Source organism: Pseudomonas sp. MF08831 (assembly GCF_059862645.1).
Genome location: NZ_JCBCUX010000003.1, coordinates 1 through 56,187 on the forward strand (window position 1 = coordinate 1; position 56,187 = coordinate 56,187).

Genomic DNA, 56,187 nt, shown 5'->3' on the forward strand with positions numbered 1-56,187 from the left:
ATGCGCGACCTCTCTGTGACCTGCGCTCCCCGAGCAGTAATCTTCAACAACCGACAATTTCGTCTGCTCTGTGTATTTTTTCATGACACCCCCCAATGTTGATGTCCAACATTTCGGGGTCAGATCAAATTAGGTGGACACCATCGCCTTTGGCGTCGGGGTCAGGAAGGTGAGTTGGCCGGACGGTTACAAAACAACAGCAATACGGGGCGGTGCAAAGGCGCAGTAATCGCGCCGACGCCGCTCATCAAGTACGAATGCATATATCAATCCTATGTTGCAGAGATCGAAGGCCGTAGTGCGGCCAAGGTCAAGATGCGAACGAAGGACGGGGTGGACGCTCGATCAAGAATATCGGCGGCAGGGGAACAGAGTGTCGAAGCGCATCGACCCGGATGGATAGCATCGGGGATGTCGCCAGCATCAACGCCGCTGTGAGTTGCGGTGTTTCGTGCTGGTGATCAGGGGTCAATGGCGAATGGTAGTGATCTGAAAGACTCGAATAGCTTGATGAAGCCTCTTCGCCGTGGGAGTGATGGGCGTCTTGCGTGATCTCCCAGGCTGGCTGTTTCGACGCCACTGATAACGAATAGGTATGCCCGGCCCAAGCCACCAATATGGCGAGAGCAAGCGCGATTACCACCGTAGTTGTCAGTGTTCTGCTGAACATGGCGTTAGGGTTTCAACTCGGTTTATAGGGCTTTTACGCGTTTGACCGGATCCCCCTAGGGGGGATAGGATGCCAGCGTAATTCATTGAGGCCTGAGGCTCAAGTCATGAGTGAGCACGAACACGAACACAGCCATCCCCACACCCACCAAAGTCATGAGGCGATCATCAAACGTCTCAAACGGGCGGATGGGCATTTACGCGGCATCATCACCATGATCGAAGAGGGTCGTGAGTGCGTGGACATCGCCCAGCAGCTGCATGCGGTTGAAAAAGCAGTGTGCCAGGCCAAACGTACGCTCATCCAGGATCACATTGATCACTGCCTGGAGGACACCGTTTCGGCGCTAGGCAATGGCGAACGCGCACCACTGGAAGCTTTCAAGCAAATCACCAAGTACCTCTAGGTCTGTCATGCCCAATTTTGCTGAACTGCTGCAACAAGGCGGGGCTCACGCCTGGCTGTATTTCCCGAGCGCGATCCTGCTCGGCGCCTTGCATGGCCTGGAGCCGGGACATTCCAAAACCATGATGGCGGCCTTCATCGTGGCCATCCGTGGCTCGGTCAAACAGGCTGTTTTGTTAGGTTTGGCCGCGACGTTGTCGCATACCGCAGTGGTGTGGTTGGTCGCCATCGGCGGCATGTACCTGGGCAAAGGCCTGGATGCGCAAACCACTGAGCCGTACTTCCAGCTTGCCTCTTCTGCACTGATTATCGTGATTGCGCTATGGATGCTCTGGCGTACTTGGCGCGGCGAGCAGATGTTCAAGTTCGAGCAAGGTGATGATCATCACCACGGCGAGCACGACCATGGTCATCATGACGAGACCCATCGAATCGATACCGGCCATGGCCGCATCGAGCTGTCGATCTTCGAGGAAGGCATGCCACCGCACTGGCGCCTGAAGACACTGACCGGGCACGCTTGGGCTGCCTCAGATGTTCGCCTGATGACTACTCGTCCCGACGGTAGCAGCCAATCGTTCTCTTTCGTTGAGCGCGACGGCTTCCTGGAGTCGACGGTCGATATTCCGGAACCACATGAGTTCAGTGCTCGCTTGAGTCTTGGACATGCAGATCACTCCCATGATTACGATCTCCAGTATCAGGAACACGATCACGGGCATGCTCATTCCGAATTGGAAGGCTTAGAGTTGTCGAATGATGGCTACCAGGATGCGCATGAACGTGCGCATGCCAGCGATATCCGCAAGCGCTTCACCAATCGCGAGGTCACTACGGGCCAGATCGTTATGTTCGGCCTGACTGGCGGTCTGATTCCTTGTCCGGCAGCCATCACCGTTCTGTTGCTATGTCTTCAGGTTAAAGAAGTTGCGCTGGGAGGCATGCTTGTCCTGTGTTTCAGCATCGGATTGGCGCTCACCTTGGTCACTGTAGGTGCTGCGGCGGCAATTGGTGCTAAGCAGGCCTCCAACCGTTGGCCTTGGCTGGGCACCGTGGCTCGTCGTGCTCCGTACCTGTCCAGCGTGCTGATCATTTGTGTTGGTCTGTACGTGGGTTTCCATGGCTGGATCGGCCTGAACGCTTGAGGCAAGTCTTTCGTGCTTGAACTTACGAGCTACATTGGTCTGTTCGTGGCGGCATTCGGTGCCGCGACGTTATTGCCAATGCAGTCTGAAGCCGTGCTGGTCGGGATGTTGCTCTCCGACCGGTACGTCGTTTCTACGCTATTGGCGGTAGCCACTGTTGGCAATGTGCTTGGCTCCGCACTGAACTGGCTTCTGGGCCGTTCCGTTGAGCGATTCCGCCACAAGCGCTGGTTCCCCGTGAGCGAGAGCAAGTTAGAAAAAGCCCAGCAGTCCTATCTGCGCTACGGGCGCTGGTCACTGTTATTGAGCTGGGTGCCCATCATTGGCGACCCGCTGACAGTCGTCGCTGGAGTCATGCGCGAGCCGCTCTGGAGTTTCCTGTTGATTGTCACCCTGGCCAAGGGGATGCGTTATCTCGTGCTGACCGCCGTCACTTTGGGATGGACATGACGACTGCTCATACAAATCCGCCTTCTTCACTCAAGAGCCGAAACGCCAGCCTGGATCTGATCAAATGGCTGGCAATGCTCACCATGGTTATCGATCACTTACGATTGGTCTGGCCGGAAATGAGCAACCTGTTCATTCCAGGAAGGCTTTCATTCCCGCTGTTCTGTGTCGCCATTGCGGCAAACGTGGCACGCTCTAAACAGGGGGAATTGCTGACTACTGCGAACGTTCGATACCTTGCGTTGATGCTCTTGTTCGCCGTCATATCAGAAGTGCCTTACCGCTACATCAGCACCTCAGGATCATTCAATGTGTTGGTGACGCTGGCATTGGGGCTGGTGATTGCCTGGGGATGGCAACATCGCACCCTATTGAGCAGCGCTATGGCATTATTGGCCGCCGCGATTGCCTACGTGCTGGATGATCCACTTATGTACGGATTCTACGGTGCACTTGTTCCAGCGGCTGTCTTAATAGCAATCAAAGGCCCCGGTGTTCTTTGGCTGCTGCCAGCGGCTCTATGCCTGATGAGCAATACTCGAAGTAGCATCGTAACCAGGGCGCTGGACTTGGAAGTCTATTCAATGGTGGCGTTGAGCACCGCGTTCGCGGCGCCGCTGATAGGACTCTGGCTACTGCGTCAGACCTTCACCTTCAAGGTCTGGCCGGTGCGGCAATGGGGATATTGGTTCTATCCGGGCCACCTTGCCGCTTTGCAAGCGCTACGGTTGCTGGTCTGAATACCGGTCACCAGCTTTAGCAAGCCCTAGGAACTCACGATCATCTGTTGGGCCATCGGCGATGCTGATCATCGATCACGTATGGATGTTCGTGATCCACACCGTCCTGGCCGTCGATGTGTGCGTGATCGCCCGGCAGATTCTCATGGGTGTGTTTGATCGACTCCTGATCATGAGCTGGGCGCCAGATCACGATGCTGACCAGTAGTGCACTGCCTGCCACCACGGCGAGGCCAACAAACGACGCCGTGAGGCTGATGTTGGCTCCCAGCCATCCCGCCAGTGGATAAGTAATCAACCAGCAAGCATGGGACAGCGCAAATTGGGCGGCAAACAACGCCGGGCGATCTTCGGCATGTGCCGAGCGACGCAACAGGCGACCGCTCGGAGTCTGGGCCAGCGAATAGCCCACCCCGAGCACCATCCACAGCGGCAGCAGGAAGTTGTAGGTGGTCAGGTTGATGCCGACGGCCAAGCCTACGACCAGTATTCCTCCGCCAAACAACATGGCCGTTCGGTCTTTGATGTTTTTCAGCAGGCGAGGCAAGACCAGGGCCGAGATCATGGAACCACCACCAAACGCAGCCAGCGCCAATGCCGTTGAGCTTTGAGGCAGAGCGAAGCGCGACTGAACCATCACCACGGTATTGACGATGACCATGGCACTGGCAGCCGCTACCGTCAGGTTGAGAGCCAGCAGCCCTCGCAGGCGGGGCGTCGCTAGGAATATGCGCATGCCACGAGTAGTTCGTTCATAGATGCTGCGTCGTGGTACTTGCTTCGCCTTTGGCAACAACACCGTGGCGACTAGGGCGGCAGAAGCGAGGAAGCCGATGACCGTGCCGGCGAAAAGGCTGTGGAAGCTGATCACCGTCAGGAGCGCGGCAGCGAGCATCGGGCTCGCGACACTTTCGAGATCGTAAGCCAGACGCGATAGCGACAAGGCACGGGTGTAGTCGTCTTCATCCGGCAGGATGTCTGGAATGGTCGCTTGGAACGTTGGAGTGAACGCTGCCGATGCGGACTGAAGGACGAAAATCAGCACGTAGATTTGCCAAACCTCGGTCACAAACGGGAGAGCAAGCGCGACCAGCGCCCGCACCAGATCCAGCGAGACCAGCATGGCTCTGCGAGGCAGGCGCTCTGCAAAAGCCGCTGCAATGGGCGCTACGCCAATATAGGCCGTCATTTTTATAGCCAACGCCGTGCCGAGAACGGCACCTGCTTGGGCGCCTGCTAGATCGAACGCCAGTAAACCGAGCGCGACGGTGGCAAGGCCAGTCCCTAAGAGTGCAATCACCTGAGCCAGGAAAAGATGGCGATAGGTTCGGTTGGCTAGGATTTTCAGCATGAGAAATCTCAAAAGGAAGCGCGTACGACTATCTGGTTACTGAGATTTCCCGAAGATAAAAGAACTACGAGTTTCTCGTTTTCAGATGAATTCATATCCCCCCTAGGGGGATATGAATTCATCCTAAACCAGAGCCAGAAGTAGCTCAAGAAATAAGCATTCGACCTTTGATCGAGTCTCCGGAGAAGTAGCTTGCTCAGTGAAGGCACTTAGCCATACGCTGCCGGGCGTGAGACCTCTCACGGATATAAAATATGAGCAAGGAGCAAGCCCTGATGAAACTGTCCGCCATTTTGATCGCCGCTTTACTTTCGATTACGTCCGTTGCTGCCTTCGCACACAGCGGCGGTACTGATTCAAAAGGTTGCCATCGCAACCATAAAACCAACGACTACCACTGCCATTAAATGGCCAAAGCCCAGCGTCAGGCTGGGCTTTGGTGTGAGCTGGTCACTTCAGATCTCTGGGTGTCTGACGGACGCTGTTTAATCCGCTCGTGATCGCTAGCGCAACAGATGTACTGCCAGACCAGCGAGCGCACAGGCCATCAGTACCTGAATGACGCCGCGCTTGAAGCGGAACAATGCTATTGCGGCTGCGATGGCGATCAATGCAGAGGGCCAGTCGAGGTTACCGCTGAAGCCTTTCGGCCAAAGCACGTGATACCCGAAGAAGCACGCCAGATTGAGGATCACCCCAACTACGGCGGCGGTGATGGCGGTAAGCGGTGCAGTGAACTTGAGTTCGTTGTGGGTCGACTCAACCAGAGGGCCACCCGCAAGGATGAACAGGAACGAAGGTAAGAAGGTGAACCAGGTCACCAGGGCAGCTGCGACAGCTCCGGCCAGAAACACCTGATCAGCCCCGAACACTTGCGAGACATAGGCCCCGACGAAGCCGACGAAAGCCACCACCATGATCAGCGGCCCTGGCGTGGTTTCCCCCAGCGCAAGGCCGTCGATCATCTGTGTCGGGGTTAGCCAGCCATAGTGACCGACTGCGCCTTGATAGACATACGGCAGTACGGCATAAGCCCCGCCGAAGGTCAGCAATGCAGCTTTGGTAAAGAACCAGCTCATCTGGGTCAGGGTTCCTTCCCACCCAAAGAGCGCGGTCAAAACACCCATCGGCAAAGCCCATAGCACGGCACTAATCAGTGCGAGTGAGGCCAATTTCAACCAGCTGAACCGAGCATGTTCGGGGGACGGCGTGTCGTCATCGATTAAGGCCGGGCCGAAGGATTTTTTGGCGGCGCTATGGCCACCGGCTCTGAATTTTTCGGGTGCCATTCGCCCCCCGAAATAGCCAATCAACGCTGCCCCTAAGACGATCAGCGGGAACGGAACATTGAATGCAAAGATGGCGGCAAATGAAGCCGCTGCTATCGCCCACAGCCAATTATTCTTCAGTGCCCGAGAGCCGATTCTATGCGCCGCCTGCACCACGATGGCCGTCACGGCGGGCTTGATGCCGTAGAAAAGTCCGGCTACCACGGGTACTTCGCCGAACGCGATGTACATCCACGACAGCGCGATCAGGATGAATAGTGAGGGCAGTACAAACAGCGCGCCGGCGATCACGCCTCCCCACGTTCGATGCATCAGCCAACCAATGTAAGTCGCCAATTGCTGAGCCTCGGGCCCTGGCAACAACATGCAGTAATTGAGGGCATGTAGAAATCTGCGTTCTGAAATCCAGCGTCGCCGCTCCACCAACTCCTGATGCATGATCGAGATCTGGCCCGCAGGCCCGCCGAAGCTAATGAAACCGAGCTTCAACCAGAACCAGAACGCCTCACGCAGACTAATCTGTTCAGGCCTCAACGGATTCGCTTCAACCTCTGGTGCCATAACTTTACTCATTGGGTTGCTCCTCTTTCACAAACCCGGCGAGCAGGCCGTCGAAGATGGCGCTCGCGGCAGCCAGAAGTTGGTCGTCGTCGGAAATGGTCTCTCGCAGCCCAGCAAGCACCCGCTCAATCCCGGCAGCCTCCACCGGCTGAATACCGCCAACATCGAGGTAATGCACAAGGGCAGCAATGCGACCTAGACCTTGTATCTGGATTTGAAAACTGGCCTGTAGGGTTTCAAAGGTGACGCGGTTACCAACATGGCTGAAGGTTGCGTCATCAAAATCAAACCCCAAGGCGTTGACTGGGCAGTCCTGTGGAGTGTTCAGCCAGACGATCTGAGCTTGCGGGTCGATGAAGCGGCGGATCAACCAGGCACAGGCGAGCCGGTCGACCCAGGGACGTTTACGCGTTGCCCAGATACGGCCCTGATAATCGCTGAGATTGAGTACCGATATCGGTTGATTACTGCTGTGCGGCTCATCCGGCGACAGGGCTCTACTGACTGCCGTCTCTAACTCCTGTAGAGCCGCATCAATCTGGTGCTTTGGTTCACCTGGGAAGTAATCGATGCTCGCTATCTGATCGTAGGCTTTGCGCAGCTTGCGGATTTGTTTGGTCGTCGCCAGCGCATTTTCAGCATTCAACTGCTCACGGCAGCCTTCGATCTCTCCACCAAGTTTGGTGTAGTCATCCTTGCGGTCGAAAAACTCGATAAAGCGCTCACCGTTGGGATCAACTACAGGCAGGAGGTAGGCGGTGCCATTGATGGCCAATATGTCTCGTTCGACAGAAGTCAGAGCTTCGCGGCAAGCGCTGGTATCAGGGAGCAGGTAAACACCGTCACGGAGTACAGCGGCACCTGAAGCTTTCAAGGCACGCCAGGCTCGCATGCGCTCGGTGGCGTTGGCGGTGGGTAAGCCAAGGATCAATGCGAGCCAATTTTTCATGTAGGAATATCTACTCGATATGTAGTAATCGCTACGCTACTCCTTGCTGCAAGGCTTGGGAAGCGGTGCTCAACAAAAGCAGTTGTTCAGAGGGCATTCGGAAGAAGGAACAGACACGCAGACTTGCGGTGGTCATTGCGAGCGAAGCCAAGCTTCCATTTTTTGCAACCTTCCTCTACGTAAAAGCACCGGTTTCCCTAAATCCAACATCACCAACAATCCCTGCCTTTCGCATGTTGAAGGGAACCAATCAGCGATTTCGACGTTGCAGCGTTTGGCGTCACCTACCGCCCACTTAATAATCATGTCTGCTGCGGCACGGTAGTGATCCGCCATGAACAGCCTTTTGCCGTCTTCTGACCAGCCTCTCATCGCAAGCTCGTCGGTTACGTCGATGAGTCCAGCGTCTCCAAAGAAATCGGTCGTATCTGGATAATGAATACCTGCCAAGGACACCTTGGCCACGCCGGATTTTCGGTCGAAGTAAGACAGGAAATGCCATCCTCCCGTTGTACTACCTGGATCTGGAAAATTGATCGCAGCTTTGCCAGTGATGTAGTGCGTGCGGGAAACGCGTTTGAGATCAAAATCGAAAAGCGGCTGGTTCATGGGAGTGTTTTGAGCCGGGCCAGCCCCTGTTTGATATGACCAGCGTTCTCACCAATTGTGTAAAGCGCACCACGGACGTTGTCGCCGACTTCCGCATGTCCCTGGGCTTCCACCTGGAGGGTCAGCTCCATGAGCGCAGCCTCAAGGGCCAGCTGGTTTTGGTACATCCTTTCCAGCACATCTGATAGCGAGTATTCACTGGGCATCTACATGGACTCCTTGATGTCGACCCAGCATAGCTCGATGATGAGTCAGCAAGTGTCTTGCGGGTATAGGCATACCCTGAGAGCACCTTATGAGCGTCCCGTCCCTAAGTAGTCTCAAGGTGTTTGATTTGCAAGCTAGAACAGCAAGAAGCCCGAAGGACAGAGATGCCCGCTAGACACTTGGTCGGTTTTTATTGACCCGCCGTACCGGATTTATCAGAGGCCGGGCCTCCATTGAAGCTAAAATCGGTGGTGCCGTTGGTGATCCATTCGACCAGCTTTTCCTTGTGAGTGTAAGCCACCACTCCACGTTTTTGAGTCGGATCGAATCTTAAGACGCGCCATATACCGAAATCGGGGCCGAAGTCGATGAACACGGGTTTGGAAACCCACCAGCGAGCAAAAAGCTTGCTGCGGGAATGCCAGCTAAATGAAGCCAGTCCATTCTCCGACACTTTCGACAAACCCATTCTGAAGTTGTACCTGTCGAACTCAGTCCGCGTGCCATCGATCACCCAGATCATATTTTGATAGTAGTTTTGCCTCGCGATTACCTCTTCAGGATGTATCGTCGATCTCTGAAACTCAATAACCATCCCTGAAGGCGTTCGGACATCTGCTATATGTCTCTCCCCTGAGGACGCTTGCAACACAACTTCCTGCCACTCGGTTGGGAACATATTCTTCCAATCGCGATGCCATGCCGTTTCCGTTTCCCACCACGGATCGCAATTGTCCAAACGTTTATGAGCCCAATGCCAGACGACATGGTTCCCGCATTTAGCGACAGTCTGGGAACCACAAAAACTGCAAACACCACGTGCTTTTGGAGTGGCCTCTACACGAGCGCCTTCAAGCAATGAGTATTTCATTTTCTTCCTTGATGATAAAAATGAGGGGCGGTAGCTCTTAACTTCCTAGTTGTCAGTACCTTGTGACCCACAGGACGAAAGACAAATATCTGAACACGGTAGTCGTCGTGTCGCTCTGGCCTCTTTCAACAATTGCTCAGCGTACATAGCCGGATCATCATCTGGCAGCGGGTAGCCTGCAGCAGATAGAGCTTCGGCGCGCTCTTCAATGAGCAGACGCTCGGGATCGCGAACCGTTTGGTAGGCTCTGCCTGGTACGCGTCGAGTCGTGTCCATTCTCGGCTCCCCAGAAGGCTGATGGCTAAGAGCGACTAAATTACTTTTAGAACGATAACAGAACGCTCTGAATAGCGATGCTCCGCTGCGAGTCACGAGGGAGGGTGCGTTACGATCTATGTTTCACAGAGACGCAAACACCAAGCAAGCGGAGCGCGCAGGCGTGAGGGATGCGAGCCCGCAGGGTCGAGACACGCCTTGGCGGGGCTCGATTTACGGCAGCCTGACGCCGCAGGCGGCACGCCATCAACGCCAACAAGAGGTAACTCAAATGCCCGACGATGAACTGCGCGAACTGGAGGCCAAGAGACGAAAGGCTTTGTGGATACTTGCGCACATATCTCCAGGCGATTCGAAGGCGTTCGATGCCTTATCCATCCTTGATGACCTTGACCTTCAAGAACGGAAATACTCCCCCAATGCTGACAAGGCACTTGATCTCAACCAGCTTCGGGATTGTGTCACGCTGCAGCATCACAACTCCGGAATCGACATCATTTTGGAGCAGACTATCCCCCAGCCCTGGAGGGAGCGCTTCAATCAGGCGAGTATCGGGTCGACCAGATTGTTAGATGGGCCTTACGCTGCGGACTGGTATAAATTCCTGGCTTGTTGGGAATCAGAGATGCAGCACCTCGAGGCACACAGAACTGCCAGAAGTAAGCCCAAGCTGGATTGATGCAGACGGAGAATAGACGTGGAACGAGACAGCGATGACACCGTGTATTGCGACATCCAAATGCCGGTGGCTCAAGGGCGTGAGCTATTGGCGTTAGTGAATGCCCTGCGAGAGTCGAAAGCTCATCCAAGTCTCGACAGAGTTTTTGAACACATGCAGGACGAGCTCAGCACCTCAATCGACATCGTTAAGAATCCGCCATCGTGGGGCCCATGGGGGCCGACGCATAACTGAGCCTTTAGTCGGCTATCCTTTCCATTCAGACGAGCAAACGCTGACTGGGAGCATGGAAGACTCAAAAAACGTCGCTCCGGCGCCCTATAACGGGGCGAAAATAACGGCAAAATACACTTTAAGTGGGTGATTGCCATATGCCATACTCGGTTATCAACGATTTTTCGCCCAGCTTGGCCACCTCCCTGATGGAGGTTTTAGTCGCTATGGTAACGACTAGCAGGAGAAGAGCCTTAATGGCGTTCCTGAGAAGCGGAGCTGTGACGGGGCTGCCGTTTGCCGAGTTCTGAGGCTGCTTGTTTATTGAACCTTGGGGGCTTTCGCCAAGTCTGAACTATAGTCGTAAAGCCGCTTGTCGGCTGACGGCAGGTACTGCTTGTGAAGCTTGGTGAACGAGCTCGATAATCCGCACCGCTTTTGCTAGCGAGGCAGTATTACGTTTTTTTCCATTGAAAGCAGTGGTCGCGCATTGGAATTCGTTGATGCACCGTGGAACAAAATTCTTAGAGGATGGAGCTATGACTCTTGAGCGTATGATCGAAGAGGCCCGTAACCGTAACGGTTCTCATGAAGCCAGCCTAAAGGCGGCTCGTGATCGCATGGCCGCGACTAACCACCGTCTGGCACGTGAATTCGCTAAACAAGAAGTCACTGCGACGCTGCTTGCCAAGACCTGCAGCCTCTAATAAATCCCTTCATCCGAAAGCAGCCTAATGGGCTGCTTTTTTTTGCGCGATCACAATGACTCCATACCTCATCACCAGCTTCGAAGAGGCGACGATGGCAGCGTTGATTCATGAGCCATACGGCTATGATCACGCTGACATCTTCAAAAAACCTCAGATCAAGTACATCTATAACTACTTGAAGTCCTTCATGCCCGAGATTCCGAAGGGTAAGAAGACGGTAGGAAGCATCCTGCTTGAGCACGAATACATCGACCGAGACTTCCTCGAGGACTACTCGCGTTTTTACCTGGGGCGTTTCGGCAACGATGGCTACAAGTGCGCTCGGCTTCACTTCTTCAGTTGCGATCTGACTCACAAGCGGCTCGACGCTCTACTGGCGGGTGACGTGGGAGAAATGTTAGATGATGCTGAGGATGACAATGCTGTAAAAACTCTAGAGCAACTCCAGTCGCACTACCTCGGTTTCATGGTTATCAAACCTCTCACCAGGACATTCGTGGGGAAAACCTGCCTTCGTGTCAGTGGTGACCGAGGTGTGGGCAAGAAGAAAATTGACAAGCCTTATGATGTGAATCTCTTTGGCATCAAGCTGACAATCGACTCAATTGCATTCCAAGAACAGGACAAGGTGGTTGCCGCGTGTGCTACCACCGCCATTTGGACAGCGTTGCACAGTTCGCCTGGTCGTAGTGTTAAGGACATTAAATCCTGCAGTGAGATCACCACCGCCGCCCTGAATTTTGTGGACGGTTCCAGTAATGGATTCCCAAATAAAGAGCTTACCAATAAGCAGATCCAGCGAACGCTTGATATTGAGGGGCTGCGATATCACAACAATAGCCTTGAGGAATCAACTCCTGAATCTTTCCGAGAGTCCCTCGTTGCTCACATTAATAGCAACCTGCCCGTCATTTTGACGGGAAAAGTATACGGCGTGGAACCCAACGAAGCTGGTGAGTACGTCAAAGCTGGGCACGCAATTACCGCCCTTGGTTATGACTTCCGGGGTGATTCGAAATGGGTATACGTTCATGACGACCGACTCGGGCCGTACGCACGAGCAGAAATGGTCATGCTTGACGAATTTTTCGGGGAATCCACTCCTGAGGCCGTAAAAGGTCGTTGGGGGCTGGCGATGTCCATTCGAGAACCGGATGCCACTAACTGGGTGGCTCCCCATGAGATTATTGTTCCAGATATCTCGATCATCCCGGCAGATAGAAAGACGCGCATCGACTTCAAGTTCGCTCATGGCACAGCAGAGCGTATTCGTGATCAGGTATTGGGATACCTGGAAGATGAAATGTGTCCTCTGCTTGAGATCCCGGTTCCTTCGGTCAGGTACGAGATCAAACTGGCATCGATTGCTCAAGCGCGAGACGATGTCCGTAAACATTACACCCACCGCAAGGTCAATGACGTGTTGGGTACTTACACCCTCGATGAAGAGAGAATGATTCGCTGGCGTAAGGAAAAACTCAGTTTCTTGACTGGCAGCCTCGCACGCTTACAGTGGCAAATTGATGTCTACTGGGATTCCGAGTGTGCTTTCCAGGTGTTCTTGGATGCGACTGACATTCCCTTGGGCAACGCTGTATCTGGCATTTACATTCATGACCCAATTTATGCAGATGCGATGCTGGCCGGCTTCAAGGGGCAGGAGAGCCAGATCGCCGGTCTAGATGATCAGCACTTCTTCCCGGCGTTCACCAGGGCTGTGAAGCAGCGCCGAGATGACTACGAAAGTCATCTCAATAGCATGTATGGGACATTGCGTGCGCCCAACCACATTAAAGAGAACGAGGTCTCGCGGAACGGAAAAGGCACCAACAAGACCGCGAAAAAATTCTGGGATCCGCAACAAATCCGTTTGGTTGATGTTCACGAGGCCTACAAGAAAGTGGCCGATTCAGTGGCTAACGACCCATCCTCTGAGAGTAAGCTTATCTGGGCCATAGGTAAGGACGGCGTGTTATTCGTCGCTGAGGACATTCCAAAACCTGATGAGCTCGGTCACCCAAGTATGACTGGGATGCAGGCCGCTCGGATTGCGGGAGAAATACGGCCAAAGGCTGGCTATTGGGAGGTCAACTTCTTCTCTGGAAGGTACAGCGGTGATTACGCCGATATAGAGAAGACTCAGTTTCTTACAAACGCCGTGTACAAAATTCAGTCACTCTTCCCGTATGACAAGTTTGAAGCTTTTTACCCTTATGCCCCTTCCTCCCAAGGTCTGGTTTCGCCTGATCTAGCGGCACAGGGAGGCGGTGACGATACGGCGGAACCCGCTGCTGTGCTCGCTTAATCCGAATAAACCCGGCTTCAGGGCATCGCCCTCGGTCGGGTTCACTCCTATCAAGCTGTTCACCGCACTGGTGAATGCCCTTTTCTCAGCCTGCATCCAATCTGGGCGTTTATCCCTTCAGAAAGCCAGTGCCAGACTCACGTTTGACTTTTCAATGGATCAGAATGTGCGAGCTACAGGCACTGTCCAGGGAGGAACTGATCTCTGCATACCGCAAGCGGAGCGCGCAGGCGTGCGGGATGAAAGCCCGAAGGGCCGAGACGCAGGCTTTGCCAAGGCTCGGTTCACGACAGCCGCTACCCGCAGGGGCACGCCGTGACCGAAAACTCAGGGTCATCAGAGCTCCGCATTCCATGCATCCATAGCCTCGCTCACAGTCGCGTACCAGTGGAGCTTACCGAGCTGTAGGGCATTCGCGATTTGCCTGTTGGTATTGCCGTCGACCCAAGTCGGGAGACTCTCTATCGCTTCTGTGAACAGACTGGCTGTAGCGACAGCGAATCGCCCCGTACTTGTAGACTGGAGGCACACGTAGCGCACAGCAGCGCCACTAGAGAGCCGACGCCAAACTACCACCTCCATACAGTCCAATGCGCTCACCGGAGCCTCTAAGGTAGGACTCTCTTCCTGATCCACCGTGACGTGTACCGCTGCTTTTAATGACCTGCCAGGCGCACCAGGTGTGTGGACGAGATGCTTGAGTTGCTCACGTGAGGCGATTATCTGATCGCGGAGTTCTTCAGGATCGATGGACATTCCGCCCTCTGGTGTCACCTTGAGGGTGTTCAAGGAGTTCGCCACCCGGATGAACTCGCGTTCACGCGCTTTCTCCCACTCTGGGCGGCGGTCGGGGCTGATAAGGTTCCAGAGGCGTGAAAGCAGCAGCAAAACGTTCTCCTGACCTACAGCCTAAGGCTTGAATCCATTGGTAATGAACAATGGTATCTCAACACTCGTCCCAGAATTCATCGAATCATTCGTGGCCAGGCAGAATCGGAGCGATTCCTTTGACCGTTTTCTCTCTCGCAAGCTCACGTGCAAAGTCATCATCCCTTAAAGTCTCAAGCTTCTCCATCTCTACGTTATACTCTTGAATTGTAAGGGTAGAGCCGAGCTGAGCCCGGAGTTTGCGAGAGTATTTATCGAACTGCTCCATGGCTCGCATTAGGAAAACATTGCTAACTGTAGTGCTATATCCCTCAATCTGCTTGAATGCCGCATGCACATAGCCCATGACAGTCGCAACTGATTTCTGACCGGTATACATCTTAACTTCCTCAAGATAGCTCTCATCAGAAAGCAACCTGACTTCAAAATCTCCGGCACGCCTATATCTATCCCGCTGCACGAACTCCATTACTAAATTCGTGATAAACGAGTGGCGAAACATGTGTGCGCAGGCCTGCTCCTCGATACCAGCAAACCTGCGCACTGAACCGATCTCGTTGCCCAGGGAGGTTTCTGAAATCGGAGTTCCGGTTGATGATGATACAAAGACGAAACCATGATCTTTAAAACTGGAAAATTTATTTCTTACAATTTTATCCCTGTGAAACTCAATGTATGATACCAGCTCATTGAGAAACATCTTATTTACGGGTACTTCTCTTTCCTCATTATCGTCACCCTTTAGCGTGATAAACCTTAGCATAGGATGTTTCATTTTATACGCGGCCAGGACATCTACTACTTTAAGACTCGCCACCTCTGACAGCCTAGCTCCAGAGTTTTCCAAAGTTGAGATAAATGCATGCCGTCGAATCTTGATGAAACGCGAGCCACCCATTTCATCAACAGCTTTCCTGAGCTGGTCGATATGAACAGCTGGAATTGCATTCCGCTCGTGCCTCCTACCACCAGGTGGAAATGCGTGATGCCACACGCTATGCACAGCATAATCACGACCACGCTTATCTTTCTTCACCGTAACATTTTCAGTAACTTTTATTCGCCCTCCAGTCGCGACGAAATTGGGCTGCTCATAAAGCCCGCCAATGTACTTCAGGAAGTCTATGCATACAGTCCCAACGTCTACAACCGCGAGTGTGGCTTTCCTCTTCTCACGAAGATTTTTGGGGTCAACTTCCGTCCCTAGATGATGAATAAAACGCGTAAAATCATTATCTGATAGATCTATAAAATCAATATTTGAAGCATAACAGAATCTCACCAGTTGACTGATTTTCTGAGCGTATTCACCAATCGTCCCACCTTTTCTGCCCGCACGGGCTAACCCCTTACGCTTCATCCTATTGGGCCGAACCGTAAGGGACAGCATGTACAGATTCGCGCTAAAACAGGGCGCCCCGTTTGGCCAATTGATGAATGTCAGGTTGCTCGCATCCCTAGTCACAAGCTTCCCCAGTGCGTTGTGGTCAAACAACTCAAGCTCAGGAATCACTGAATAAAGCTTACGCTCAGGGAAATTACTCACCCCGCACCACCTTTAAAGATTGGATATTCTCGTGAGACGGGATCACATCAAAAGGAGACTCATTAAGCGAGACTATTGCCAGCAGTGCATTTATAGCTTCGCTGGCGCTTTTATTTCTAACAGCCTCACTAGAACCATCCCTGGTTTCTTTGATGCCTGAGATAGCAGCGGAAAGCCCTTGGAGCAACCTGAAATTAGAGCGGCGTAGTGCGACCACTGCGCATTCCAACTCGCTATTAATCTGCTCCAACCCGTACTTGGTCTTTTTGGTGGGTTTGCTGTCCTTTCCGGCATACGCAGCAACTGCATCTTTAGCCACCCCCCTAAGACGCTCTAGCCCTGCAAAACCGTGATGACCAAGCAGTTCATCAGATTTCTTTTTGAGAGTGTTCAGACTTGTAGAGTCAATCGCGTATTGCTGTCCAGCCAGATCGAATTTATAAGAAAGGGAAGCCAAAGCGCCCTGATTTTTTAGAGCAGCAATGACAATCTCATTTAAGGCGTATTTTTTTATATCGGAAAGTACATCTTCCAACAGAACCTGCCGCGCCTTGATTGATTCATTATGAACTTGAATTTCTGATCTAGGCTTACCCATGACTATGCGCCCTTTACGTGAACAAGAACCTGCATTTCTTTGCCATTAGTTCCAATAACAAATACGGGTTCAAATCTTACAATACCTTTACTCATCAAGTGTTCCAAGCGCTCTGAAAAGGACTCTTGATCTACAAGGCGAAGATCATCCGTTCCAAACTGCTCCTTCATCAACGCACGTAATGACTTATAATTATGCACATCACCAGAAAAGAATTTCTCAGCAATTATTTGAGCTTCCGCACCACGGAGGGATGCTCCATCTGTAGCAGATGTAATGTACCTCCATGCGTGCTCGATATCGTTATGCCCGAGAATCCAACGCAGTGTATCTATGCGTCCTTTCCCATACGCGTGAAAAAACAACAAAGCTGCTACACGTCGCAACTGGTGTTGTCTGATGTAATACCGAAGACCGACCTCATTAACTTCGCTCTCGAAATAATCACAAAAGAAGTCGAAGCAGGTACTCATGCTTGTTTTCGTGGCCGAATATAGTACCTTTCTTCCATGCAGAGAAGGAACAGAGAAAATAGTAGGAGCTTCAGCCGAGAAACCCGCATTAATCAGCTCCTCTTGGAGCCGCACTAATTGCGCAAGCATCTGTACAGCAAGAGGATCTATAGGCCTAGCATCATACTTACGGAGACCATACGTATTTACTGTGCTCTTTTCTCTCTTAAACATCAGCCATGTATTCGTGGAGTCGAATGCTTGTGCTGATGGGATCTGCAAAAGCTCGTCGATTCGCCGAGCCATAAGTAAACCAACAACGAATTGAATAACTCCAATATAAACATAGACAAGTTCTAGCAAGCCTACATTGGATCTGAGCCGCTCAAAATAGTCCTCTTTCGCTCCCTTGCGATTTTCAAGACCACTGCCATCGACATCACTTGTATTTCTACAACCAAGCCCCAGCTTCGTTACGCCGTGACGCTCCAAATCACTTCCTACAATTGAAACAACCTGTTCATCTGTTAGGCTTGTAAGCGACTTGTCATGCTCATCACAGTATCGAGCCAACCTGCAAAATCCCTCAACCACGAGCGGGCCCAGCTCGTAATGAAACTCGACAGCACCTTTGAATAACTTAAAAATGGTGCCAGACGGGATTGTCACAAAACGACCAGGCTTGGCGAGCTCTGGCGTGTAACCTTTAATTCGATCCAAGACTCGCTCACTAGGCCCTGGCATACCAAGATCTTTAAGCAGCCCCATTCCATATAAGAAATTGTAAAATAGCCTGTACTGGGACTCAGCCATAAGACTCCCCGAACTAGAAACAACCTTGACCCCCTCCATCTCACGCTTATAGGATTCTCCAAGCGGATAAAAACTAAGGATTTCATGCCTCGGTTTGGCCAAGCTGCCACGGATAGTATTTTTGTAAATTTCGTTTGAGATACGTACAGAGTTTACCGTATAGCCAGCACCTCTATGTCCGTCGTAGTGGCCTTTATAGTATAAAGCGGCCCGAATACGTGGAACATTATCAACCGTAATATCAAGCTCGTTAGACTCGAGCTGAGTAGAACTTATCTCTGACATCGACGGATTCGCTTCCAATAGGGAAGCAATCGTCTCGCTCGGGATCTCATTCAACAGTGCTAGAGCATACTCACACAATTTGCCTGACCAATCATACAGCGCTTCGGCCACGGAAGATTCTGAAGACAGCTTATTTAGTATCCATTTTATATCGCCTTCAGACAAACCTGCCAACCCTGCACTTGAAAGTTTAAGCGCACGTGAATGTATTAGCAGACAGTCAATAACACCTACAGCTGCGTGAAACTTCCGCCTTAATGTCTCAACACATTGAGAGTTAGCCATTTCAACCAGGCTATTTCGCGTGGCGCCAATGAGCGAATATTTGAGACCATTCAATAGATCTAGATTCTCGTCATCAGTCAGGTATGAATTGTTGTCTAGAGCGACCTTCCAGTTGAGTGGGATGGGATCACCGCTGAAATTCACATGCCAGACGGAAGCATTAAAATCAGTGGTCAGCCAGGAAGCTTTGCGAAAAGCTTCTGCCGGCGCCAAGCGAGGCTCACTTAGGAAGCCAAGTTTAGAGGGCGCATTCATAAACAAATCTCTCCATAGACTCTGCGTTTGCTATTAATGACGCCCTGTAGAGTTCGCTCCGATAAGTTGCATCTCGATGCTTACTGATCTCCCTCTCAAGAAAGCCTGTGTAGGTCGCCCAGTACACGGCCTTAGCATTAACTTTCTGATTGGTTGGCGCTTGCTCAACAGCCTGTTTTATCGAAAGCAGCACGCTCAAAATATCTGCAGACACTAACGCATATACAGTCCCGTCGTTCTCAAGCTTTTCATGGCGGCCCTCTGGATCTTGAAGATATGCAGGGACATCCCCAAAAGCATGATTCACTAGGAAAGTATCTAATTCAGCCACGCTTGAAAAATTACTCGCCCGAAATAAAAACGGGCTATCTTGAAGGCTATGACAAATTAATATTTTATTGAATACTCGCATGCGCCTCTCATGAAGGAAATCGATGATCACTTTGGGGAGGTAGTGATCCATGAGATTAGGATCGTAGCTCTCATGACCTAAAGCCTGAGAGGTAGTTTCAGCGCTGTGCGTCTTAATAAATATCTCGGCGACTCGGGATGCGCGCACTGAAGATGCACTCACCATCTCCAAAAACTTAACGAGGTCATCTTCGGGCATTTCTGTGTGAGGACGAAACTGAGTTAAAAGATTAGTTCTCAAGTATGTACCAGGTCTGAGTGTTGACCTCGACCACGGTGCTAGGGTGCTCTTGACTGGCGGAGAAAATGCGTTACCGCATGTGATGAACAATTTTCTCCATATGGGATTACCCTGCGACTTCAGATACTCACGTAGGGGCGCAGTAATCTCAATAATTTGGTCGACCAAAGCTTTAGTTTCTGGGGTTAGCGTAATTTTCTGCTCAGACCTTCCTGCCCCCTTACGATCTTTGTACCCCACCAGCTTATATACCGCCCCATCCAATACATATCCTGATCTCTGCCCCAGCTTATTCCAGAGATCGAAATCAACCAGAAACTCTGACGTAATTATCGGATGCCTTAGGATAAGTAGGAGCTGAAATGGCATGAGGCTTCCGGCCAGTGGCATCCCCATGTAACTAGCCAAATCATAAGCAGGCGTCTGAGAATCTTTTGTATCCACTGATAAAGAAGCGTAGTGACTGTAAGGCTCTCCGTAGCCGTACGTCTCAAAAATGCAGCAAATATTGGGAATTATTAATAGGTGTCCCTTCTTACGCTTAGTCGTGTCTACTAATTCGCCCTGCGCAGCGAGCTGTTTACGACGAAGAACCCTACCATATAGATCAGCAATCTGCGCTGTGGCCCAGCTCTCAATAATCTTCAGCCGCTTAGATATGGAAATGAATAAAACTTCAATAGCTTCAGACTCAGTAAGATGTAACGGTATTTCCAGTACGAGCTTTACCTTTACATCAGCACCATCATCATTCGTTCGAATGTTAGTCGACTGACCATCAATTCGCTTCGCAGGTGCCAAAGGCAGTTTTCCGCCCAAGGGCTCGACCCATACACCTGGAAGAATAAATATCTTCTCGACGAACCCAATATATTTATTCCAGGTTTTCATTTGTGCGTCGATATCCAGCCCTAGGGCCTCGCCACTCATGAAAAAACTCTTTCTGAAATCCCAGAAGAAATTATAAATCATTGTCGAATCGTTAAACGTGTCCTCAGGCCAGGAATCACTATTCTCACTCAGGAAGTCAGCCATCTTATTGGGCATAGTCAACTGTGTCGTCCCATACCCGGAAATATGGAATCGCAACTGCTCATACAGACCATATGTAAAATCATGACCATGGCTGTTATACATATTGGCAAAGTGACAATACAAAGTGGTGCCTTTACGGTTCTCTACAGGCCATCCAGTCCAATATTTGACTTTACCCAGGTCAACACCAAGAAGTATTTTTCTCCACTTCGGATTATATTTTTTTCTTAGCCCGCTCCCAAATTCAGTCGGCGGCATGGAAGGGACGTAATTACGTGCTTCGAGCAGAATATCTTGTAGATAAACGGAAATCTTCGCGCGCGTCACGTCAGACGTACCGACCAAATCCTGTTCAAACAACGCTCCTTGAAAACCCGCAACGATGTCAGTCAGCGCTGATGATGAGAGCTTCAAAAAAGACAAGGTCTGGTTGGTGATGTCACAAAAGCATTCGAGAAGCTTCAGTGTCGTTGTTGACGGCACCTTCCTAAGCTCAGCGCAGCGCTGAAACAACTCCACCACCTCAGGCGCCAGGGCTCGGAAGGGATAGGTTTCGATGGGTGACCCTTTTTTGACGATTGTCACTTACGAAATCCGTGCTCAGCTGGCTAAGATGCCTAGTCTACAGGCAACACAGGCAACTGACAAAAAAATGCGAATGGCAAAATTTGGGAGTTGCTCGATGACATGCTCAACGCCCTGCTGTTCGCGTTGATCGGCATGGAGCTGTTGCTGTTGCCGTTCAACTGGCTGCACGTATTGGCGGCCAGTTTGCTGGCGGTAGCGATCCTGCTTTCGCGCCTGCTGACCGTGGCCCCGGCGATCCTGTTGCTGCGCCGCTGGCGCACCGTACCGCGCGGCACTATCCGTATCCTTACCTGGGGCGGCCTGCGTGGCGGGGTGTCGGTAGCATTGGCACTGGCCTTGCCGTTGGGGCCGGAGCGCGACTTGTTGCTGAGCATCACCTACATCGTGGTGCTGTCGTCGATCCTGCTGCAGGGTTTGAGCATCGGCAAGCTGGTCAAACACGTGACCAAGGATGAACCGGCTCCGCAGGCCGAGACCCACTGATGGACACGGGCGGCGAGCTGACTTCGCCGCCCGCATTACGGTCAGAGGGTCTGCACGATGATCTGGCTTTTCAGGTCATTGAACATCGCCTCGATCATCGGCTGCATCGCCTTGAACCACGCAGGGCTGCACACCGCTTCGGGATGACTGAACGCCAGGGTGCGGGAAACCAGTACGGTGTTGCCGCTGCGCTCGTAACGGGCGTCGTAGGTAACATCCGCGTTCTTAAGCGAAACGGTCTTGGGCACCGCCAGAATATTCACCCCTTCGGGAAACTCGAAGCGGGCCTTTTCAATACTCTGGTTGGCGAAACAGCTGAAGTTCTGCAGCCGCTCCTTTTCTACCGACAGGGCCTGCACGTCCTGAGCAATATTGCTGCCCAGTCGACTGAGGGCCGGCACGCCGATCGGCCCCGGTAAGTTGACGAGGTTTTCCGTGCGCCCGGCCAACGTGGTGTTGAAGCCGGACGCATCCCCGTCGAGTGCATCTGTTTGCAGCGCACCGCTGCCCGCCAGGCCATGGCTGCGTAGCGTTTTCTGAATGATCTGCTCACGCTCCGTCGGCGGCAGCGACCTGATACCAAAACGCATCGCTTCCGTGCGCCAACCTTCGGCCAGAGACGTTTGGGTAAAATCCGCCGCGCCCGTGTCATCGATCTTGAACACCAACTCACTGGACAACTTGCCAGCTTGAGTGGCCGGGGTACGCGCCATCTCGCCGGTGCGCGTCAACAACACTGGCTTATCCAGGTCCTGCAGCGGCAGGTAACCGGCGGCGATGAAACGGGCGGTAGAGTCCAGGTACAGGTCAAGGCTGGGCACATAGGTGATCACATGGTTGATCACACGTAACGCGGCCACCGTGGGCAAGGTGTAGGCATTGCCCAGGTTGATCAGCGCCGGCGAGCTGTCGATGGCCACGGCCTTTAGCATGGCTTCGAGCAAGGCCACATGGTCCTTGCAGTCGCCGTAACGGTTATCCAGCACGGACTGCGCCGAGTGTGGCACCACGCCGCCGGCATCGATGTACACCGCCACATAACGGATGTTCTTGCGCACCCAGTCACTGAGCGCCAGGGCTTTGGCCCGAGGCGTTGGCTGGTCGGCCGTGAGCGTGTGCGCCAACTCAGTGATTTGCGGCGTCACCTCGACCTGGGCCCGTGCCTGGTACGCTTTGGCCAGGTCTTGGTAGTTTGCAAAGGTCGAAACGGCGAGGATTTGGCCATAGTCGGTGTAGGCCACAGCACTCTGCTCAGGTCGGAGTTTGTCAACCGGCACATAGTCCCAACGGTAGACCTTGCGCCCGGCGGTGGCCTGCGCAGGGGGGGCCGCCTTGAAACCCCGAGCCTCGGCATACAAGGGTTTGTCGGCCGGCAGGTCATAGGTCAGGCTGTAATCCTGGGTCTGGCTCAGGCTCGGCGTGGCGAAGTCGGTGAACTCGCCAGGGAATAACGCCGTCTTGCGCGTTCGTGTGTAGCGCAGGCTCAGACGATCCCCTACCGCCACCTCAGGAAAAATCACCACTTTGACCCGTGAGTCCTGAAACATCGGGGCATTCGCCGACGCCTGCTCCTGTTGCTCCCTGATCTGCGGCGCGGTGACCCTCACTTTGCGCCCGTCGGGCTTGAGCGTGAAGGCTTCGACAATCTCCAGGCTGTCCAGCGAGCGGTTGTAACTGACCGCCTGCTGGGCACTGAACCTGATGGCTCGCTCTTCGTTGATCAACGTGACCTTATCGGCCTGCAGCACATAACTGCCGTCGGCGTTGATCACGTAGTGTTGAGTATTCTTTTCGATGGTCACCGAGCGATCCGCCGCATCGTCCCTGGCCTGCGCCATGCCGAACACGCCCAGCGCCACGATCAGCGCGCACCCATTGCGCACCCGTAAAAAAGGGGAAGCCCGCATAAAGATCCTTCTTTCATGAATGGAAAGCCGCGCAGCGACTTTGCCATTCATTTATGACGAATCGGCTTACCGCTCTTTGTTGACCTGCTGGGGGTGGCGCGGGTCTGCGGTCTCGCCCGGTAAACTGTTTTCGCTGCGAATCTGTGCGTGGCTGATCAGCGCAAAGATGAAACTGCCGCCGATGATGTTGCCCGCCAGCGTCGGCCCGGCGAACACCAGCCAGAAATCCTTCCACGGCAGTTCGCCCGCAAACACCAGGTACGAGACTTCCGCCGACCCAACGACGATATGGGTGAAGTCACCCAGCGCCATCAGGTAGGTAATCAGGATAATGATGAACATTTTCGCGCTTTCCATGGACGGGATCATCCACACCATGGTGGCGATCATCCAGCCGGAAATAATGCCCTTCGCGAACATCTGGCCGGGGTCGTTTTCCATGACTTTGCGACCGATTTCGAGGAAGGCCATGTCGGTCTTGGTGTCGAAGATCGGCAAATGCAGCATCACATACGCCACCAGCAAGGTGCCGCACAGGTTGCCCACCAGCACCACTGTCCACAGGCGCAGCAAGCGTCCGGCGTTGGCCAGGGTTGGCTTGCTCATCACTGGCAGCACGGCCGTCAGGGTGTTTTCGGTAAACAACTGCTGACGGGCGAGGATCACCGCCAGGAAACCTGCGCAGTACCCGAAACTGGCGATCACTTTGAACCCTTCGCCGTCCGGTAGCCGCGAATTGAGCAGGCCCATGCCCATCAACGACAGGCCCATGGTCAGGCCGGCGGCCAGCGCCGACCACCACAATGCGGCCACGGTGCGTTCCAGTTCTTGATCGCCCTGGGTGCGGATGATTTCATGCAGAACCGCCGCGCGGGGCGGCTGGTTCTTGTCGACGTCGTGCTGTTCTTCCTGCGACAGGTTAGGGGTCTTGCCGTCTGTTTGCGTAGCCATGGTGATACCTGAACGGGGGGCGTTGTTCAGGTACGACCTTTGACCTATCAATAGCGTTCACTGGCCAGCGGCAGGATTAGTCCTTGATGCCGTCTTCCTGGAACTGGTCCTTCACGTACTTGATCTCAGTGCGACCGTGGGGCGCCGGCAAGCCGTCTTCGCCGAGGTTGACGAAAACCATTTTTTCTACGGTCAGGATACTTTTGCGCGTGATCTTGTTGCGCACTTCGCAGGTCAGGGTGATGGAGGTGCGGCCGAACTCGGTGGCGGTGATGCCCAGCTCGATGATGTCGCCCTGGCGCGAGGCGCTGACGAAGTTGATTTCGGAGATGTATTTGGTCACCACGCGCTGGTTGCCCAATTGCACAATCGCGTAAATGGCCGCTTCTTCGTCGATCCAGCGCAGCAGGCTGCCGCCGAACAGGGTGCCGTTGGGGTTGAGGTCTTCGGGTTTTACCCATTTGCGGGTGTGGAAGTTCATGGTCACTCCAAAGCATATTGCGAAATGATGGGCAACATCATGGCAGAGCCCAGGCCCAAGCTCTATGAGCCATTGCCTATCAAGCCCATGAGCGATCTTCATATGCCCGACAGAAAGGCTTGGGAAGTCTGGCGCACACAGCTATAATCGCCACCGCTTCAAAACGGTCATCTCTGATTGATACCGTTCTCCCGCCACCTGTCCGAGGGGCGCTGCAGCAGGCTCGACCTGTCAGGCTCGGATGGGGCGTTGTCAGGCCTGGTTTATCGGGTTTGATACTAAACGCACAACGGCGCCCATTCGCACACTACGAATGGAGGCTCTTCATGAGCGCTGTAATCACGCCTGCAGATTTCACCGACTACAAAGTCGCCGACATGTCCCTCGCTGCCTGGGGCCGTCGCGAAACCTTTATCGCCGAATCCGAAATGCCTGCCCTGATGGGCCTGCGTCGCAAATACGCCGCCGAGCAACCGCTCAAGGGCGCGAAGATTCTCGGCTGCATCCACATGACCATCCAGACAGCCGTGCTGATCGAGACCCTGGTCGCGCTGGGCGCCGAAGTGCGTTGGTCGTCCTGCAACATTTTCTCGACTCAAGATCAGGCCGCTGCTGCTATCGCTGCTGCCGGCATCGCGGTCTATGCCTGGAAGGGCGAGACCGAAGAAGAGTACGAGTGGTGCCTGGAGCAAACCATCCTCAAAGATGGCAAGCCATGGGACGCCAACATGATCCTCGACGACGGCGGCGACCTGACTGAGCTGCTGCACAAGAAGTACCCGCAGATCCTCGACCGCGTCCACGGCGTGACCGAAGAAACCACCACCGGCGTGCACCGCCTGCTGGACATGCTGGCCAAGGGCGAGCTGAAAATCCCGGCCATCAACGTCAACGACTCGGTGACCAAGAGCAAGAACGACAACAAGTACGGCTGCCGTCACAGCCTGAACGATGCCATCAAGCGCGGCACCGACCACCTGCTGTCGGGCAAACAAGCCCTGGTGATCGGCTACGGCGACGTGGGCAAGGGTTCGTCCCAGTCCCTGCGTCAGGAAGGCATGATCGTTAAAGTCTCCGAAGTTGACCCGATTTGCGCCATGCAAGCCTGCATGGACGGCTTCGAAGTGGTTTCGCCGTTCATCAACGGCCAGAACGACGGCACCGAAGCGAGCGTCGACAAGGCCCTGCTGGGCAAGATCGACCTGATCGTGACCACCACCGGTAACGTGAATGTTTGCGACGCGAACATGCTCAAAGCCCTGAAAAAGCGCGCTGTGGTGTGCAACATCGGTCACTTCGACAACGAAATCGACACCGCTTTCATGCGCAAAAACTGGGCATGGGAAGAAGTGAAGCCGCAGGTGCACAAGGTTCACCGCACCGGCGCTGGCGATTTTGACCCACAGAACGACGACTACCTGATCCTGCTGGCTGAAGGCCGTCTGGTTAACCTGGGCAATGCTACTGGCCACCCAAGCCGCATCATGGACGGTTCGTTCGCCAACCAGGTTCTGGCGCAGATCTTCCTGTTCGGCCAGAAGTACGCCGACCTGTCGCCAGCCCAGAAAGCCGAGCGCCTGACCGTGGAAGTGCTGCCCAAGAAACTCGACGAAGAAGTGGCCCTGGAAATGGTCCGCGGCTTTGGCGGCGTAGTGACTCAACTGACCAAGACCCAGGCCGACTACATCGGCGTGACGGTTGAAGGCCCGTTCAAGCCGCACGCTTACCGCTACTAAGCAGCCGGCCCGCTCCCTGGCGGAGCGGGCTTGTGTGGGAGCGGGCTTGCTCGCGAATGCGGTATGTCAGTTGATGCAATCGGCGACTGATACACCGCATTCGCGAGCAAGCCCGCTCCCACATTAAATCGGTGCATGACTTCCGGTATCTGAGTTTCATAGGGTTATTACCATGTCCCAAGACCGTCGCTACAGCTTCGAGTTCTTCCCGACCAAGACCGATGCTGGGCATGAAAAACTGATGGCGACCGCCAAGCAGTTGGCCAGTTACAACCCCGACTTCTTCTCCTGCACCTACGGCGCCGGCGGTTCGACCCGTGATCGCACGATCAACACCGTGTTGCAGCTGGAAAGCGAAGTCAAAGTTCCCGCCGCTCCGCACTTGTCGTGCGTGGGCGACAGCAAAGCCGACCTGCGCGGCCTGCTGACCCAGTACAAGCAAGCCGGCATCAAGCGCATCGTCGCCCTGCGTGGCGATTTGCCGTCCGGCATGGGCATGGCCAGCGGTGAGCTGCGCTACGCCAATGACCTGGTGAATTTCATCCGTGAAGAAAGCGGCGATCACTTCCATATCGAAGTGGCGGCGTACCCGGAGATGCATCCCCAGGCACGCAATTTCGAAGACGACCTGCAGAATTTCGTGCGCAAGGCCAACGCCGGCGCCGACAGTGCGATCACCCAGTACTTTTTCAACGCCGACAGCTATTTCTACTTCGTCGAGCGTGTACGGGCCATGGGCGTGAACATCCCGATCGTGCCGGGCATCATGCCGATCACCAACTACAGCAAGCTGGCGCGCTTCTCCGACGCTTGCGGCGCTGAAATCCCGCGCTGGGTGCGCAAGCAACTGGAAGCCTACGGCGACGACGTCAAGAGCATCCAGGCGTTTGGCGAGCAGGTCATCACCCAGATGTGCGAACAACTGCTGCAAGGCGGCGCGCCAGGGTTGCACTTCTACACCCTGAACCAGGCCGAACCGAGCCTGGCCATCTGGAACAACCTCAAGCTGCCACGCTGAGGCTTGCTCCGTGACTCAAAGGCCCTCGTCAATACGAGGGCCTTTTTGTTTTAAATGCGCCACATCAACGTGCCCGCGAATGCTTGCGCCAGAGCTTCTCTTTAGCGCAAGAGCGTCGTAACCTCAGGGCATGCCTGTCATTCTCAAGTTGTTGACTGCTGTGTTTTTTACTTGCCTGAGCCTCACCGCTTACGGTGAGAAACTGCGCATTGTCACCGAGCCCTGGGCCCCCTACGTCTACGACGACAAAGGCAGCATGCGCGGGCTGGATTACGAAACCACGGTGACCGTGTTCCAACGCCTGGGCGTGGACGTGCAATGGCAATTCCTGCCCTGGAAGCGCTGCCTGGCGATGCTCGACCAAGGCCACGCCGATGGCGCACTGGACATCTTTCACAGCCATGAGCGCGACGCCCTGCTGCTTTACCCCAGCGAGCCGCTGTCGGATGTCGAATTCGTGCTGTTCTACGCCAACGACCGCCCTCATCCGGCCGAAACCCTCGATGATCTGCGCGGGCTCACCGTCGGTACATCCCCTGGCTACCTCTATGGCGAAGATTTCAGCGAGTCGACCTTGTTCAACCGCGAGCCGGCGCCCAGCCATGAGGCCAACTTCGGCAAGCTGTCGCTGGGGCGCATCGATCTGGTCATTACGGACCGCCGAGTGGGCCAGCATGTAATCAAGGCCATGGGCCTGGAGGGCAAGGTCAGCCAGGCGCCCGTGGTGGTCAGCCGCCAGCCGCAGTTTCTTGCCGTGCGCCGTGGCGCCGGCATGGATTTGCTGGTGCAGCGCTTCGCCGCCGAGCTCAAGCGCTTCAAACAAGAGCCGGCCTACGCCGACTTAAGCGCAAAATACGGCGGAATCCAGGCCATTACGGCCTCTGAACACACCGTTGAGCAGCAGGAAAGCAGCGCGCCGTGATTGCTCTGTTATACTCCGGCCTTTCCGCCAGGCTCACGCCCGGCCGCTGAGGTCTTGAAAAAGGCACCTAACCCAGCTACTGCGCAGCTTTCAGCCCGCGCGAGCCGGTGGAGTGCCCGCCAGACGCAGCAGGACCGGACGGGGTTGCGCTCCCCTAAGCGCCATTCACGCCCGGCAAGATTATCCCTTTGGGCCAAGCCCTAACTAAAACAGGATTACTCATGTCCTTTGCTTCCCTCGGTCTCTCCGAGGCTTTAGTCCGCGCCATCGAGGCAGCGGGCTATACCGAGCCTACTCCGGTGCAACAGCGGGCCATTCCCGCCGTGTTGCAAGGTCGCGACCTGATGGTTGCGGCTCAGACAGGTACTGGTAAAACCGGTGGTTTCGCTCTCCCGATTCTGGAGCGCTTGTTCCCCAACGGTCACCCGGACAAATCCCAGCGTCACGGCCCGCGCCAACCGCGCGTACTGGTCCTGACCCCTACCCGCGAACTCGCCGCCCAAGTGCACGACAGCTTCAAGCTGTATGCCCGCGACTTGAAGTTCGTCAGCGCCTGCATCTTCGGCGGCGTCGGCATGAACCCACAGGTTCAGGCCATGTCCCGCGGTGTTGACGTGCTGGTCGCCTGCCCGGGTCGTTTGCTCGACCTGTGCGGCCAAGGCAGCGTTGACTTGTCCCACGTGGAAATCCTCGTGCTGGACGAAGCCGACCGCATGCTCGACATGGGCTTTGTCCATGACGTGAAAAAGGTCCTCGCACGCCTGCCGGCCAAACGTCAGAACCTGCTGTTCTCGGCAACGTTCTCCCAGGACATCACTGCCCTGGCCGGCAAGCTGCTGCACAACCCGGAACGCATCGAAGTCACGCCGCCGAACACCACGGTCGAGCGGATCGAGCAACGCGTATTCCGCCTGGCTGCCAGCCACAAGCGTGCGCTGCTGGCCCACCTGATCACCGCCGGCGCCTGGGAACAAGTGCTGGTGTTTACCCGCACCAAGCACGGCGCCAACCGCCTGGCCGAGTACCTGGACAAGCACGGCCTCACCGCCGTCGCCATCCACGGCAACAAGAGCCAGAACGCGCGCACCAAAGCCCTGGCCGATTTCAAGGCCGGTGAAGTGCGCATCCTGGTCGCCACCGACATCGCCGCGCGCGGCCTGGATATCGACCAACTGCCACACGTGGTCAATTTCGAGCTGCCAAACGTCGACGAAGACTATGTGCACCGTATCGGCCGTACTGGCCGTGCCGGGCGTTCGGGCGAGGCCATTTCGCTGGTCGCCCCGGACGAAGAAAAACTGCTGAAAAGCATTGAGCGCATGACCAAGCAGAAAATCGCCGACGGCGACCTGATGGGCTTCGATGCCAGCGCCGTAGAGGCTGAAAAGCCTGAAGTGCGCGAGCGTCCGGATGTGCGTAACCCACGCAACCCACGCGGTCCGAAGGGCGATGGCCCGAACGGTGGCGGTGGTGGCGGTGGCCGTCGCGACAAAGGCAAGGACAAAGGCGGCAAGGACAAAGCGCCCACCAACGGCCGTGGCGAACGCCCAGCCCGTGAGCAAAAGCCGCGCGAAGGCACCCCGGCCCGCGAACAGCGCCAGCCAAGCCAGCCGCCACGCGCCGCCGCCGACCGCGCCCCGGACGAGTTCCTCGACGACGACGTGGACAACTTCGGTAACCGCGTCGACTACGTGCCTCAGGCCAAACCGGCCCAGGGCCGTGGCCGTCGTCCAGGTGCACCGGCACAGGGTGCAGGCGCAGCCGCTCCACGTGGCGGCCAGCCGCAGGGCGGCCGTCAGAATGGTCCGCGCAACAGCAGCGGCGGCACCACCGGCACGCCACCTGCCAAACGCAGCGGCCCGCGCAATGGCGCACCGCGTGACGGTCAAGCCCGTCGCGAAGACTCGCGCAGCAACAACCGCCGCCCGGCCCGTGACGACCAGCCACGCTCGTCCGAACCTGCCGTGCAGAACCCGCGCGGTGGCCCGGCGCCGAAGATCATCCACAAGGAGTCGAAGGCTGACCGCTTCCCGACACCCGAGCAGTTGGATCAACTGCCAGGCCGTCCTCGTGGTGAAAAACCGGCGTTGCTGACCCGCAACCGCTGATTTTCAACGCGCCATAAAAAATGCCCCGCATCCAAAGATGCGGGGCATTTTTGTGTGCGAGGCGAAAATTACTTCGCTTTCACACCTTCAAACGTCACGTACAACTCAACCGAGTTGGACGCTGGACCCAGGTCCATCTGCTTGCCGAAGTCCTGGCGATTGATGGTGGTGGTGCCTTCGAAGCCGGCACGGTAGCCGCCCCATGGATCCTTGCCTTCACCCAGGAACGTGGCCTTGACCACAACTGGCTTGGTCACGCCCAGCAGGGTCAGGTCGCCTGCTACGTCAGCAGTGACTTTGCCATCAGCATTCTTGCCGGTTGGCGTGACCTTGGTGGACACGAACTTGGCGTCGGCAAACTTGGCAACGTCCAGGAAGTCTTTGCTGGCGATGTGCTTGTCACGTTCGGCGTGGTTGGTGAACACGCTGGCGGTGCGCACGTTCACTTCGATCTTGGCGTCTTCAGGCTTGGCAGCGTCGAAGCTGAACTTGCCGTCCAGGTCCTTGAAGGTACCGGTGATGTAGCTGTAGCCCAAGTGGCTGATCTTGAAGTCGACGAAGGCGTGCTGGCCTTCTTTGTCGATCACGTAGTCAGCGGCCATCGCTGAACCGGCGGACAGCAGAGCAGAACCGATTGCCAGAGCGGCGAGTGTCTTTTTCAACATGCTTTCTATTCCTTGTGAGTCGAGGTTGAACATCAGGCTTTGCGCCCCAGCATTCGCAGGAGGGTCGCATCACGATCGATAAAGTGGTGTTTCAATGCAGCCACGCCGTGCAAACCGGCAAAGACCACCAACACCCAGGCAAGGTACAAGTGCACCACACCGGCAGTGTCTGCCTGGTCCGGTAGCCCGGAAACCACGGCAGGAATCTCAAACAGGCCAAACACCGGGATACCGACACCGTCTGCGGTGGAAATCAGGTAACCGGCAATCATCACGGCAAACAGCCCGAGATACAGGAACGCATGGCCAAACGCAGCGCCCAAACGGGTCAAACGACTGTAGCTGGCCAGCGGCGGTGGTGGCGGGCTGACCAAACGCCAGACGATGCGCACGAGCATGATGGCGAACAGCGTGATGCCGATGCTCTTGTGCAGGTCGGGCGCGTCTTTGCGCCAGGCGCTGTAGTAGTCGAGACCGACCATCCACAGGCCCAGCGCGAACAAACCAAACACCACCAGGGCCACGCCCCAGTGCAAAACCATGCTGACCCAACCATAGCGAGCCGGTGAATTACGTAGCTGCATGTCCCAAATCCCGTAAGAACTGTGCCCAAGACTAGCGATTTACCTATCGAATTAAAGCGGAAAATTTCGCTTTGAAATATCGAGAAATACGATCAAGAGGTTATGCACAGTACGTTAACAATGAATTAAGGACTATTCCTGAGAAACGTGACAGACCGTCCCGCGTTTACTGCCAATTCATCCGTAATGGGTTGTGGCACCGCCTGGCATTGCATAGGCTTGCGCGATTGTTACGCCTGCGCCGGCCGCAGGACCGCTTCGAGGAGATAACCGATGGGCTTGAATAACCAGTGGATGCAACGCGACCTCGCGGTGCTGTGGCATCCCTGCACCCAAATGAAAGATCACCAGCAGCTGCCGCTGATCCCGATCAAGCGCGGTGAAGGCGTGTGGCTGGAAGACTTCGAAGGCAAGCGCTACCTCGATGCGGTCAGTTCCTGGTGGGTCAACGTATTCGGCCACGCCAACCCGCGCATCAACCAGCGCATCAAGGATCAGGTCGACCAACTGGAACACGTGATCCTCGCCGGTTTCAGCCACCAGCCGGTGATCGAGCTGTCCGAACGCCTGGTCAAAATGACGCCCGAAGGCCTGACCCGCTGCTTCTACGCCGATAACGGTTCGTCGTGCATCGAAGTCGCGCTGAAGATGAGCTTTCACTATTGGCTCAACCGCGGCCTGCCGAACAAAAAGCGCTTCGTGACCCTGACCAACAGCTACCACGGCGAAACCATCGCCGCGATGTCGGTAGGCGATGTGCCGCTGTTCACCGAAACCTACAAGGCCTTGCTGCTGGACACCATCAAGGTGCCGAGCCCGGACTGCTACCTGCGCCCCGACGGCATGAGCTGGGAAGAACATTCCCGGAACATGTTCCTGGCCATGGAACAGACCCTCGCCGAAAACCACGACACCGTCGCCGCCGTGATCGTCGAACCGCTGATCCAGGGCGCCGGCGGCATGCGCATGTACCATCCGGTGTACCTCAAGCTGCTGCGCGAGGCCTGCGACCGCTACGGCGTGCACCTGATCCACGACGAAATCGCTGTGGGCTTCGGCCGTACCGGCACGATGTTCGCCTGTGAACAGGCCGGCATCCGTCCGGACTTCCTGTGCCTGTCCAAGGCCCTCACCGGTGGCTACCTGCCGTTGGCCGCCGTGGTCACCACCGACGATGTCTACGACGCCTTCTACGACGACTACCCGACCCTGCGCGCCTTCCTGCACTCCCACAGCTACACCGGCAACCCGCTGGCGTGCGCGGCGGCCCTGGCAACCCTGGATATTTTCGAAGAAGACAACGTCATCGAAAACAACAAGGCGCTGGCCCAGCGCATGGCCACCGCCACCGCGCACCTGGCGGACCACCCGCACGTCTCGGAAGTGCGCCAGACCGGCATGGTGCTGGCCATCGAGATGGTCCAGGACAAAGCCACCAAGACCGCCTACCCGTGGCAGGAACGCCGTGGCCTGAAGGTCTTCGAACATGCCCTGGAGCGCGGCGCGCTGTTGCGGCCGTTGGGCAGCGTGGTGTATTTCCTGCCGCCGTATGTGATCACACCGGAGCAGATCGACTTTTTGGCTGAAGTGGCCAGTGAAGGCATCGATATCGCCACCAACGATAAAGTCAGCGTTGCGGTGCCGAAAGACTTCCACCCAGGCTTCCGTGATCCGGGCTGATAGCACCTACTTAAATTTTCCAGAGAACAGAAATGAGACTGTCCCGCTTTTTCACCGACACCCCGCTGAGCCTTGGCGAGCACGAACTGCCCGAAGCCCAGGCCCACTACATCAGCCGTGTATTGCGCATGGGCGAAGGCGATGCCGTGCAACTGTTCGACGGCTCCGGCCAGGAGTTTTTGGGCACGTTGCTAGAGGTCGGTAAAAAACGCGTCAGCGTGCAGCTCACGCAAAGTTTCGCAGGCCAGAGCGAATCGCCGCTGCACATCCACCTCGGCCAGGGCCTGTCCCGGGGCGAGCGTATGGACTGGGCGATTCAGAAAGCCACCGAGCTGGGCGTGAATGAAATCACGCCGATCTTCAGCGACCGCTGCGAAGTGCGCCTCAAGGACGAGCGCGCCGACAAGCGCCTGCTGCACTGGCGCCAGGTGGCGATCAGCGCGTGCGAGCAATGCGGGCGTTCGACGGTGCCGGTGATTCATCCGCCGCTGCTGCTCGCAGACTGGTTGAAGCAGGCCGAGGCGCAGTTGAAGCTGGTGCTGCACCCGGTGGCCGCGCCGATGATCAGCCATGCCAAGCCTGCCAGCCTGGCGTTTTTGATCGGGCCTGAAGGTGGCTTGACCGATAACGAAGTCGACACCGCCCAAAGCGCCGGCTTCCACGCCGCCCGCCTCGGCCCGCGCGTGCTGCGCACTGAGACGGCGCCAGTGGTGGCGCTGGCCGTCGCCCAGCAACTGTGGGGCGACTTCTAACCCCGCTGTGCAAACCCTAACCCAATGTGGGAGCGCGCTTGCTCGCCAATGCGGTGGATCAGTCAGCCTGTTTATCAACTGACACACTGCCTTCGCGAGCAAACCCGCTGCCACATTTTGGATTGGGTTGTCAGTCCACCGGGTCACTGACCGGCTTGGCGATAATCGCCTTCAACTCAGCCGTCATCGGGAATTCCAGGTTCAAGCCCTTGGGCGGGATCGGCTGTTCAAACCAGCGCTGGTAAATCCCGTTGATTTCCCCGGAGCGGTAAAGGTCAGCCAGCGTTTCGTTGACCACCGCCAGAAGCTGCGGGTCGTCCTTGCGCACCATGCAGCTGTAGATCTCCCGCGACTGCTCCTTGCCCACCACCACCCAGCGGTGCGGGTCGCGGGCCTTGGCGCGCTCGCCGTAGAGCAGCGCATCGTCCATGTAAAACGCCGCCGCGCGGCCGGTCTCGAGCATCTTGAAGGCTTCGCCGTGGTCCTTGGCACTGATCACCGACATGTTGCTGTTGTGTTCGGCGTTGTAGCGCTTGAGGTACCGCTCATTGGTGGTGCCGGCGGTGGTCACCACGTTCTTGCCCTTGAGGTCGTCAAACCCGTTGATGCCGCTGTCCCTGGCGCTCAGCAACTGGCCCTTCACGTAGATAAACCCGTACGAAAACGCCACCTGTTTCTGGCGCTCGGCGGTCACCCCGGTGGAGCCGCATTCCAGGTCCACAGTGCCGTTCTGCACCAGCGGGATGCGGGTCTGGGACGTCACCAGGGTGTACTTCACGCCAAGGTTAGCCACGCCGATTTTCTGCTGGATGCGCTCGACGATCTTGCTCGCCAACTCTACTGAATAGCCCATGGGTTGGCCGCTGTTGTCACCTACGTAGGAAAACGGCACAGACGCATCGCGATAACCCAGCGTGATGGACTTGGCGCTGGCGATCTTGCCCAACGTGCCGTCCAGAGGTGCTTCAGTCGCCTGAGCCTGAGCGCCCAACAAAAGCCCCAGGGTGCAGCCGGTCAACAGGATTTTTTTCATTGTTATTCTCCGTTGGTGGTGTGACGAATCAAGCCGCGCGGGGCGCCAGGCCCTGCATATCAATGGAAGGCGCCTGCTGGCCGATCAGCTCGGCCAGCAGTTGCCCGCTGCCACAGGCCAAGGTGAAGCCGAGCGCACCGTGGCCCAGGTTCAGCCACAGATTGCGATAAGCACTCGCGCCAATCAGCGGCACACCGGTCGGCGTGGCCGGGCGCATGCCGGCCCATTCGACCGCCTGGGCGTAATCGCCGCCATGGGGAAAGGTCTCCAGCGCCTGGCGTTTGATCAGCGCCAGGCGCTTGGGCTCAAGGCGGGCGTCGAAACCGACAATATCCACCATCGCGGCGACTCGCAGCTGCTCACCGATCCGCGCGTAGACGATCTTGCGGTCGTAATCGGTGATGCTCACATTCGGCGCCTGGTGCTGCGCGTCAATCGGCACGCTCAGGCTGTAGCCTTTGAGCGGATACAGCGCAAGGGCCACGCCAGGCAACGCTAACTCGGCGCTGCGATGCCCGGCGGCGATTACAAGCTGGTCCACCGGCATCATTTCATCGCCTAGATCGATGGCCTGCACCGCACCGTCGCCGTGACGTAGTCCCGTGACCTTGCGGCCAAGCAAAAACGAGCAGCGCCCGGAAGCCTCAAGCCGCGCGGCCAGTCGTTGGCAGAAGGCATGACAATCTGCGACCTCTTCATTTGGCGTGTAAATACCGCCGACAAAACCATCCCCCACCAGCGCCGGCTCCAGGCACGCGCACTCGGCGGCCGACAGCACCTGCTGTTGCAGAAAATCGGTGACCTTGCTGCGCGCAAGCTCAAAGGTGCCGGCACTGCGAAAGGTCACCAGCTTGCCGTTGCGCCGCCAGTCGAAGCCGTCCAGGCGATCATCCTCGCGCCATTGCTGCAAGGTGGCCTGGCTCAAAGACGCCAGGCGCAGCAGGTGAGCGGCATTACGCTTGTTCACCGAACCCCGGCAGGCGCCCAGGAAGGACGCCATCCAGCGCCATTGCCGGGGATCGAGACGCGGACGCAGGGTCAACGGCGAGTCCCCACGCAGCAGCCAGCCCAGCGCTTGCAGGGGCACGCCGGCGTCGGCCAGCGGCGCGACATAGCGGTAAGACAGTTGCCCGCCGTTGGCAAAACTGGTTTCGCTGCCCAGGCTGTCGCGCGCGTCGATCACCGTGACCTCATGGCCTGCGCGCACCAGGGCGTATGCACTCGCCAGACCGATGACACCGCCGCCGATGATGCAAACCCGCTTGGCCATTCCCCTCACCCGCAATTGAATTGACAGGCCTCAAGCCTAGGGGCAGGTGACAGGCCACCGACAATGAATAAAGATGGCTCACCTATAAACAAAGGTTATGGACGTGCCATGCGCTTGCGTCATATCGAAATCTTCCAGGCCATCCGCCAGACCGGCTCCGTCAGCGCCGCCGCGCAGTTGCTGCACGTCTCGCAACCGGCGGTGACCAAGGTGTTGCAGCACGCCGAGCTGCAACTGGGCTTTCCGCTGTTTCTGCGCGTGCGCGGCAAACTGCAGCCCACCCCGGAAGCCCTGGCGCTGGAACGCGAAGTCGAGAAAGTCACCGAGAGCCTGCAAGGTGTGCGGCGGCTGGCCAAGAGCTTGCGCCGCGAACCTGGGCAAAGTGTGAGGATAGGCGCCATCCCTGCCCTGGCATTGTCACTGCTGCCGCCTTCGATTCTGGAGTGGAAGCGCGCCTACCCGGACATCGCCTGCGAGCTGTCCAGCGACCACAGCCGTGAGCTGGTGCAGAAGCTGTTGATGCGTGAGATCGACCTGGCGCTGACGCTCAACTTCTCCGGCCATCCGGGTTTAACCACGCAAGTGTTGGCCAATGGGGTGCTGGTGGCGTTGGCTTCCAAGGGTTACTGGCCTGAGGCCGAGATGAGCAAACCGTTGCCACTGGCTGACCTGGCGGGGGCGCCGTTGATTGGCCTGTCCAGTGCCGACCCCTTGGCGGCAAAGCTCGACAGCTACCTGGAAAACGTCGACCCGCCGCCACGAGTGACCATTTCTGTCCAGACTTATTCCCTGGCCCGGGCCATGGTGGAGTCCGGCGCCGGCCTGACCGTGATCGATCCCTTCACCGCCCTCGGCGCATCGACGGCCACCACCTGCATCCGCACGCTCACCCCGCCGCTGCCGATCACCCTGTACGCGCTGACCCGCGCCGATGAGCCGCCGCCGCATATGCTGGCCAGCCTGCTGCAGATTTTCGGCAAGCGCGCCCGTGAACGGCTAGAACGCTTGTGATAACACCACCCAACCAGTGTGGGAGCGGGCTTGCTCGCGAAAGCGGTGTGTCATTCAACGCATCCAGCGACTGATACACCGCATTCGCGAGCAAGCCCGCTCCCACACAAGCCCGCTCCCACAGTTTTTGCCCGCGCCGCCTGTTAGAGCACGTAATGCATGATCGCCACAAAATGCAGCAGGCTGCCGCCGATCACGAATAAATGCCAGATGCCATGGGAGTGGCGCAGGCGATCTTCCAGGGCAAAAAAGATAATCCCGACGGTGTACAACACCCCGCCCGAGGCCAGCCATACAAACCCCGCCGTGCCCAACGCGGCAATCAGCGGTTTGACCGCCACCAGCACGATCCAGCCCATCACCGCGTAAATCACAATCGACAGGATGCGCGCCTCGGAGCGCGGCTTGATCTCCTGCAGGATGCCGATCACCGCCAGCCCCCACACGATTCCGAACAGTGTCCAGCCCCACGGCCCGCGCAGCGTCACCAGGCAAAACGGCGTGTAGCTGCCCGCGATCAACAGGTAGATCGAAAAGTGGTCGACCTTCTGCATGATCTCTTTTCGTCGCCCGCGCACGCTGTGGTACACGGTGGACGCGCTGTACAGCACCAGCAGCGTAAAACCATAAATCGCCACGCTGACAATCTTCCAGGGGCTGCCATCCAGGCTTGCCACCACCAACATCCACACTGCGCCAACAAAAGCTGCAACCGCCCCGACCAAATGGCTCCAGGCGTTAAATCGTTCCCCGTGATACATGTGTCACTCACCTCGCATAACGGTTACCACCTTGAGCATTCTGACGCCACCCTACCCATATCAGGTAACACCCTTTCTTCATTTGCCCAAATACCCACGTCCATAGATGATTCGCTTCATCCTGTGGGCGCTGGCTTGCCTGCGATAAGGGCCTAACATTCAACCTCTCTTTCGACTGTTACGCCGCAATCGCAGGCAAGCCAGCGCCCACGTAAAAGCGTCCTATCGGTAATTGCCATGCCCGAGCTAGAACCCGCCCCGCCTCATCCCAGCCTATGGCAGCTGTTTTACAACTTTGCCATGGTCGGCCTGTTCGGCTTTGGCGGCGTGATGCCCTGGGCGCGGCAGATGATGGTCGACCGGCGCCGCTGGGTCAGCGAGCAAAGCTTCAATGAACTGCTGACCACCGGCCAGTTCTTCCCCGGCCCGAATATCGCCAACGTCGGCATCATCTACGGGCGGCGCCTGCATGGCTTGCCCGGTGCGGTTGTGACCGTCTGTGGGCTGTACCTGTTCCCCTCGTTGATCACCGTGCTCGCCGGATTTGCCTATGCCAAGTGGTGGAGTCACGACGTGGTACAGCAGATCTTCGGCGCGGTGATGCCGATTGCCACGGGTTTGATGCTCGGCACCACGCTGCGCCTGCTCAAGGCCATGCCGCGCACGCTCGCCAACTACAGCGCCTTCGTGTTGACCTTCGTATTGATGGCCGTCTTTGTGTTGCCGCTGTGGATGGTCTTGCTGATCTGCATTCCCAGCTCCCTGGCCTTGAGCTTTATCGGTTCGAACAAGGTGGCCGGCTGATGCAGACCGTCCTGCTGCACCTGATGATCCAATGCGCGCTGTGGTCGTTGATGGCGATTGGCGGCAACACGGTGGCCATCGGCGATATCCATCGCTACACCGTGGTCGACATGCACTGGATCACCGACGCGCAATTTGTCGCCTTCTTCGCCTTGTCCCAGGCGTTGCCAGGGCCCAATGGCATGTTCCTGGTGTTTATCGGCCAACAGGCGGCGGGCTTGCCTGGCGCGCTGGTGGCGTTATTGGCCAAGCTGGTGCCCTGTTCGGTGCTGGCTTACCTGGGCGCCGGCTGGCTGGAACGGCACACCCGAACGCCGTGGGTGCAACGGGTTAAACGCAGCCTGCTGCCGATCTCCATCGGCCTGATCCTCGCCTCGACCTACATCCTGATGAACAGCCTGGAAAACAACGCGACCAGCCTGGTGCTGACCCTGGCCAGCGCCGCCGTGGTGTATTACACGCGGCTCAACGCGATCTGGCTGATCATCTGCGGCGTGCTGTTGGGCCTGGGCAGTGCATGGCTGGGAGTGAACTGGTTTTAGGGGCACAATCGAGGGCATTCGACTAAGAGCCACGGCCATGCTGATCGACGAAGAATTCACCCTCAAGAAGCTCGAGATCTTCCTGGCGTTCATGCGCACCGGCAACCTGGCCCGCGCCGCCGCCGAGCTGCAAACCAGCAACGTCAGCGTGCACCGCGCCATCCACTCGCTGGAAAACGCGCTGCGCTGCCCGCTGTTCAAACACGAAGGGCGCAACCTCACCCCGCTGGAAAGCGCCTACGTGCTGGAAGAGCGCGCGCAAAAGCTGGTAGCCGACGTGGTCGACAGCGTGCGCCTGACCCGCGAAGCCGCGGGGTTCTCGGCTGAGCGCTTCAAGCTCGGCTCGCTGTATTCGCTGACGGTCAAAACCGTACCGCAGCTGATCATGGGCCTGAAAATCAGGCGCAGCGAACTCAATATCGACCTGATCCTGGGCTCCAACTTTGACCTGCTCTACAAGCTCAAGAACATGGAAGTCGATGCGATCCTGATCTCCCTCGACGAACGCGCCAACGACCCCGATTGCGAACAGATCGCGCTGTTCACCGACGACATCTTCCTCGCCACCCCGGCCGACTCACCCTTCGATCGCGAGCAGGAAATCGACCTGGCCGATGTGCGCGACGCGACCTTCATCACCCTCACCCAAGGCTTCGCCACGCACCAGGATGGCAACCGGGTGTTCAACCAGGCGGGGTTTGAGCCGAAGGTGGCGATGCAGGTCAATGACATCTTCACCTTGCTGAGCATGGTCAGTTCGGGCGTGGGTTATGCACTGCTGCCGGGGCGGATTGCGGCGGTGTATGAGAACCGTGTGAAGCTGATACCGCTGCAGCCCAGGTACCGGCTGCAGCAGCACATTGGCGTGGTGTTTTTGAAGGCCAAGGAGCGTGATCCGAATTTGCTGGCGTTGTTGGCAGAGTGCCGGATGTATGCCAACCGCCAGGTGCCAACCTGACAAACCGCTTTCGCGAGCAAGCCCGCTCCCACATTTGAAATGCATTCCAAATGTGGGAGCGGGCTTGCTCGCGAAGAGGCCAGACCCATCAACTTGAATTACGGGGTTAGCCAACGATCCCGCGCACGATGAAGTACAACAACGAAGGCCCAAGCAAACACCCCAGCCCGGTATGGAAAGTAGCCGTCAACGCCCCGTACGGTACCAACCGCCGATCCGTCGCCGCCAACCCCGCCGTGACCCCACTCACCGTGCCGGCCAGCCCACCAAACACCATCGCCGAGCGCGGGTTATCCAGGCCCATCCAGCGCGCCGCCACGGGCGTGCCGACCATCACCAGAATCGCCTTGATCAGCCCCGTGGCAATCGACAGCGCCATCACATCCGAGGTCGCGCCAATCGCCGCACCGGTCACAGGGCCAACGATGTAGGTCACGGCGCCCGCGCCGATGGTGGTCATGCTGATCGCATCGCGATAGCCAAACGCCCAGGCCATGCTCGCGCCGACAATAAACGGCAGGATCGTGCCGAGCAGCAACGCAATCACACCGATCAGCCCGGCTTTGCGCGCTTCGGTGGCCTGCACTTCAAACGCGGTGGCAACAATGGCGAAATCGCGCAGCATCGCGCCGCCCATCAAGCCGATGCCGGAGAACAGCGCCATGTCCGCCAGGCCTTTTTGCCCGCCGGTGAGCGTGCCGCCGACCCAGGCCAACACCAGCCCGATCACGATGGCAATCGCCGAGCCATGAATGCGCCCGAACGTCAGGCGCTTGGACAGCACCACGGAAACCCACATCACCACCCCGACAAAGGCAAACGCGGTGACCAGGCTGTTATTTTCCAAACCTTTTTCGATCAGAGGCCACATATCAGCGACCTCCCGCAGCAGCGATCAGCGGCTCGTCGGCGGGCAAGGGTTCGCCCTTGTGCGTGCGGCTGATCAGGGCAATGGTGCAGCCGCAGACCACCACCGAACCGATGGCCGCCAGCACCGCGACCGGGCCGCCGTGCAGCGCGGTCACGACGTTTTGTTGCGCGGCCATCGCCACCACCACCGGGATATACATGGCGCCCCAAAAGCCCACGCCCATTTCGCAGTCTTTGGTCATGCCACCGTGTTTTTGCATCCACAAGCGCGCGCAGATCAGCAGGATCATGGCGATCCCGACGCCGCCCACATTGGATTTTACGCCCAGCAACACGCCGAGCATGTCGCCGAGGATCACACCCGCCAACATGCAGATCGCCAACAAGGCCACACCATAAATAATCATCGTTGTTGTCCTCAAAGTGCTTCATCGAAATTGTTGTTTTTGTGCTTCGAAAGCCTTGGGTGGTGCTTTATCGGTGGCGGCGTTCCTCCTCTTGCAGCAGGGCCTGCAAGGTGTCCAGGCGCGCGCCTTCGCAGGCGATCACCGTGCCCTGCTCGAACACGCGGCGTGACAGGCCGGTGAGCACCGCGCCCGGCGGCAGCTCGATTTGCAGGCGCACGCCACGCTCGTAGGCGCTTTGCACGGTGCCGCGCCAATCGACGATGCGGCACATGTTGAAGGCCAGGTCGTCGCGCAGCTGCTCGGGGTTGTGGATCGGCCGCGCGCGGGTGCTGCTCAGGTAAGTAATGCGCGGCGCCTTGAGCGCAACGAATGCTTGCGCCAGCGCCTGGGCAGGCGCCTCCAGCAGCGCGCAATGGGACGGCACGCTGACGGCCAGGCGCTTGGCGACGCCGTTGCCCTTGATGCGCGCCGCGACGCGCTTCATCGCTTCATCGCTGCCAGCAATGACGGTTTGGTTGTCGGCGTTGATGTTGGCCAAATACACCGGCGTTTGCGGGCTGTGGATTTCGCTCAGTATTTTTTCGACTGTGGATAACTCAGGGCCGATGATTGCGGTCATCCCGTAGCCTTGTGGATAAGCGTGTTGCATCAGCTCGCCGCGCAGGCTGACCAGTTTTACCGCGTCGGCAAACCCCAGGGCGCCCGCGATAACGGCCGCCGGGTAGGCGCCGATGGACAGGCCCGCCACGTAATCCGGCGTGTGTTGCAGCTGACGGGCATGGGCCACGCCGACAATCAGCAGGCACAGTTGAACAGCGCGCGTACTCGCCAAGGCTTGCGCCGAATCGAGCAGGCGAACGTCTTCACCCAAGGCATCACTGGCTTCATCCAGAACGTCGGCCGCCAGCGCGCGGAGCATGCCCGTACGCTGGGCGCCCTGCCCCGGAAACACCAGAAGGCTGCTCATGCCACCGCCTGCCACGGGTCAACCACCAAGTGCGCGCCGCCGACGGTTTTCAGCAGTATTCGGCGCGAGCCACCCGCCCATTCGCGTAAGGCGACGGCGCCAAACGGGGTTTGCAGTTGCAGGTCCACGGCACACGGCGCCGTGTGCAATATCGCGAGCAGGTCCTCGGCATCACCGCGCTCCAGCCGCTGGGGCGTGCGCAGGATCAAATCCAGGTCGCTCTGCGCATGCAGCGCTGCAATTCCGCTGGCCAACTCGAAACCGGCGCTGCCGGTGACGCCCCACGCCTCCTGCGCTAACACGGGTCGTAGTAGATCGAGCGCGCGCAACGCCGGTAAATCCCGTGATGAGGTCACACCGCACAGTGCCTCGGGCACTACTCGCCGCTGCACCGCCGCGATGGGCATCACCGCCGCAAACCGCTGCTCACGCAAACGCCCGCGCACGCCGACGGCCACCTGGCCCGGCTCGGCGATGGCGCGACGCACCACCACCGGATGGCCGGCGTTGATCGCCTCCACCACCCAAGCCGGCGCGTCGGCGGGCAGATGCGCCGGGGTCATGCCCCAGAGCAAATCGTGGGCGTTCACCATTGCTCCCGCAGCAGTTGGCGCACGTGGCTGGAGGCGGCGCGGTGGGTGGCGCCCAGGCGCCCTTTTAAATCGGGGCCCGCGACATCGTTGATGGCGTGCAGCAGGCAATCACTGACGCGCACCACGTCGTCCGCCGTAGGGTGTTCAATCTGGCTGACCGACAGCGTCTCCCAGAGCAAACCAAGGCTGGCATAACTGTCGATGTCATAGGCCATCGGCGGCACGCTGGCGGCCAGGGCTTCCAGCTCTTCGACACTGCGCAGGGTCACCCGCGCCGCCGAGGCCTTGCCCATCGCATGCACCATCACGCCGGGGTCGCGCAGAGCAATCAGGCGGTTGGCCTGGTAGCCGTGGGCGAGGAACGCGCCGGACATGGCCTTGCCCACTAGCAGCGCAATCACCGGGTGGCCGGCCAACCGCGCGCGGGCGTAGCTGTCGGCAGCGGCGGCCAGGGCCTGATGAATGCCGAGGGCTTCTTCGCGACGGCCATAGGCTTGGCTGGGCACATCGACGATGGCGATGATCGGGCGCTTGTCACCGCGCGCGATGGCATCGTCCACCGCCTTGGCCAGGCCCCAGCCTTCCAGCAGGCCGACTTCACCATTGCGCGCACGCGCGAAGCGGTTGTGCGCGTCGGTGACCACGGCGATGAAGCGCACGGCTTGCTCACCCAATACGCCGTCGGCGACTTTCAGCGAGGCCGGCAAACCATCCACAGGTGTGGCGCCGGCACTCAATGCGTTGAACCACTGCAGGCCTCTCATGAGCGATCTCCTTGGTACAGGTCGCGCACCGTCGCCGCGTCGATCTGCGGCGTGGCGTCCAGCTCGGCCAGACGCGCCAGGTAAAAATCGACCTGACGGCTGCGTTGTTGTGTGGGCAAGCCTTGTTGCAGCAACTCGGTAACGGTCTGCTGAATCTGCGCCACATCGTCCGCCACGTAGCGGTCGGCCAAGCCGCTGTTGAAGCGTTGTTCGCCGCCCGTGAGGCTCCAGATAAACGGGCGGTCGCGGGAGTCGTATTCGTCCAGCCCGGCTTCCTGCTCGATCACTTGCGGACCATTCAGGCCCAGGCGCGCTTCGCGGGTCACCACCAGATAGCTGCACAGCCCAGCGGCGATGGACATGCCGCCAAAGCAGCCAACACTGCCGGCCACTACGCCGATCACCGGCTGGTACTGGCGCAGGTCGACAATCGCCGCGTGGATATCGGCAATCGCCGCGAGGCCAAGGTTGGCTTCCTGCAGGCGCACGCCGCCGGTTTCCAGCAACAGCACCGCGCCGGTCGGGATGCCCTTGCGGTTGTCTTCGGCCGCCAATTCCAGCGCACCGGCCATTTTTGCACCGCCGACTTCACCGAGGCTGCCGCCCTGGAAGTTACCTTCGATAGCGGCCACCACCACCGGCCTTCCGGCGATGCTGCCTTTGGCGATCACCACGCCGTCATCGGCCTGGGGCACCACGCCCTGGCGGCTGAGCCACGGCGACATCACGCGCTGGAAGGGGTCGATCAGTTCGCGATACGTGCCGGCGTCCAGCAAGGCCTTGGCCCGCTGCCGGGCCCCCAACTCAACGAAGCTGTGTTTGCTGAGCAAGTCAGTCATGGCCGATCTCCTCGAAGCCTTGCTCCAGACGCAAACGCACCACGCCGGGCGTGGCGCCGAAGTCGTGGATATCAATCTTCAAAGCGGGTGGCGTGTGCTCCTGGAAGATCCGCTCGAACAGATGCTGCCAGCGTTGTTCGGCGCCATTCACCGAGGTCTGCACCTGGATGGTCAGCGTGCCGGGCGTGCCCGGCTCCAGCAGCACTTCCAGGTCGCCGGAGCCGACGCAACCCACCAGCGCACGGCCTTTGGGCGGCTGCCCGGCGGGGAATTCAAAGGATAAGGTTTCCATCAAAACGCTCCGTCGAGGCGGTCGATAAACAGGCAGGCGGCCAACAGGTCGGCGGCGCCGCCGGGGGAGGCATTCAGGGCCAGCAATTGTTGGTCGAGTTCGTGCAGTTGGCGCCGGCCCGCGAGGGTCGCGCTGCCGCCTGCATCCAGTACGGCTTGAGCGCCGCGTTGCATGGCGTGCAAGCCTTCGGTGCCTGCGCGGTAGAGCACGCAGGTGTCGGCGAGGTCGGTCATGATGGCGAGCAAGGCGTCCAGGCGGGCGTTCTGTTCGCCAGCGTTTTGCCGGCGGCTTTTGTGCAGTTGCGGCAGGCCGCGCTGCATCACGGACGGGAAGCCCAGTTGTGCTTCTTCACGGGCACCGCGTGCGCCGTAGCGTTGCGCAACCTGGGCGCCGTGGCTCATCGGCTGTGGGGCGTAGCGGTCGTTGAGCAGGGCCAGCTTGGCCGCCGTCAGCGTGACGCTGCGTGGTTCCAGCGCCGCCGCAGCAGTGAGCAAACCGAGCGCCCAGATCGCGCCGCGATGAGTGTTCACGCCATTGGTGGTGGTGAGCATCGCCTGCTCGCCTTCACGGCCAATGCGCCCGAGTGCTTCGCGCAAGGGCAAACCGACTTCACCGAACTCAAGCGCGGCTTCCGCCATCTCCTTGAACATCGGCCACAGCGACAGCGCCGAAGCGTGCATCAGGCCCAGGTGCAAATCGCTGTGGGCGCCATTGCCGCGGCGGTCCACCAAGGCCGGTTTTGGCGACAAGTCCGCCTCATCTATCAATGCGTCGACCGCCATGTCTGCCAAGCGATCAGCCAGGCTGAGTTCATGCAATTTGAGGGCGCGCATTTACCAGCTCCTGAATTTGGCGGGCGGGTTGTACAGGCCACCGGACCACTCCACCAAGTCGGCCACGCTCTTGGCGGCCAACAGCTCGCGGGTGGCGTCGGTACGGCGGATGCCGAGGTCTTCGGGCAACGCGATCAAGCCTTCGCGGCGCATGCGCGCGGTGTCCTTGGGGTTGTGGCGCAGGCCGATGGCGGTGACGCCAGCGACGGCGGCGATCATCGCCTGGCGCTCTTCCAGCGAACGCGCCTTGTACAGGTAGGCGATGCCTTCTTCGGTGAGCAAGTGGGTGACGTCGTCGCCGTAGATCATGATCGGCGCCAGCGGCATGCCGCTTTTGCGCGCCACTTCCACCGCGTCGAGGGTCTCGACAAAGGTCGGTTTGCCGCCTTCCTGGAAGGTTTCGACCATCTGCACCACGAGTTTTTTGCCGCGTTCGAGCAGGGCTTCCGGCGCGTCGTCGTGGCGCATATCCAGCCAGGCCGGAGTGCCATGCCGACGACCGTGTGGGTCGTGGCCCATGTTCGGCGCACCACCAAACCCGGCGAGACGACCACGGGTCACTGTGGAAGAATGCCCGTCGCCATCCACTTGCAGGGTGGCGCCGATAAACAGGTCCACGGCGTATTGGCCGGCGAGCTGGCAGAACATGCGGTTGGAGCGCATCGAGCCGTCGCGGCCGGTGAAGAACACATCAGGCCGTGCGGCGATGTAGTTTTCCATGCCCAATTCGGTACCGAAGCAATGCACGCTTTCGACCCAGCCGCTTTCGATGGCAGGGATCAAGGTTGGGTGCGGGTTGAGGGTCCAGTTGCGGCAGATTTTGCCTTTGAGGCCGAGGGATTCGCCGTAGGTCGGCAGGATCAATTCGATGGCGGCCGTATTGAAACCGATACCGTGGTTGAGCGACTGCACATTGTGTTTTTCGTAAATGCCACGGATCGCCATCATCGCCATCAGCACATGCACCGGCTTGATATGGCGCGGGTCGCGGGTGAACAGCGGCTCGATGTAGAACGGCTTGTCGGCCACCACCACAAAATCCACCCAGCTTGCGGGGATGTCGACGCGGGGCAAATCGGTGACGTCATCCACCAACTGGTTGACCTGCACGATGACGATGCCATCGCTGAATGCTGCCGGCTCGATCAACGCCGGGGTGTCTTCGGTGCTGGCACCGGTGTAAATGTTACCGGCGCGGTCGGCCATGAAACCGGCCGAGAGCACGACGTTGGGGATCAGGTCCACCACCAGCCGCGCATAGAGTTCGATGTAGGTGTGGATCGCGCCAATTTCCAGCAGGCCGTCTTCCAGCAACTGGCTGATGCGCAGGGATTGGGTGCCGGCAAAGGAGAAATCCAGCTTGCGCGCGATGCCCTTTTCAAACAGGTCCAGATGCTCGGAACGCCCGACGCTGGGCATGATCATGTGCAAATCGTGGAGCTTGGCCGGGTCGGCCTTGGCCAGGGAGCGCGAGAGGAAGTCGGCCTGCTTCTGGTTATTGCCCTCCAGCACCACGCGGTCGCCGGGGAGGATCAGCGCTTCCAGCGCCTCGACGATTCTGTCACTGGGCAACACCGCCCCGTCTGCGTATTTTTTGACCAGCCCGAGGCGCCGCTGCTTCTCGTCGCGCCGCCGCGTCCAGCGCGAGTCGGGGGTGATGGTTGTTGTCATGGTCGCTCCACGGGGTTTGCTGTCGTGGGCTGTACCTTAGGAGTGAACGTGGGGGGTATCAATCAAGCCCGAAGGCGGATCGTTACGGCTGGAGTAATGGATCGTCAGCAATCGCTGAGCTAGGACCAAATGAAAATCAAAATGTGGGAGCGGGCTTGCTCGCGAATGCAGGGTGTCAGTCGGTACATAAGTCACTGACCCACCGCATTCGCGGGCAAGCCCGCTCCCACATTTGTTCGGTGGTGTTCAGGGAAATCTCATCATTGTCACCAATGGTCAGCCAACAAGTTTTCCACTTCATTCAGCAGTACTGTCGCGCCATCCATCAACTGCCCCAGCAACGCCTCGTCCTCATCCATATACCCTTCATATTCCGCCAGGTTTCGGCGTTCATGACACAACGCCAGTAACCTCACCTGCACCTTGTTCACGTCGGCGGAGTGAATCAGACATTGAAAGACCAGATAGCGTTTGTCAGAACGATACCCTTGCAGGCGCAAAGCCGTGAGCGCGATAGCGTGGGCGGCGTTGTAGGCCAAGTCGAAACGACTGGCGAACGATAGCTGTGGATTACCCGCATCCGTTAACCGGTCCCGTGCTGAGCGCATCAGCCCATCACACTCCTTGCGATCCGGCGGCTCAGCCTTCAAGCCACCACTACGTTGCAGATTCTCCAGATTGGCTTTGCTGTCCATCCATGGATTCCAGGGGGTTGGCCCCAATCAGATTAATCTTGTCCTGTGCCAAGACCCGCTGCACAAAACTGTTCCCGGCATTCCATTTGCCGATCCAGTCCTCGGGGGTGTAAAGCGTCGGGTTGATGGTGCGGCCCAGCTGCTCTTCCAGCGGCATGAGCTGCTCCATGACTTCACTGTAGTTGAGGCTTTCGCCGATCAGCATCAGATCTATGTCACTGGATGAGTGCGCCTCACCCCTGGCGATGGAGCCGTAGATAAAGGCCCAGGTTATCTGCTCCACGAACGGTGCCAATGCATTGCGCAAGGGTTCGTCCAGGCTCAGGGTCTTGCGCACGATGGCCAGCAACTCCGAGTAAATCGGGCATTGGGGGTTGGCTTGGTAGTGGGTCTGATTGCCTTGGCGCGTCATGCTCAAGATGCCCGCCAGCTGCAACCGCTCCAGCTCGCGGGTAAGGCTGCCCTTGCCCACCTGGGCCCAGCGCGCGATTTCATTGGTGAAGAAACTTTGATCGGGCTTGCCGAAAAGCAGGCCCAGCACTTTCTGCTGGGTGTTGGTGAAGAGTGCAGCACTGAGCGGCAAGATTTGCATGGCAACGGCCAAAGAGTCCCAAAAAGGGAACGATAGGTCCCTTTTTGGGAACGATCAAGTGTTAGGCGGTTGAGATATAGGAAACGATCAATGAGCAAATACTGGGTTCGAGCCGAATGAAGAACAAAATGTGGGAGCGGGCTTGCTCGCGAATGCGGTGGGTCAGTTACTCATGTACCGACTGACACCCTGCATTCGCGAGCAAGCCCGCTCCCACATTTGTTCGGTGGTGGCTGTTAGATAGCGGTCCCAAACACTGACCGATCAATCCCTTTTTGGGACCGCTTCAACCTTCCGGTGTCGGGCTGACGTGTTCCAGCGCTCTATCGACCAGCAACTGACTCAACTCGGCCATTTGCTGAATGCCGAGCATGATTGCGCGCTGGGAGGTGTCTAGGTTGAAGGCAAGATTACAGGTCATGGCGTTTAGCGACGATAAGGTTTCGCTGGCGTTGACCAGTAGAGCTTCGGTGTTTTGGTGTGGGTTGACGGTGAAGAGAGGCGGATTAGGGGTGGGTTTAGCCATGATAAAGCTCCTAAACAGTTAGTAAGGAGCGCCACCGTTCGCTTGCACGCGAATGAGGGTGGCGACCGTGCGCAGGTGTGCAAGACCGGGCCTGTTTAGGACACCCAGCAGGTCCAAAGACCTCCTGCGCGCAGCCGCCATAAAGCAGCGAGCACAAAAAACGCCCGTGGTTGGCTGGGCGTTTGTACGCCTAAACAGTTTCGTCGGACTTGCACGTCCGTGTCACCGTTTTTTCGATGACGGGACGAAGACTAGCCGCCATGACTACCCACAACAAGTTCATGTACAGCCCGAAATCTTGCAGGAAAAATCCGAAGACTGACCCATCACAAAGCCATCATCACCTTGACCGCTCCAAGGCCCTCCAGCGCATAGCTGTGGTACTCATAGACCTTCCCCTGAATGATCAGGTGCAGCGCACCGCCCTCATCACTCACTTGAACATCGGGCTCTTTGGTTTTCAGAAAAGGATGTGCAGACACTAATGCGGTGAGTATTTCCTGATCACTCCCCAAGTCCTCATGGACGTAGTACCTGTAGGAAAATCCTACCGTCGCACCGCCCTGGCCGTCTCGCGCACCGTATATAGAGGTGCCGTTGCCCAATGAATGCTTCAACACCACTTCATCCAGATCCGGAGTTCCGGACGACAGGATCCAACTGCCACCGATATAGATCAGGCAGACCACAAGCAGGCAATTACGCAGAAACGGTATGAGGCGCTTAGTGGCCTTGCGAAATTGCATATTCAATACCTTTTCTTATCCAATATTGGTCCCGTGGGTCATCACCAAAAGGCTCACCGCCCCACCATGTTCCAAAATCCGGAAGGGTGGTTTTTGCGGCGGTTTGAGCCACACCGGCGGCTCGCAGCAATACATTCTCGGGAATGCCCAACACCGTGCCTGTGGCACCGTAATTGAAGTTACCAAAAGCCTCATACTCGCGCCCTCGCCTCTTGTAGTTCCATGGGCCAGCAGCCCTGACCTGAGAATAAAACCAGGAATAGGCGAATGCCGAGCCCGGTTTGAGATGAGTACGTTTGCATCGAGATATCGCAATGTTTTCAAAAATTGAAACACCGGGCGGCATTAACGGTACGGCCATTTGCAGATCCTTGCAGGCAGTGAGGAGCGCAGAAGCTAGCCACTCCACTCAGGCCTGAAAACCCGCTTAATCCAAATGCAGAACTCGCCTACAGCAACTCCATCCCATTCCGACATGTGAGCGATCAACCCTCATCATTAGCAGATCCGAAATGGCGATAAGGTACGATCATCAACGACAATTTTTTGTCACGAAAACCCTAACGTTTGATTGAATTTGATAACACATCCACTGTTCGCGCCGAAAACGATAAAAAGCATAAGAGGTGACTGAGCGGTTTGCGCGATCGAGCACAACTCAGTGTGGGAGCTGGCTTGCCTGCGATGGCGGTGGGTCAGTTGTTGATGCAGTGATTGACACTCCGCCATGGCAGGCATGCCAGCTCACACAGTGGATCTTCACAAGGATTACGCTCAGGCCAGGCCGGACTCGACCAACAACGCTTCAAGCCCCATCAAATCCGGCACCTTCGCCACATGCTCGCCCACCTGCACCGCCGCCAGTTCCAGCGGGCACAGCGGCACGTCGACATAACTCAGCTGACTATCCAACTTGTACGAACGTGGAATCCCCTGAATCACCATCGCAATAAACTTCAACGTCGGCCGCCCGCCCAGCGCGTTCAGCACCACAATCCGCGAGCGCTCGCCGGTCACGCTGGCTTCACCGCACACGGCTTCAAAGCTGATCAGCGGCAATTGCCGATCGCGCCATGTCACTTGCCGCAGGTACCACGGCGGTGCATCGCTGGCGGGTTCGCCGCGCTGGAAGTCGATCAGTTCGGCGATGGCGACGTTGGGCAGCACCAGGTGGCGGTCGGCCAGGGGCAGCAGCAGGCCGGTGAGTTGGCTGGTGCGGTGGTCAAGCATGGGACTTGCTCCAGTAGGCAATGCTTTCCAGCAGCACCGACTCTTGGTACGGCTTGCCGAGGTAGTCGTTGACGCCAATGGCCATGGCGCGGTCGCGGTGTTTCTGGCCGGTGCGCGAGGTGATCATGATGATCGGCAGGCGCATCAGCCGGGGGTCGTTGCGCACCTGAATCGCCACTTCGAAGCCGTCCATGCGCGGCATTTCGATGTCGAGCAGCATCAGGTCCGGGGTGTGTTCTTCGAGCAGCGCGATGGCGTCGATGCCATCTTTGGCGGTGAGCACGTTCATGCCGTTGCGCTCCAGCAGGCGGCTGGTGACTTTGCGCACGGTGACCGAGTCGTCCACCACCAGCACCAGCAGCGGGCGCTTTTTCAACGGGTCATTGAGGACCAGTGGCGCGTCCACCGACTGCGCCGGCAACGCCGGTTGGCGGGCGCGGATATGCGCCAGCAAATCGATAATCAGCACCACGCGACCATCGCCCAGGATCGTCGCCCCGGACAAACCCTGCACCCCGGCAAACTGCGGCCCCAGGCCCTTGACCACGATCTCGCGCGTACCGGCCATGGCGTCCACGTGCACCGCCACGCGTCGCTCGTTGCATTGCACCAGCAACACCGGCACTGGCTGGTATTGGCCGAGCAGTTTCGGCCGGGCGACGGTGTGCAGCAGGTCGCCGAGGTAGAACAACTCATAGCGCTGACCAGCGTATTCATAGCGCGGCGGGTCTTGCTGATAGTGCCCGGCCAGCTCGTGGGGCAGCACGCGCACCAGGCCTTCGATGGTGTTGAGCGGGATCGCATATTGGTCGTCCGCGCATTGCACCATCAGCGCGCGATTGACCGACACGGTAAACGGCAGGCGAATGCGAAAGTGCACGCCCGCACCCGGCGTCGAGTCGATGAACATCGAGCCACCGAGCTGGCGCACCTCTTCGTGCACCACGTCCATGCCCACGCCGCGGCCGGAAATCTGGGTGATTTTTTCGGCGGTGGAAAAGCCCGGCTGCAGGATGAACTGCAACACGTCGCGGTCGCTCATGTCTTGATCAGGCGCGAGCAGGCCGCGCTTGATCGCCTTGCGCCGCACCGCGTCCAGGGGCACACCGGCACCGTCGTCGCGCATGTCGAAGACGATATCGCCGCCTTCGTGGGTCAGGTCCAGGCTGATCCGGCCCTTCTCGGGTTTACCGGCCAACACGCGCGCCTCGCGGGACTCCAGGCCATGGTCGACGGCATTGCGCAGCATATGCTCCAGCGGCGCCACCATGCGTTCCAGTACGTTGCGGTCCATCTCGCCTTCGGCATTGCCGACCACAAATTCAACGTCCTTGCCCAACTCCTCCGCCACCTGGCGCACGATGCGCTTGAGGCGCGGCAGCATGCGTTCGAACGGCACCATGCGCGTGCGCATCAGGCCTTCCTGCAGCTCGGTGTTGATGCGTGCCTGTTGCTGCAACAGGTTGTGTGCATCCCCGTTGCGACGGTCGAGGGTTTCCTTGAGGTCCAGCAGGTCGGAGGCCGATTCGGACAGCGCACGCGACAACTGCTGCAGTTGCGAATGACGGTCCATTTCCAGCGGGTCGAACTCTTCATAACCCAGGCGCTCGGCCTCGGCCTGCTGACGACTGAGAATGCGGCCCTGGGTTTCGGTGTCGAGGCGGCGCAGTTGGTCACGCATGCGCTCGATGGTGGTTTCGACTTCGTTGAGGGCGATACGCGCGTCGTTGACTTGCTGCTCGATACGGCCACGGAAGATCGAGGTTTCACCGGCCAGGTTGACCAGATCATCAAGCAAGTCGGCGGAAATCTTCACCATGTCGGCGCCCGGGTCCACCGCCGCGTCGGCCTTGCCGGCCGGCAAGGCTACGGGCGCCAGCGGCTCATCACCGGGGTGCACCAGGCTTCTGATGCGCTCGATGAGCTTATCCACCGACCCCACCGGCAAACCGCCCGCCACCGCGTCGATCATCTGCGCCAGGCGGTCATGGCAGCCTTGCAGCAAGGCGAACAGTTCCGACGACGGCGCGAGCAAACCGGCAGACAAGCCTTCGTAGAGAAACTCCAGTTCATGGGCCAAATCGCCAATCGGCCCGATTTCGACCATGCGCGCGCCGCCCTTGAGGGTGTGCAAGTCGCGCAGCAAGGTTTCCACCTCCTGGCGATTGCTCGGCTCGGCCTGCCAACGCAGCAACGCGCTGCTTGAACTGTCGAGAATGTCGGCGGCTTCTTCGAGGAAGATATCCAGCAACTCGGGATCAGCCGCTGCGGTTTCAGGTTCTGTGGGCGCAGTCGCGGGCGCGTTGTTCTGGCGCAACGCGCGCAACTGAGCGATCAAGTCACTGGAGTCGCTCAGGGGTTGGTGGTCTTGCAATTGATCGAGCTGCAAGGCCAGCCGCTCATGGCTGGCCATCAATACTTGGGACAGTTCGGTCGAGTAACTGTAGCGGCGGTCCACCAGGCCTTCGTACAGGCATTCCAGCTCATGGGCGAGGTCGCCAATCGGGCCGATTTCGGCCATGCGCGCGCCGCCCTTGAGGGTGTGCAGGTCACGCTGCAACGACGACAACGGCGCCGCGCTGTCCGGCTCCAGCAGCCAGCGTTTAAGCGACTGCCCGGCACTGTCGAGGATGTCCACTGCCTCTTCCAGGAAAATCTCGACGATCTCGTCGTCCATCGCCGTGTCCTGGCCCAACCGGGCCGTGGCGGCGCCCAGTTCGGAAATACTCGGGGCGCGCCCGCCGTCGCTTTTGATCAGGCCGGTGGCGGACGGGTCGAGGGCTTCATCCAGCAGTTCGCGCAGGGCGTCTACCCGCGCCGGCGCCGGGTTGATTTCCTGGCCGGCCGCCAGTTGGTCGAGCATGTTGATCAGCGCTTCATGGGCCTGTTCGGCCTCATGGAAAAACCGTTCGCTGACCGCCAGGCTGCTCTCTTCCACAGCGCCATAGAGGTCGAGCAAGGCTTCGCAGAGTTCGTCGATGGCGTGCAGGTCGGCGATGTGCGCGCCCTCGCCCAGGGTGGTCAATTCGTCCAGCAGCGCGGTCAGCTCCTGGCGTTCGCCGGGGTGTTGCTGCCAGCGGCGCAGCAGGCTTTCGGCGTCCAGCAGGATGTCCATGCCCTGGGCCAGGAAGTTGCTGATCAGTTGCGGGTCGCGCTTGATGCGCAGCCCGGTGTTGGGCGCGTCGAGCAAGGCTTGCAGCTGTTGGTCGAGCAGGCTTTGCGTGCGGCTGATCAAATCCGGCGCGCCCTTGATCGGCACCAGCGGATCACTGTCCAGCTGACGCAACCCGCGCTGGAACAGGCCTTCGGCTTCCAGCAGCAGTTCTACTTCATCCAGGTCCAGCGGCAGGCGGTGGGCCTTGTATTCGCGGGTCAGGTGATCGAGCGGTCGCGCCAGTTCAGCCATCGGCAACACGCCGGCCATGTAGGCGCTGCCCTTGAGGGTGTGCAGGGCACGTTGCAGTTCATCGCTGACTTGCAGCGGCACATGCTCGGCGGCCTGTTGCAGAAAGTGGTTGAGGCTTTCCAGGTGGCTCTGGGCTTCGTTGCGAAAGATCTCCAGCAACATCGGGTCATGGGGCTCTGCGACCGGTTGAGTGCCGCTGGCCAAGGCGTGGGCACGGGCCGCCAGGGCGTCGACTTCGTCGCGCTGGCGTTGGTCGTCGGCCGCAAAGTCGGCGATCAGCTCCGGCAGCAAGGCCACGGCTTCATCCAGCACGTGTTGCACCTCGGCGTCGAGCGCCACGCTGCGTTCGAGCACGCGGTTAAGCAGGTTTTCCACCGCCCAGGCCAGCTCGGCCAGTACCAGGGCGCGGACCATCCGGCCGCTGCCTTTGAGCGTGTGGAAGGCACGCCGCATCTCGCTTTGGGCGGTTTTATCCGCGCTGTTGGGCAAGTAGCGATGCAACACGTCGAGGACTTCGTCGGTTTCTTCGAGGAAGACTTCGCGCAGCTCATCGTCGATGGAGGCTTCACCGGCCGGCGGCGGCAGCAGGCTGCCGGGGCGGTGCTGGGCGGGTGGGTTCAGGCGCGACGTGGGGCTGGCCAATGCATCGAACTGGGACTGGCTCGGCGCGCTCTCGCTCGACAATGCCCCATCCGGCGCGACCAGCGCTTGGCGCCAAGGCTTTTCGACCGGCAGGTAGCCGAGTGCAGCCAGGCCTTGGGTGGCCAGCTCCAGCACGCGTTCGCCGGCGGCGTCGGGGTCCTGGAGCATGCGTTCCAGGTAGTATTCGAGGCTGCTGACCACGTCGGCGAAATGCGCCAGCTGCGCTTCGGGCGGCGGCGCAGCGCTGGTCATCAACTGTTCATCGACATAGTGGGTGCAACCACGCATCAAGCTCGCCGCGCGTGGCAGCGGAATCATCGCCAACGCGCCGCGCACCTGGCTGAGCAGCTCGGGCAGCGACTCCAGGCGCTGGCGGTCCCAATCGGCCTCAAGGCAATCGATCACCAGCTCTTTGGCCTGACGCAAGCATTGGCAGGATTCGCGGATCACCAATTGATGGATCTGGGTCAGGTCGGTGGTAGGCAGGCGGCTTTCTTCACGGCTTTCCGGCTCGACCGTACCCACCATGCCCGCCAGCGTGGCCTCAACGTAGAGCAAGGCGCCGGCAACATCCATCAACACCGCGTCATTGGGTTCGCGCTGGCCCTGCACCAGGCTCAG

53 protein-coding genes, 1 pseudogene and 1 riboswitch (1 of these 55 only partly in view) are annotated in these 56,187 nt (G+C 58.0%); of the genes and pseudogenes, 20 read left to right on the forward strand and 34 right to left on the reverse strand.

Features of this window, described 5'->3' with window-relative positions; all coding sequences use genetic code 11:
- Positions 1-776: 776 nt before the first annotated feature.
- The 4 genes from AC19YS_RS06180 to AC19YS_RS06195 are packed head-to-tail and all read left to right on the forward strand — an operon-like array spanning position 777 to position 3,410.
- Positions 777-1,076 carry a metal-sensing transcriptional repressor gene (locus AC19YS_RS06180; RefSeq protein WP_032894820.1) on the forward strand — a complete coding sequence of 100 codons (300 nt, stop codon included), beginning with the start codon at positions 777-779 and terminating at the stop codon, positions 1,074-1,076.
- A gap of 7 nt (positions 1,077-1,083) precedes the next feature.
- Positions 1,084-2,220 carry a nickel/cobalt efflux protein RcnA gene (locus AC19YS_RS06185; protein ID WP_158879135.1) on the forward strand — a complete coding sequence of 379 codons (1,137 nt, stop codon included), beginning with the start codon at positions 1,084-1,086 and terminating at the stop codon, positions 2,218-2,220.
- 12 nt (positions 2,221-2,232) lie between these two features.
- The gene (locus tag AC19YS_RS06190; RefSeq protein ID WP_158832388.1) at positions 2,233-2,670 is read left to right on the forward strand and encodes a YqaA family protein; all 438 of its coding nucleotides are present in this window, start codon (positions 2,233-2,235) and stop codon (positions 2,668-2,670) included.
- A complete protein-coding gene (locus AC19YS_RS06195) occupies positions 2,667-3,410 on the forward strand; it encodes a TraX family protein (protein ID WP_158879136.1) in 744 nt (247 codons plus the stop codon). Before AC19YS_RS06190 ends, AC19YS_RS06195 begins: the two co-directional genes overlap by 4 nt.
- A gap of 40 nt (positions 3,411-3,450) precedes the next feature.
- Here AC19YS_RS06195 and AC19YS_RS06200 read toward each other — a convergent pair whose 3' ends face one another.
- The gene (locus AC19YS_RS06200) at positions 3,451-4,761 is read right to left on the reverse strand and encodes an MFS transporter (RefSeq protein WP_158879137.1); all 1,311 of its coding nucleotides are present in this window, start codon (positions 4,759-4,761) and stop codon (positions 3,451-3,453) included.
- 254 nt (positions 4,762-5,015) lie between these two features.
- Between AC19YS_RS06200 and AC19YS_RS06205 the strand changes: the two genes are divergently transcribed.
- Positions 5,016-5,168 carry a YHYH domain-containing protein gene (locus AC19YS_RS06205; RefSeq protein ID WP_223656464.1) on the forward strand — a complete coding sequence of 51 codons (153 nt, stop codon included), beginning with the start codon at positions 5,016-5,018 and terminating at the stop codon, positions 5,166-5,168.
- Between the two features lie 96 nt (positions 5,169-5,264).
- Here AC19YS_RS06205 and chrA read toward each other — a convergent pair whose 3' ends face one another.
- The 5 genes from chrA to AC19YS_RS06230 form a co-directional block, all read right to left on the reverse strand.
- A complete protein-coding gene (chrA, locus tag AC19YS_RS06210; protein ID WP_032894815.1) occupies positions 5,265-6,623 on the reverse strand; it encodes a chromate efflux transporter in 1,359 nt (452 codons plus the stop codon).
- Entirely contained in the window at positions 6,616-7,560 is a 945-nt protein-coding gene (locus AC19YS_RS06215; protein ID WP_032894813.1) for a chromate resistance protein ChrB domain-containing protein, read from the reverse strand. The genes chrA and AC19YS_RS06215 overlap by 8 nt, the downstream gene beginning before the upstream one ends.
- Before the next feature lie 132 nt (positions 7,561-7,692).
- Positions 7,693-8,169, reverse strand: coding sequence for a hypothetical protein (locus AC19YS_RS06220; protein ID WP_032894812.1), 477 nt, complete (start codon positions 8,167-8,169; stop codon positions 7,693-7,695).
- Positions 8,166-8,375 carry a hypothetical protein gene (locus AC19YS_RS06225; RefSeq protein WP_033898334.1) on the reverse strand — a complete coding sequence of 70 codons (210 nt, stop codon included), beginning with the start codon at positions 8,373-8,375 and terminating at the stop codon, positions 8,166-8,168. Before AC19YS_RS06225 ends, AC19YS_RS06220 begins: the two co-directional genes overlap by 4 nt.
- A gap of 191 nt (positions 8,376-8,566) precedes the next feature.
- A complete protein-coding gene (locus AC19YS_RS06230; RefSeq protein WP_033898335.1) occupies positions 8,567-9,247 on the reverse strand; it encodes a competence protein CoiA in 681 nt (226 codons plus the stop codon).
- 547 nt (positions 9,248-9,794) lie between these two features.
- Between AC19YS_RS06230 and AC19YS_RS06235 the strand changes: the two genes are divergently transcribed.
- From AC19YS_RS06235 to AC19YS_RS06250, 4 genes are all read left to right on the forward strand, one after another.
- Positions 9,795-10,202, forward strand: a complete 408-nt coding sequence (locus AC19YS_RS06235) for a hypothetical protein (protein WP_038448081.1) — start codon at positions 9,795-9,797, stop codon at positions 10,200-10,202.
- 18 nt (positions 10,203-10,220) lie between these two features.
- Positions 10,221-10,436, forward strand: coding sequence for a hypothetical protein (locus AC19YS_RS06240; protein WP_007246723.1), 216 nt, complete (start codon positions 10,221-10,223; stop codon positions 10,434-10,436).
- Between the two features lie 518 nt (positions 10,437-10,954).
- Positions 10,955-11,122: a hypothetical protein gene (locus AC19YS_RS06245; RefSeq protein WP_010203399.1), complete on the forward strand. Its 168-nt coding sequence runs from the start codon at positions 10,955-10,957 to the stop codon at positions 11,120-11,122.
- 94 nt (positions 11,123-11,216) lie between these two features.
- Positions 11,217-13,430 carry a hypothetical protein gene (locus AC19YS_RS06250; protein ID WP_010203400.1) on the forward strand — a complete coding sequence of 738 codons (2,214 nt, stop codon included), beginning with the start codon at positions 11,217-11,219 and terminating at the stop codon, positions 13,428-13,430.
- Between the two features lie 973 nt (positions 13,431-14,403).
- On the opposite strand, the gene AC19YS_RS06255 is transcribed toward AC19YS_RS06250, so the two are convergent.
- Genes AC19YS_RS06255 through AC19YS_RS06270 form a run of 4 tightly spaced genes read right to left on the reverse strand, consistent with a single transcriptional unit; the run spans position 14,404 to position 20,824 of the window.
- On the reverse strand, positions 14,404-15,864 hold the full coding sequence (locus AC19YS_RS06255) for a tyrosine-type recombinase/integrase (protein ID WP_500601228.1): 1,461 nt from the start codon (positions 15,862-15,864) through the stop codon (positions 14,404-14,406).
- Positions 15,857-16,462 carry a hypothetical protein gene (locus tag AC19YS_RS06260; RefSeq protein WP_064361037.1) on the reverse strand — a complete coding sequence of 202 codons (606 nt, stop codon included), beginning with the start codon at positions 16,460-16,462 and terminating at the stop codon, positions 15,857-15,859. Before AC19YS_RS06260 ends, AC19YS_RS06255 begins: the two co-directional genes overlap by 8 nt.
- Positions 16,463-16,464: 2 nt before the next feature.
- Positions 16,465-18,552 carry a hypothetical protein gene (locus AC19YS_RS06265; RefSeq protein ID WP_064361036.1) on the reverse strand — a complete coding sequence of 696 codons (2,088 nt, stop codon included), beginning with the start codon at positions 18,550-18,552 and terminating at the stop codon, positions 16,465-16,467.
- Entirely contained in the window at positions 18,536-20,824 is a 2,289-nt protein-coding gene (locus AC19YS_RS06270) for a hypothetical protein (RefSeq protein ID WP_064361035.1), read from the reverse strand. The genes AC19YS_RS06265 and AC19YS_RS06270 overlap by 17 nt, the downstream gene beginning before the upstream one ends.
- A gap of 84 nt (positions 20,825-20,908) precedes the next feature.
- On the opposite strand from AC19YS_RS06270, the pseudogene AC19YS_RS06275 reads away from it, so the two are divergent.
- Positions 20,909-21,310 (forward strand): annotated as a pseudogene (locus AC19YS_RS06275) (cation:proton antiporter domain-containing protein); the annotation flags it as partial.
- A 41-nt stretch (positions 21,311-21,351) separates the two neighbouring features.
- On the opposite strand, the gene AC19YS_RS06280 reads toward AC19YS_RS06275, so the two are convergent.
- The 3 genes from AC19YS_RS06280 to AC19YS_RS06290 form a co-directional block, all read right to left on the reverse strand.
- The gene (locus tag AC19YS_RS06280) at positions 21,352-23,217 is read right to left on the reverse strand and encodes a DUF3857 domain-containing transglutaminase family protein (protein ID WP_500601230.1); all 1,866 of its coding nucleotides are present in this window, start codon (positions 23,215-23,217) and stop codon (positions 21,352-21,354) included.
- A gap of 66 nt (positions 23,218-23,283) precedes the next feature.
- Positions 23,284-24,168 (reverse strand): formate/nitrite transporter family protein, encoded by an 885-nt coding sequence (locus AC19YS_RS06285; RefSeq protein WP_200622165.1) that lies wholly within the window; start codon positions 24,166-24,168, stop codon positions 23,284-23,286.
- Positions 24,169-24,244: 76 nt separating this feature from the next.
- A complete protein-coding gene (locus AC19YS_RS06290; protein ID WP_064454506.1) occupies positions 24,245-24,649 on the reverse strand; it encodes an acyl-CoA thioesterase in 405 nt (134 codons plus the stop codon).
- Positions 24,650-24,847: 198 nt separating this feature from the next.
- A riboswitch (S-adenosyl-L-homocysteine riboswitch) is annotated at positions 24,848-24,954 on the forward strand.
- A gap of 21 nt (positions 24,955-24,975) precedes the next feature.
- On the opposite strand from AC19YS_RS06290, the gene ahcY reads away from it, so the two are divergent.
- From ahcY to rhlE2, 4 genes are all read left to right on the forward strand, one after another.
- Positions 24,976-26,385: an adenosylhomocysteinase gene (gene ahcY / locus AC19YS_RS06295; protein WP_106575638.1), complete on the forward strand. Its 1,410-nt coding sequence runs from the start codon at positions 24,976-24,978 to the stop codon at positions 26,383-26,385.
- A gap of 172 nt (positions 26,386-26,557) precedes the next feature.
- Positions 26,558-27,403, forward strand: a complete 846-nt coding sequence (metF, locus tag AC19YS_RS06300) for a methylenetetrahydrofolate reductase [NAD(P)H] (RefSeq protein WP_200622168.1) — start codon at positions 26,558-26,560, stop codon at positions 27,401-27,403.
- Positions 27,404-27,533: 130 nt separating this feature from the next.
- Complete coding sequence (locus AC19YS_RS06305; RefSeq protein WP_106575640.1) at positions 27,534-28,325, forward strand: substrate-binding periplasmic protein; 792 nt, start codon at positions 27,534-27,536, stop codon at positions 28,323-28,325.
- Positions 28,326-28,546: 221 nt separating this feature from the next.
- Positions 28,547-30,433, forward strand: a complete 1,887-nt coding sequence (gene rhlE2, locus AC19YS_RS06310) for an RNA helicase RhlE2 (protein WP_106575641.1) — start codon at positions 28,547-28,549, stop codon at positions 30,431-30,433.
- Between the two features lie 68 nt (positions 30,434-30,501).
- Here the strand turns inward: rhlE2 and AC19YS_RS06315 are convergent, their stop codons facing one another.
- Together AC19YS_RS06315 and AC19YS_RS06320 are read right to left on the reverse strand one after the other, a co-directional pair.
- On the reverse strand, positions 30,502-31,098 hold the full coding sequence (locus AC19YS_RS06315; RefSeq protein ID WP_106575642.1) for a YceI family protein: 597 nt from the start codon (positions 31,096-31,098) through the stop codon (positions 30,502-30,504).
- 32 nt (positions 31,099-31,130) lie between these two features.
- A complete protein-coding gene (locus tag AC19YS_RS06320) occupies positions 31,131-31,682 on the reverse strand; it encodes a cytochrome b (RefSeq protein ID WP_106575643.1) in 552 nt (183 codons plus the stop codon).
- A 273-nt stretch (positions 31,683-31,955) separates the two neighbouring features.
- Between AC19YS_RS06320 and AC19YS_RS06325 the strand changes: the two genes are divergently transcribed.
- Together AC19YS_RS06325 and AC19YS_RS06330 are read left to right on the forward strand one after the other, a co-directional pair.
- Entirely contained in the window at positions 31,956-33,362 is a 1,407-nt protein-coding gene (locus AC19YS_RS06325) for an adenosylmethionine--8-amino-7-oxononanoate transaminase (protein ID WP_119737513.1), read from the forward strand.
- 32 nt (positions 33,363-33,394) lie between these two features.
- Positions 33,395-34,114 carry a 16S rRNA (uracil(1498)-N(3))-methyltransferase gene (locus AC19YS_RS06330; RefSeq protein ID WP_119737511.1) on the forward strand — a complete coding sequence of 240 codons (720 nt, stop codon included), beginning with the start codon at positions 33,395-33,397 and terminating at the stop codon, positions 34,112-34,114.
- A gap of 130 nt (positions 34,115-34,244) precedes the next feature.
- On the opposite strand, the gene AC19YS_RS06335 is transcribed toward AC19YS_RS06330, so the two are convergent.
- Positions 34,245-35,147 (reverse strand): transporter substrate-binding domain-containing protein, encoded by a 903-nt coding sequence (locus tag AC19YS_RS06335; protein ID WP_200622172.1) that lies wholly within the window; start codon positions 35,145-35,147, stop codon positions 34,245-34,247.
- Between the two features lie 28 nt (positions 35,148-35,175).
- Positions 35,176-36,417 (reverse strand): D-amino acid dehydrogenase, encoded by a 1,242-nt coding sequence (locus tag AC19YS_RS06340; protein WP_200622174.1) that lies wholly within the window; start codon positions 36,415-36,417, stop codon positions 35,176-35,178.
- 108 nt (positions 36,418-36,525) lie between these two features.
- On the opposite strand from AC19YS_RS06340, the gene AC19YS_RS06345 reads away from it, so the two are divergent.
- Complete coding sequence (locus AC19YS_RS06345) at positions 36,526-37,428, forward strand: LysR family transcriptional regulator (RefSeq protein ID WP_106575648.1); 903 nt, start codon at positions 36,526-36,528, stop codon at positions 37,426-37,428.
- 143 nt (positions 37,429-37,571) lie between these two features.
- Here the strand turns inward: AC19YS_RS06345 and trhA are convergent, their stop codons facing one another.
- Positions 37,572-38,189, reverse strand: a complete 618-nt coding sequence (gene trhA, locus AC19YS_RS06350; RefSeq protein ID WP_124418644.1) for a PAQR family membrane homeostasis protein TrhA — start codon at positions 38,187-38,189, stop codon at positions 37,572-37,574.
- Between the two features lie 237 nt (positions 38,190-38,426).
- Between trhA and AC19YS_RS06355 the strand changes: the two genes are divergently transcribed.
- The 3 genes from AC19YS_RS06355 to AC19YS_RS06365 are packed head-to-tail and all read left to right on the forward strand — an operon-like array spanning position 38,427 to position 40,493.
- Positions 38,427-38,993, forward strand: coding sequence for a chromate transporter (locus tag AC19YS_RS06355; RefSeq protein ID WP_106575650.1), 567 nt, complete (start codon positions 38,427-38,429; stop codon positions 38,991-38,993).
- Positions 38,993-39,535, forward strand: coding sequence for a chromate transporter (locus tag AC19YS_RS06360; RefSeq protein ID WP_106575651.1), 543 nt, complete (start codon positions 38,993-38,995; stop codon positions 39,533-39,535). Before AC19YS_RS06355 ends, AC19YS_RS06360 begins: the two co-directional genes overlap by 1 nt.
- A 37-nt stretch (positions 39,536-39,572) precedes the next feature.
- Positions 39,573-40,493, forward strand: coding sequence for a LysR family transcriptional regulator (locus tag AC19YS_RS06365; protein ID WP_119737498.1), 921 nt, complete (start codon positions 39,573-39,575; stop codon positions 40,491-40,493).
- A gap of 106 nt (positions 40,494-40,599) precedes the next feature.
- On the opposite strand, the gene madM is transcribed toward AC19YS_RS06365, so the two are convergent.
- The 16 genes from madM to AC19YS_RS06445 form a co-directional block, all read right to left on the reverse strand.
- On the reverse strand, positions 40,600-41,364 hold the full coding sequence (gene madM, locus AC19YS_RS06370; RefSeq protein ID WP_119737496.1) for a malonate transporter subunit MadM: 765 nt from the start codon (positions 41,362-41,364) through the stop codon (positions 40,600-40,602).
- Between the two features lies 1 nt (position 41,365).
- Complete coding sequence (gene madL, locus AC19YS_RS06375; RefSeq protein ID WP_500601237.1) at positions 41,366-41,770, reverse strand: malonate transporter subunit MadL; 405 nt, start codon at positions 41,768-41,770, stop codon at positions 41,366-41,368.
- A gap of 67 nt (positions 41,771-41,837) precedes the next feature.
- Positions 41,838-42,737, reverse strand: coding sequence for a malonate decarboxylase subunit epsilon (mdcH, locus tag AC19YS_RS06380; RefSeq protein WP_500601239.1), 900 nt, complete (start codon positions 42,735-42,737; stop codon positions 41,838-41,840).
- Positions 42,734-43,330 (reverse strand): malonate decarboxylase holo-ACP synthase, encoded by a 597-nt coding sequence (locus AC19YS_RS06385; RefSeq protein WP_200622178.1) that lies wholly within the window; start codon positions 43,328-43,330, stop codon positions 42,734-42,736. Before AC19YS_RS06385 ends, mdcH begins: the two co-directional genes overlap by 4 nt.
- Positions 43,324-44,094 (reverse strand): biotin-independent malonate decarboxylase subunit gamma, encoded by a 771-nt coding sequence (gene mdcE / locus AC19YS_RS06390; RefSeq protein WP_200622180.1) that lies wholly within the window; start codon positions 44,092-44,094, stop codon positions 43,324-43,326. Before mdcE ends, AC19YS_RS06385 begins: the two co-directional genes overlap by 7 nt.
- Positions 44,091-44,933 carry a biotin-independent malonate decarboxylase subunit beta gene (locus tag AC19YS_RS06395; RefSeq protein WP_106575658.1) on the reverse strand — a complete coding sequence of 281 codons (843 nt, stop codon included), beginning with the start codon at positions 44,931-44,933 and terminating at the stop codon, positions 44,091-44,093. The genes mdcE and AC19YS_RS06395 overlap by 4 nt, the downstream gene beginning before the upstream one ends.
- Complete coding sequence (locus AC19YS_RS06400) at positions 44,926-45,225, reverse strand: malonate decarboxylase subunit delta (protein ID WP_056857713.1); 300 nt, start codon at positions 45,223-45,225, stop codon at positions 44,926-44,928. Before AC19YS_RS06400 ends, AC19YS_RS06395 begins: the two co-directional genes overlap by 8 nt.
- Complete coding sequence (locus tag AC19YS_RS06405; RefSeq protein WP_200622182.1) at positions 45,225-46,058, reverse strand: triphosphoribosyl-dephospho-CoA synthase; 834 nt, start codon at positions 46,056-46,058, stop codon at positions 45,225-45,227. The genes AC19YS_RS06400 and AC19YS_RS06405 overlap by 1 nt, the downstream gene beginning before the upstream one ends.
- Positions 46,059-47,729 carry a malonate decarboxylase subunit alpha gene (gene mdcA / locus AC19YS_RS06410; RefSeq protein ID WP_200622184.1) on the reverse strand — a complete coding sequence of 557 codons (1,671 nt, stop codon included), beginning with the start codon at positions 47,727-47,729 and terminating at the stop codon, positions 46,059-46,061.
- A 266-nt stretch (positions 47,730-47,995) separates the two neighbouring features.
- The gene (locus AC19YS_RS06415) at positions 47,996-48,424 is read right to left on the reverse strand and encodes a hypothetical protein (RefSeq protein WP_179676539.1); all 429 of its coding nucleotides are present in this window, start codon (positions 48,422-48,424) and stop codon (positions 47,996-47,998) included.
- Positions 48,387-49,016 (reverse strand): nucleotidyltransferase domain-containing protein, encoded by a 630-nt coding sequence (locus AC19YS_RS06420; protein WP_200622186.1) that lies wholly within the window; start codon positions 49,014-49,016, stop codon positions 48,387-48,389. Before AC19YS_RS06420 ends, AC19YS_RS06415 begins: the two co-directional genes overlap by 38 nt.
- A gap of 286 nt (positions 49,017-49,302) precedes the next feature.
- Complete coding sequence (locus AC19YS_RS06425; RefSeq protein WP_200622188.1) at positions 49,303-49,542, reverse strand: DUF6124 family protein; 240 nt, start codon at positions 49,540-49,542, stop codon at positions 49,303-49,305.
- 326 nt (positions 49,543-49,868) lie between these two features.
- Positions 49,869-50,288, reverse strand: coding sequence for a hypothetical protein (locus tag AC19YS_RS06430; RefSeq protein ID WP_124418656.1), 420 nt, complete (start codon positions 50,286-50,288; stop codon positions 49,869-49,871).
- Positions 50,266-50,649 (reverse strand): polymorphic toxin type 44 domain-containing protein, encoded by a 384-nt coding sequence (locus AC19YS_RS06435; RefSeq protein WP_200622190.1) that lies wholly within the window; start codon positions 50,647-50,649, stop codon positions 50,266-50,268. Before AC19YS_RS06435 ends, AC19YS_RS06430 begins: the two co-directional genes overlap by 23 nt.
- A gap of 413 nt (positions 50,650-51,062) precedes the next feature.
- Complete coding sequence (locus AC19YS_RS06440; protein ID WP_053258465.1) at positions 51,063-51,518, reverse strand: chemotaxis protein CheW; 456 nt, start codon at positions 51,516-51,518, stop codon at positions 51,063-51,065.
- A protein-coding gene (locus AC19YS_RS06445) for an Hpt domain-containing protein (protein ID WP_500601243.1) crosses the window boundary here: on the reverse strand, positions 51,511-56,187 show its 3' portion. The gene runs 1,140 nt beyond the window's last position; the window shows 4,677 of its 5,817 coding nt (coding positions 1,141-5,817); the start codon falls outside the window, past its right edge; it ends in the stop codon at positions 51,511-51,513. Before AC19YS_RS06445 ends, AC19YS_RS06440 begins: the two co-directional genes overlap by 8 nt.

What these genes read in the sequence shown, in the direction of transcription:
- AC19YS_RS06230 (WP_033898335.1), bottom strand. Translation starts at nt 9,247, where the DNA reads ATGAAATACTCATTGCTTGAAGGCGCTCGTGTAGAGGCCACTCCAAAA.
- AC19YS_RS06330 (WP_119737511.1), top strand. Translation starts at nt 33,395, where the DNA reads ATGAGACTGTCCCGCTTTTTCACCGACACCCCGCTGAGCCTTGGCGAG.
- ahcY (WP_106575638.1), top strand. Translation starts at nt 24,976, where the DNA reads ATGAGCGCTGTAATCACGCCTGCAGATTTCACCGACTACAAAGTCGCC.
- AC19YS_RS06405 (WP_200622182.1), bottom strand. Translation starts at nt 46,058, where the DNA reads ATGCGCGCCCTCAAATTGCATGAACTCAGCCTGGCTGATCGCTTGGCA.
- AC19YS_RS06180 (WP_032894820.1), top strand. Translation starts at nt 777, where the DNA reads ATGAGTGAGCACGAACACGAACACAGCCATCCCCACACCCACCAAAGT.
- AC19YS_RS06340 (WP_200622174.1), bottom strand. Translation starts at nt 36,417, where the DNA reads ATGGCCAAGCGGGTTTGCATCATCGGCGGCGGTGTCATCGGTCTGGCG.
- AC19YS_RS06415 (WP_179676539.1), bottom strand. Translation starts at nt 48,424, where the DNA reads ATGGACAGCAAAGCCAATCTGGAGAATCTGCAACGTAGTGGTGGCTTG.
- AC19YS_RS06250 (WP_010203400.1), top strand. Translation starts at nt 11,217, where the DNA reads ATGGCAGCGTTGATTCATGAGCCATACGGCTATGATCACGCTGACATC.
- AC19YS_RS06435 (WP_200622190.1), bottom strand. Translation starts at nt 50,649, where the DNA reads ATGGCCGTACCGTTAATGCCGCCCGGTGTTTCAATTTTTGAAAACATT.
- AC19YS_RS06285 (WP_200622165.1), bottom strand. Translation starts at nt 24,168, where the DNA reads ATGGCTACGCAAACAGACGGCAAGACCCCTAACCTGTCGCAGGAAGAA.
- AC19YS_RS06400 (WP_056857713.1), bottom strand. Translation starts at nt 45,225, where the DNA reads ATGGAAACCTTATCCTTTGAATTCCCCGCCGGGCAGCCGCCCAAAGGC.
- AC19YS_RS06185 (WP_158879135.1), top strand. Translation starts at nt 1,084, where the DNA reads ATGCCCAATTTTGCTGAACTGCTGCAACAAGGCGGGGCTCACGCCTGG.
- AC19YS_RS06215 (WP_032894813.1), bottom strand. Translation starts at nt 7,560, where the DNA reads ATGAAAAATTGGCTCGCATTGATCCTTGGCTTACCCACCGCCAACGCC.
- mdcA (WP_200622184.1), bottom strand. Translation starts at nt 47,729, where the DNA reads ATGACAACAACCATCACCCCCGACTCGCGCTGGACGCGGCGGCGCGAC.
- madL (WP_500601237.1), bottom strand. Translation starts at nt 41,770, where the DNA reads ATGATTATTTATGGTGTGGCCTTGTTGGCGATCTGCATGTTGGCGGGT.
- AC19YS_RS06235 (WP_038448081.1), top strand. Translation starts at nt 9,795, where the DNA reads ATGCCCGACGATGAACTGCGCGAACTGGAGGCCAAGAGACGAAAGGCT.
- AC19YS_RS06360 (WP_106575651.1), top strand. Translation starts at nt 38,993, where the DNA reads ATGCAGACCGTCCTGCTGCACCTGATGATCCAATGCGCGCTGTGGTCG.
- AC19YS_RS06425 (WP_200622188.1), bottom strand. Translation starts at nt 49,542, where the DNA reads ATGGCTAAACCCACCCCTAATCCGCCTCTCTTCACCGTCAACCCACAC.
- AC19YS_RS06245 (WP_010203399.1), top strand. Translation starts at nt 10,955, where the DNA reads ATGACTCTTGAGCGTATGATCGAAGAGGCCCGTAACCGTAACGGTTCT.
- mdcE (WP_200622180.1), bottom strand. Translation starts at nt 44,094, where the DNA reads ATGAGAGGCCTGCAGTGGTTCAACGCATTGAGTGCCGGCGCCACACCT.
- AC19YS_RS06430 (WP_124418656.1), bottom strand. Translation starts at nt 50,288, where the DNA reads ATGCAATTTCGCAAGGCCACTAAGCGCCTCATACCGTTTCTGCGTAAT.
- AC19YS_RS06345 (WP_106575648.1), top strand. Translation starts at nt 36,526, where the DNA reads ATGCGCTTGCGTCATATCGAAATCTTCCAGGCCATCCGCCAGACCGGC.
- AC19YS_RS06195 (WP_158879136.1), top strand. Translation starts at nt 2,667, where the DNA reads ATGACGACTGCTCATACAAATCCGCCTTCTTCACTCAAGAGCCGAAAC.
- AC19YS_RS06205 (WP_223656464.1), top strand. Translation starts at nt 5,016, where the DNA reads ATGAGCAAGGAGCAAGCCCTGATGAAACTGTCCGCCATTTTGATCGCC.
- AC19YS_RS06200 (WP_158879137.1), bottom strand. Translation starts at nt 4,761, where the DNA reads ATGCTGAAAATCCTAGCCAACCGAACCTATCGCCATCTTTTCCTGGCT.
- AC19YS_RS06315 (WP_106575642.1), bottom strand. Translation starts at nt 31,098, where the DNA reads ATGTTGAAAAAGACACTCGCCGCTCTGGCAATCGGTTCTGCTCTGCTG.
- chrA (WP_032894815.1), bottom strand. Translation starts at nt 6,623, where the DNA reads ATGAGTAAAGTTATGGCACCAGAGGTTGAAGCGAATCCGTTGAGGCCT.
- AC19YS_RS06385 (WP_200622178.1), bottom strand. Translation starts at nt 43,330, where the DNA reads ATGGTGAACGCCCACGATTTGCTCTGGGGCATGACCCCGGCGCATCTG.
- AC19YS_RS06280 (WP_500601230.1), bottom strand. Translation starts at nt 23,217, where the DNA reads ATGCGGGCTTCCCCTTTTTTACGGGTGCGCAATGGGTGCGCGCTGATC.
- AC19YS_RS06420 (WP_200622186.1), bottom strand. Translation starts at nt 49,016, where the DNA reads ATGCAAATCTTGCCGCTCAGTGCTGCACTCTTCACCAACACCCAGCAG.
- metF (WP_200622168.1), top strand. Translation starts at nt 26,558, where the DNA reads ATGTCCCAAGACCGTCGCTACAGCTTCGAGTTCTTCCCGACCAAGACC.
- trhA (WP_124418644.1), bottom strand. Translation starts at nt 38,189, where the DNA reads ATGTATCACGGGGAACGATTTAACGCCTGGAGCCATTTGGTCGGGGCG.
- AC19YS_RS06320 (WP_106575643.1), bottom strand. Translation starts at nt 31,682, where the DNA reads ATGCAGCTACGTAATTCACCGGCTCGCTATGGTTGGGTCAGCATGGTT.
- AC19YS_RS06325 (WP_119737513.1), top strand. Translation starts at nt 31,956, where the DNA reads ATGGGCTTGAATAACCAGTGGATGCAACGCGACCTCGCGGTGCTGTGG.
- AC19YS_RS06395 (WP_106575658.1), bottom strand. Translation starts at nt 44,933, where the DNA reads ATGACTGACTTGCTCAGCAAACACAGCTTCGTTGAGTTGGGGGCCCGG.
- AC19YS_RS06260 (WP_064361037.1), bottom strand. Translation starts at nt 16,462, where the DNA reads ATGGGTAAGCCTAGATCAGAAATTCAAGTTCATAATGAATCAATCAAG.
- AC19YS_RS06225 (WP_033898334.1), bottom strand. Translation starts at nt 8,375, where the DNA reads ATGCCCAGTGAATACTCGCTATCAGATGTGCTGGAAAGGATGTACCAA.
- madM (WP_119737496.1), bottom strand. Translation starts at nt 41,364, where the DNA reads ATGTGGCCTCTGATCGAAAAAGGTTTGGAAAATAACAGCCTGGTCACC.
- AC19YS_RS06265 (WP_064361036.1), bottom strand. Translation starts at nt 18,552, where the DNA reads ATGAATGCGCCCTCTAAACTTGGCTTCCTAAGTGAGCCTCGCTTGGCG.
- AC19YS_RS06440 (WP_053258465.1), bottom strand. Translation starts at nt 51,518, where the DNA reads ATGCTTGACCACCGCACCAGCCAACTCACCGGCCTGCTGCTGCCCCTG.
- AC19YS_RS06305 (WP_106575640.1), top strand. Translation starts at nt 27,534, where the DNA reads ATGCCTGTCATTCTCAAGTTGTTGACTGCTGTGTTTTTTACTTGCCTG.
- AC19YS_RS06335 (WP_200622172.1), bottom strand. Translation starts at nt 35,147, where the DNA reads ATGAAAAAAATCCTGTTGACCGGCTGCACCCTGGGGCTTTTGTTGGGC.
- AC19YS_RS06355 (WP_106575650.1), top strand. Translation starts at nt 38,427, where the DNA reads ATGCCCGAGCTAGAACCCGCCCCGCCTCATCCCAGCCTATGGCAGCTG.
- rhlE2 (WP_106575641.1), top strand. Translation starts at nt 28,547, where the DNA reads ATGTCCTTTGCTTCCCTCGGTCTCTCCGAGGCTTTAGTCCGCGCCATC.
- mdcH (WP_500601239.1), bottom strand. Translation starts at nt 42,737, where the DNA reads ATGAGCAGCCTTCTGGTGTTTCCGGGGCAGGGCGCCCAGCGTACGGGC.
- AC19YS_RS06290 (WP_064454506.1), bottom strand. Translation starts at nt 24,649, where the DNA reads ATGAACTTCCACACCCGCAAATGGGTAAAACCCGAAGACCTCAACCCC.
- AC19YS_RS06365 (WP_119737498.1), top strand. Translation starts at nt 39,573, where the DNA reads ATGCTGATCGACGAAGAATTCACCCTCAAGAAGCTCGAGATCTTCCTG.
- AC19YS_RS06220 (WP_032894812.1), bottom strand. Translation starts at nt 8,169, where the DNA reads ATGAACCAGCCGCTTTTCGATTTTGATCTCAAACGCGTTTCCCGCACG.